Here is a 57290-nt window from a genome sequence, read left to right as displayed (position 1 = left end):
TGGTCAGGACCCGGCCGGTCGGGCTCTGCTGGCCCTGGGCGGTAAAGCGATACCAGTAGGGGCGGTGAGGGCTGAGGCCCGCGACCTCGACATGGACGCTGTGCGCCGCGTCGGTCGAGGCGGTCACATTCCCGGCGGCGACGATGCGGCGGAACTGGTCGTCGGCGGAGACTTCCCAGCGTACGGGGATGGCGCCCGACAAGCCGCCAAGCCCATCGGCGGCCAGGGGATCAGCCGCCAGCCGGGTCCAGATGACGAAGCCGTCGTGGGCCGGGTCGCCGCTGGCGACGCCGAGCGGGAACAGATAGGCGCCGCCCGCCTGCGCACGGCCGAAACTGAGCACGGCGGGCGCGACGACCAGACCCGTCAACAGGGCGCGGCGATCAAGGCGGGAAGTCGGAAAGGACATCAGCTCATCAGTCAAAAGGCGCAAGGCGGGCCAGCCGAAACCGACCCGTCCTGCTTGGGAGGAAGCCTTAGAAGTCCATCGACAGGCGCACGCCGTAGGTGCGGCCCTGGCTGGGCGAGGTGGTCGGCCGCGACGAGCTGTTGAAGCCGTTGCGGGTCTCTTCGTAGTAGGTGTTGAACATATTGCGCACCCACAGGCCCGCCCGCCAGTTGGCCCCGGCCGGTGAAACGCTGAAGTTGGAGTTCCACAGCCAGAAGGGCTCGATGATCGACGAGGCGCTGAGCGAGTAGAGCTCGTCGCGATAGTTGTAGTTGGTCTCGGCGCGAAGCTCCCAGCCCGCCATTTCCCAGTCATAGGAGATGGCGCCGCCGTAGTTCATCTTGGGGAAGGCCAGGCGTTCGCCGGAGCGGTCGTTGGTGATGATGACGTCCCAGGGGCCGTCGACCGGGTTGGCGGCGTCGGTCGCCGGTCCGTCGATGGCGTTGTATTCATCATACTCGCCGGTCTTGTAACCGATGTTCTGGCTGATGGTCAGGCCGTCCATCGGCACCCAGGTCAGCTCGATCTCGCCGCCCATGATGTGCGACTTGGGCACGTTGGTGATCTTGCCGAGCCGGCCGGTGTCGCGGTCGTATTCCAGCCCCTGAACCTGCTGGTCCTTGTAGTCATAGTAGAACAGGGCGCCGTTCAATCGCAGGCGGCGATCGAACAGGTCGGACTTGATGCCCGCCTCATAGGCAATGACGATTTCCGGCTTGAACGGGGTCGCAGAGGTGGCGTTGTAGGTGGTGAAACCGCCGGATTTCACGCCGCGCGCCAGGCTGGCGTAGAGCAGGGCGTCATCGGTGACCTTATACTCCAGCCCCAGTCGACCAGAGACTTCGTTGAGGTCGGTGTCGTAGGTGACGGCGGGCGGCGGCGGATTGGGCGCGACATAGGTGCCGCCGCTCTTGAGCGTCCGCTCTTCCGTTTCCCAGCGCAGGCCAGCGATCAGGTTCAGCCGCTCGTTCACCTGATAGGAGTTGTGGGTGAAGATGCCGAAGGCCGAGACGCTTTGATCATAGGCGGTGTCGATGAGGTTCGGGTTGCCCCGGAACTCGGTGTAGAAGCCGCCGTCGATGCTTTCGTCGGCATAGTGGGCGCCGACCATCCAGTTGAACGGGCCGTCGCCGTTCGAACTCAGGCGCAGTTCTTGAGCAAAGACGTCGATGTCATTGTAAAAGAGGACGTTCGACTCGTGGAAGCGGGTGCTGTCCCAGTCGTTGAATTCGCTGCGCGAGAAGGTCTGATAGGCGGTGATCGACGTCAGGTCGGCCCAGCCGAGATCGGCGCGGATGCGGGCGTTGATGTCGAACCCGTCGTTGTCGCGGAACGGCTTGGCGTTGGTCGAGACGCCGGCTTTGGCGGCCAGTTGCGGTGAAATCCCCCAGCCGGTGATGCGCCACGCCGTGTCCTTGGGATAGGTCACGCTGCCGTCGGCGACGGTGTAGGGGCCCAGCAGGCGGAAGCCGCGGCCATCCGACTTGTCGATCGAATAGGTGGCGGCCAGGTCGACGGTGACGGTCTCGCTGGCGTCCCAGGTCAGGCGGCCGCGGATGGCGGTCTTGTCGAGGTCGCCCAGCTTTTCGCCGGTGTCGCGGTGATACTGCCAGGCGCCGCCCTGTTCGGTGACGGCGGCCAGGCGGCCCAGCAGGTTGGGCGCGATCTGGCCCGAGACATAGCCCTCGACTTTGAAGCGGTCGAAGGTGCCGTATTCGGCGTTGAAGCCGGCCTGGAAGTCGGCCGTGGGGGTGTTGGTGATGATGTTGACCGCGCCGCCGGTGGTGTTGCGGCCGTACAGGGTGCCCTGCGGTCCGCGCAGGACTTCCATGCGGGCGATGTCGAACAGGGCGCTCTGCGTGGTCACCGTATAGGGGTGGGCCACCTCATCGACATAGATGCCGACGGTCGAGGCGTTGTTGGACGAATATTCGCGCGCGCCGATGCCGCGGATGCGGAACTGGGGCTGGCCGCCGCCGAACTGGCTGTCGACCTCCATGTTGGGCACGGCGTTTTCCAGGTCATTGACGACCGAGATGCCTTTTTCATCCAGTTGCTCGCCGCCGATGACGCTGAGGGAGACGCCCACGTCCTGGCTGGCCTGCTCACGCCGCTGCGCGGTGACGATGATCTCGTCGACGCGCGTAGCCTGATCCCCAGATCGAGTCTCGCTTTGAGCGTCTGCGTTAGAGAAGGCGGCTATAGTCAGTAAGCTGACAGAAGACGCCAAGATATACTTCTTCATCTCATCCCCCTCAATACCATTGGTATTCTAAGGTGTGTTTTCTATTATGTTGGAAAGTCGATCGATCAACTCGTCGATCTGAGCGTGGCTGATAATCAAGGGAGGCGACAGCGCGATGACATCTGCCGTCACCCGTACTAAAATTCCGTCGTCAAACGCCTGGTGGAACACCTCCGTCGCGCGGGCGCCGGGCGCGCCGGGGCGCGGAGCGAGCTCGATTCCTGCGACCAGGCCCAGGTCGCGGATGTCGATGACGTGGGGCAGGCCCCTCAGGCTGTGCACCGCGTCCTGCCAGTAAGGCGTCAGTTCGGCCGCGCGCTGGAACAGGCCTTCGCTCTCATAGACGTCCAGCGTGGCCAGCCCCGCCGCCGCCGCCAGCGGGTGGCCGGAATAGGTGTAGCCGTGGAAGAACTCGATGCCCGGCCCCGCCGCGCCCTCGACCACCGACTGATAGACTGCGCGGCTGACGCCGACGGCGCCCATCGGCACGGCGCCGTTGGTCAGCCCCTTGGCGCAGGTCATCAGGTCGGGCGTGACGCCCAGGGCCTCGGCCGCCGTCAGGGCGCCCAGACGGCCGAAGCCGGTGATGACCTCGTCGAAGATCAGCAGGATGCCGTGCCGCGCCGTGATCTCGCGCAGACGCTCCAGATAGCCGATCGGCGGCACGATCACCCCGGCCGAGCCGGACATGGGCTCGACGATGACGGCGGCGATGGTTTCGGCGCCATGGGTCTCGATCAGGGCCTCCAACTCATCGGCCAGATGCAGGCCCCAGACCGGCTGGCCGCGTGTGAAGGCGGCCTCGTCCAGATTGAGCGTGTGCGACAGGTGGTCGACGCCGGGCAGGGTGGGGAAGCCGCGCCGGTTGTTCTCCAGTCCGCCGACGGAAATGCCGCCGAAGCCGACCCCGTGATAGCCCTTCTGACGGCCGATCAGACGGGTGCGGTTCTCGAAACCCCTGGCGCTCTGACAGGCGAGTGCGATCTTCAGGGCGGTGTCTACGGCCTCTGACCCCGACCCGGCGAAGAAGACGTGGTTCAGGTCGCCCGGCAGCAGCATCCCCAGCCGCGACGCCAGCTCGAACGCCAGCGGATGCCCCAGCTGAAAGGTCGGTGCGTAGTCCAGGATCTCCGCCTGGCGCTGGATCGCCTCGACGATCGGCTGGCGGGCGTGCCCGGCGTTGACGCACCACAGGCCCGCCGTGCCGTCCAGCACCGCCCGGCCGTCCGGCGTAAAGTAGTGCATGCCCCTGGCCGAGGCGAACAGGCGGGGCTGCGCCTTGAAGGCGCGGTTCGCCGTGAACGGCATCCAGAAGGGATCAAGGTCGTTTGCGGCCTTGCCTGCGCTTGCAGCGGTCATGCGGTCATCCTCTGTCTTTCGCCAGTAGCGGCCGAACCGCAACGAAAGGGAAGACTGTTACTTCCGTGATTTAATGTGCGGATAAATATAGACAATTTACCCGCGTGCTCGATTTTTTGAGCGGGCCGAACGCTCAGTAGCGAAGCGTCAGCCGCGCGCCGATCGTGCGGGGACGGCCCGGCTGGGCGATGTCTGCGCTGGTGAAGAAGTTGCGCGTCAGGTCGTAATCCTGATCGAACAGGTTGCGAGCCCAGAAGGCGATGGACCAGTCGGCGTCTTCAGGCCCCACGGTGATGCTGGCGTTGGCCAGCCAATAGGCCTCGACATCGTATTTGGCGCCCAGCCAGGACGGGTATTCGTCGCGATAGCTGTAGTTGGCCTCGGCCGTGACGGCGAAGCCGCTGACCGTCCAGTCGTAGCTGACCGATCCGCCGTAGGACCACGCGGGGAAGGGGATGTTCTGGCCCGACTTGTCGATATAGGCGGTGACGGGCGGCGTCTGCTGGCAGGCGCCGATGTTCAGGTCGACGAAGTCGGTGTATTCGCCCTTCTTGTAGCTGAGGTTCTGGCTGATCCGCAGACCGGCTGTGGGGCGGAAAACGCCCTCGAGCTCCGCGCCGTAAATCTTGGAATCGGCGTTGGTGAAGCGGCCGACCGGGCCGTTGGCGCCGCAGACGGCCGACAGCACCTGCTGGCCGTTGTAGTCGTAGTAATAGGCCGCGCCGTTGATCTGGACCGCACGCGACGGGTCGGCCTTGAAGCCGAGCTCATAGGCCCACAGAATTTCCGGATCGAAGGGTTCGATGCCGCTGCTGTCGCCAGTGTTGTAGGTGGTGAAGCCGCCCGACTTGGCGCCCCGGCTGGCCGAACCGTAGAGCAGGACATTGTCAGCGGGTTTGAACTCCAGCGCCGCCTTGCCGGTCAGCGGGGTCATCTTGGTGTCGACGCTGGTCGGGGGCAGGGCGGCGGCGCCGCCGAAGGCCGAGCCGAAGCCTTGAAGCTCGCGGGTTTCTTCCTCGTAGCGCAGGCCCAGGATGGCCTTCCACCGCTCGGAGAAGGCGTATTCGGCCTGACCGAACAGGCTCCAGGACTCGACCTTCTGGTCGTAGGTGACCTGGGCGTAGGTGCCGTAGATGTCGATGAAGTCCGAGAAGTAGCGTTCGTTAAGGTCCTGTTTCGAATAGTAGAAACCGGCTACCCAGGTCAGGGGGCTGTCGTTGTCCGAGGCCAGACGCAGTTCCTGCGACAGGACATTCACATCGCTGCCGAAGAAGGTGTCGGCCTCGACCGAGGCGCTGGAATCCCAGTCGCCGTATTCGCTGCGGTCCAGAGTCTCATAGCTGGTGATGCTGGACAGGTTCATGCCCTTGAGCGCCAGATTGGCGTTCAGCGAGGCGCCCCAGGATGAGTTATCCCGACCGGGCTTGGCGTTCACGTCGCGGCCGATGGCGTCAGCAAAACGCTGCGACAGGCCCCATCCGGTCTTGGAGCGGTCCTTATCGGCGGGGATGAGGTAGCTGGGGCGGTTGATCGCGCCGGTGTGCAGGTCGCTGATCAGATACAGGCCCTGGTTCTCGGACTTGTCGACGCCGCCGTGGACGTCGAGCAGGGCCGTGAAGGTCTCATTGGGCGTCCATTCCAGCAGGGCGCGGGCGCCGGTGCGGTCGGCGTCCCCCAGGCTTTCGCCCGTGTCGCGGTTTCGCTGCCAGGCGCCGCCCTGTTCGGTCGAGACGGCCAGACGGCCGCGCAGGGTTTCGGCCAGCGGGCCGGAGACATAGCCCTCGCCCCGGAACAGGTTGTGGCTGCCCCATTCGGTCATCAGCCCGGTGGACAGGTCTTCGGTCGGGCGTTTGGTGACGAAGCTTATGGCGCCGCCGGTGGTGTTGCGGCCGTACAGGGTGCCCTGCGGGCCGCGCAGCACCTCGACCCGGTCGATGTCGAAGATCAGCCCCTGGGTCATGACCGGGACCGGATAGGCGACCTCGTTCACATAGACGCCGACGGTGGGCGAGTTGTTGGAGGCGTAGTCCTGAAAGCCGACGCCGCGCATCCGGAACTGGGCCGCGCCGCCGCCGAAGGCCGGTTCGACCTCCAGATTGGGGGTGGCGTTCTGAAGCTGGTTGACGTTGGTGACGCCCTGCTGCGTCAGGCTTTCGCCGCTGAGGACGCTGAGGGCGATGCCGACATCCTGAGCCGCCTGTTCGCGCCGCTGGGCGGTGACGATGACCTCATCGACCGTCGTGGCGGTCGGTTCGTCGGGCGCGCGCTGCGCGGCGACGGAGGTGGCGGACAGGGCGAGCAGGGCCCCGGCGGAAACGCTGACCATCAGACGATTCATCGTCTTCCTCCCCATGAGGCCGCCGCAGTCTTTAAAGCCGCGTTCAGCCGTCGCGACCGGCACAACCCGATCGCTGAACTATCTCCGCTGCCGATATCTTGTGCAATGCAGCATCTACACGCAGTAGCAGTGATCGGCCGCGAAAAACCCTCTTCCCTCAGGGATCAGTAGTCGCCTGATGGCGAATTTGGGCAAGGCTGTTTCTTTGTTGGCCTATATCCCTGTCTGATATGGGGAAAATATTCCAATGATCGGAATACTGATCATTCGCAACGGCGCCCCTCAGAAGGTCGGCGGCGTGCAGGCGCTGATGACCACGCAGGGGACGTCGCCGATGTTGCGGAAGCGGTGCTGCAGGACGCTGGGGAACAGGTAGCCTTCGCCCGCCTTGAGCACGCGCGACTGGCCGTCGACGGTGACTTCAAGACGGCCCGAGATGATCATGCCGCCCTCTTCGCCCTCGTGGGACAGCATGACCCGGCCGCTGTCCGAACCGGGCTGATAGGTCTCGTACAGGATCTGCAGGCTGGAATCCTGGCTGGAGCCCAGCTGACGGTAGGAGACGTCCCCGCGCGAGATGTCGGTCAGTTCGTCGTGGCGATAGAAGTATTTGGTCGGGGTCTCGAACTCCGAGCTGAAGAAGTCGCCCAGCGATATGCCGGCCGCGTCCAGCAGTCGTTTCAGCGATCCGACTGAGGGGCTGGTGCGGCCGCTCTCGACCAGGCTGACGGTGCTGGACGGCACCCCGGCCTTGCGGGCGAGCGCCCGTTGCGACAGGCCGAGGCGGTCCCGAAGGGCGCGCAGGCGCGGGCCGATGATGTTCTCTTCTTCAGTATCGCCGCGCGCCATTTCGTCAGCTCCGCTTGCGGGTCAGCAGATCATAGGCCGCCCTTGCCATGACCTTGGCCGAGTTGCTCATGTCGTCGATGCCGACCCATTCGTCCGGCTGGTGCGCCAGATCCAGCACGCCGGGGCCGTAGGCGATGCAGTCCTTCAGCTTGCCGATGCGGTCGATGTGCTTCTGGTCATAGGTGCCGGGCGAGCAGACGAACTGGGCCTTCTTGCCCAGCACGGTTTCGATGGCGGCGGCCGTCGTGCTGGCGACGGGACCGTCGCGGTCGGCCATGCTGGGCGCCACCTGGAACAGGTCGCGCATCTCATAGCGGAAGCCGTGGCGCTGGGCCGCCAGTCCGTCGAGGATGGCCTTCACCTCGCCCTTCACCTCCTCCAGCGTCTCTTCGATCAGGAAGCGACGGTCGATGACCATGCGGCTGGAATCGGCGACGCAGGGTGCGGGCAGGCCGTCAAAGCCCTCGGCCTGTCCGCCATGGATCGAGTTGATGTTCATGGTCGACTGGCGGGCGCCCTCGGGCACCACCGGCATGTCGGAATGGCGGGCGGCCATGGCGGGGTAGAGCTTGCTCTCGAACTCTTCCATCACCGCGCCCATGTGGCGAATGGCGGAGTCGCCCAGGAAGGGCATGGAGCCGTGGGCGATGCGGCCCTTGGTCTCGATCTCGGCCCACCAGACGCCGCGGTGGCCGATGCAGACCCGATCCACGTTCAGCGGCTCGGGGATGATGACGTGATTGACTCGCGGCTCGGAGAACCAGCCGCGCTCGGCCAGGTAGGCGACGCCGCCGTAGCCGCCGGACTCCTCGTCCACCGTGCCGGAGATTTCCAGCGCGCCGGGCAAGGGCAGGCCGGAATCGATCAGGGCCTCGACCGCGATGATGGAGGCGGCCAGCCCGCCCTTCATGTCGCAGGCGCCCCGGCCATAGACGCGGCCGTTCTTCACCTCGCCGCCGAAGGGATCGACGGTCCAGCCAGACCCGACCTCGACCACGTCGATATGGCTGTTGAAGTGGACGCAAGGACCGGGTTCGGAGCCGGTCCAGCGGGCGATGACATTGGTCCGCGGATATTTGTCGCTGTCGCCCGGCGAGCCTTCGCCGCGCACATATTCGACGGTGAAGCCGCGCTTCTTCAGCCGCTCGCCGATGTATTCGGCGCAGGGGCGATAGGCCTCGCCCGGCGGGTTGATGGTCGGGAAGCGGATCAGGTCCTGCGTCAGGGCGACCAGTTCGTCGGTGCGGCCGTCGATCAGGTCCATGACGGTCTGCATTGTGGGGGCGCTCATCGGTTGATCCTCACGCGAACTGGGCGTCCAGCGCGGCCAGAACCGCGTCGGTCATCTGAAGGGTGGAAACGGGGGCGACCCCGGCTTCCGAGATGTCGGGGGTACGCACGCGGCTGGACACGACCTGCCGCACGGCGCGCTCAAGCCGGTCGGCCAGATCGGCGCGGTCGAACGACCAGCGCAGGCACAGGGCGAAGGACAGGATGGTGGCGATCGGGTTGGCGACGCCCTGTCCCGCGATATCGGGCGCCGAGCCGTGGATCGGCTCATACAGGCCCCGGCTGTTGCCGCCCTGACCGAGGCCGGACAGGGAGGCGGAGGGCAGCAGGCCCAGCGAACCCGTCAGTGCCGCCGCCGCGTCCGACAGGATGTCGCCGAACAGGTTGTCGGTGACGATGACGTCGAACTGGTCTGGGCGACGGACCAACTGCATGGCGCAGTTGTCGGCGTACATGTGCGACAACTCCACGTCGGGATAGTCGGCGGCGACCTCGGTGGCGATGGCTCGCCACAGGGCGCCGGTCTCCATGACGTTGGCCTTGTCCACCGAGCAGACACGGCGCTGGCGCGTGCGGGCCAGTTCAAACGCCGTGCGGCAGACGCGGGCGATTTCCGCCTCGGTATAGGCTTGAGTGTCATAGGCGCGGCGCTGGCCGTCGGGGCCGACCTCATTGGCGCGGGGCAGGCTGAAATAGACGCCCGCCGTCGCCTCGCGCACGATCAGGATGTCGAGGCCCCGGATCAGGTCGGGCTTCAGCGCCGAGGCGTCCAGCAGTTCGTCGAAACAGACGGCGGGGCGCAGGTTGGCGTAGAGGTCCAGCGCCTGACGCAGGCGCAGTATGCCCATCTCGGGCCGCTGGGCGCGGGGCAGGTGGTCCCACTTCGGCCCGCCGACGGCGCCGAACAGGACGGCGTCCGACGCCAGCGCCTGATCCACCACGTCCTCGGCGATGGGCGCGCCGACGGCGTCGATGCTGGCGCCGCCCGCAAGGGCTTCGCTCAGTTCAATGCGCAGCCCGGCGTTCCGGGCCCAGTCGACGACGCGCAGGGTCTCGCGGATGATCTCCGGCCCGATGCCGTCGCCCGGCAGGACCAGAAGCTTGAACGCGCGGTCAGATGCAGCGGCCACCGTCGACCTCCAGCGCCACGCCCGTGATCATCGAGGCGTCGTCAGAACAGAGGAAGGCGGCGGCGGCGCCCATGTCCTCGGGCGTCGAGAAGCGGCCGATGGGGATGGAGGCCAGGAACTTGGCCCGCACCTCGGGGGTGTCGGCGCCCATGAAGATCTTCAGCAGGGGGGTGTCGCCCGCCACCGGGTTCAGCGCGTTCACCCGCACCTGGAAGGGCGCCAACTCGACCGCCATGGCCCGCGTCGCCGTGATGACCCAGCCCTTGGAGGCGTTATACCAGGTCAGGTTGGGCCGGGGGCTGACCCCGCCGGTCGAGGCGATATTGAGGATGGCGCCCGATCCTTGCGCCTTCATCGCCGGGACGAAGGCCTTCGACATCAGATAGATGGCGCGCATGTTGACGCTGGCGATGCGGTCGAAGGCCTCGTCCGACAATTCGTCCAGCGGCTGGGGCGTGTGGCCGACGCCCGCGTTGTTGACCACGATGTCGACGCCGCCCAGCAGGCGGTTCGCGGTTTTGGCCAGAGCAGTGACGTCAGCGGCGCTGGACACATCGACCTTCACGCCCAGATCGGCGTCGCCCAGTTCAGCGGCCAGCGTGCGGGCGGCGTCGCCGTTCAGGTCGGCGACGATGACGCGGGCGCCTTCCTCGGCGAAACGGCGCGCGATTCCGGCGCCGAAGCCGGAGGCTCCGCCCGTGACGATCGCTCGCTTGCCCTCCAGCCGCTTCGATCTGTTCTCCCCCAAGACGCTTACTCCCTTGCGCTATCCGTGATGGGCCGCGACGGTCTTCAGGGTGGTGAAGGCATAGAGCGCCTCGAACCCTTTCTCGCGACCGTGGCCCGACCTGCCGACGCCGCCGAAAGGCAGTTCAACCCCGCCCGCTGCGCCGTAGTTGTTGATGAAGACCTGTCCGGCCCGCAGCCGTTTCGCCAGACGCATCTGGCGCCCGCCATCGCTAGTCCAGACGCCCGCGACCAGGCCGTAATCGGTGCCGTTGGCTATGGCGACGGCGTCGTCTTCCGTCTCGAACGGGATGACAACGACGGCGGGACCGAAGATTTCCTGCTGAGCCAGCGGATGGTCGGGCGCGACATTGGCGAACAGGGTCGGGGCGACATAGGCGCCGCCGTCGGGCAGGTCGCCCAGCGTCGCCTGCGCCACGATCAGGCCGTCGGCGCGGCCCTTGTCGATGAAGCCTTCGACCATGACCTGCTGCTTCTTCGACACCAGCGGGCCGACATCGCGGTCGTCCATCGCGGGACCGACGGTCAGAGCGCCGAAGCGCTCAGCCATGCGGCGCACGACCTCGTCATAGACGCCGCGCTGGACCAGTACGCGCGATCCGGCCGAGCAGGTCTGGCCCGCGTTCTGGACGCCCGCGTTGACCAGGAAGGGCAGGGCCTTGTCCAGATCGGCGTCGTCGAACACCAACTGGGGCGACTTGCCGCCCAGTTCCAGCGTCACCGGCACGGCGTTGATCGCCGCCGCCTGCTGGATGGCCACGCCCACGCCGGTCGAGCCGGTGAAGGACAGGTGGTTGATGCCCGGATGGGCGGCCAGCGCCGCACCCGCCTCGGCGCCCGTGCCGGTCACGATGTTCAGAGCGCCTGCGGGCAGGCCGCAATCGGCGGCGATGTGGGCGAAGGCCAGCGCGGTCAGCGACGCCTGCTCTGCCGGCTTCAGCACCACGGCGTTGCCGACGCACAGGGCGGCCACGACCGAGCGGCCGATGATCTGCATCGGGTAGTTCCAGGGGATGATGTGGCCCGTCACCCCATGCGGTTCGCGCAGGGTGTAGACGGTGTAGCCGTCCTGGAAGGGGATGGTCTCGCCGTGCAGCTTGTCGGCTGCACCTGCATAGAATTCGAGATAGCGGGCCAGGGCGATCACGTCGTTGCGGGCCTGCTTCAGCGGCTTGCCGACGTCGAGGGCTTCCAGTTCGGCCAGCAGGTCGATGCGAGCTTCGACCTCGCGTCCCATGCGGGCCAGGATGCGGCCGCGCTCGACGGCCGTCATGCGGCCCCAGTCTCCGTCGAAGGCGGCCCGGGCGGCCTGGACGGCGGCATCCACGTCGGCGGCGGTCCCGGCGGCCAGAGCGCCCATGACCTCGCCCGTCGACGGGTTCTCGATCGGCAGAGTCACGTCGCCCCCTGCGGGGCGCCAGACGCCGCCGATGAAGACCTTATCCGTGGAGAAGGGGGCGGCCATATCGTCTGCTCACTGTGAAGGCGATCCCCTCTGGTTCGCCGTCCAGGATAGTGGGCACGATAACGGATCAGGCGCCAAGCCCTTTATGGTTTTGGCCTAAGTCACTGATTTTATGTTCTGGATGCTCAATAAAATGAGCATTTGACACTGGGGCAAGCAGGCGGTGCGGCTTTTCACGCGACGGTTGCAGGCTCCAGCAGCAGGGCCATGATCTCGGCGCCCAGCATCATGTCCGCGACGGGGCCGAAGCGGCGCATCCGCATCCGGCCCAGCCGGTCGACCAGCACCAAACTGGGCGTGCCCTGAAGATTGAAGGCGGTCATGGTGCGCGGCGCGGTGGTGTCGGCCGAAGGCGCGTCGACGGCGACGGGGAAACGGCAACCGTGCTCGGCCAGCCATTGGGTCAGGCCCGCGCGGTCCGACTGCTGGTCGTGATGTTCGAACACGCTGTGGACGCCCAGAACGGCGACCTCGCCGGAGGTGAAGGTCTCGGCCACGCGCCGGGCCTGCGGCAGGGCGTAGTGGGAGCAGCCGGGGCACAGGCGTTGCAGAAAGGCGATGCAGACGACCTTGCCGCGCAGGTCTTCCAGACGCACCGGCTCGGGCGTGTTCAGCCAGTCCACGGCGTCGATCGGGGGCGCGGGGCGATGCATGGGGCGACGCATGGGGGGCGGCTCCTGAACGGCAGGGCGCCCCGATGGAGGCCGGACCTGGAATCGAACCAGGCTGGACGGATATGCACTCCGCCGCGTAACCGCTCCGCCATCCGGCCATCGGGGCGAGGCGTCTGGATAGCAGGCGGCGCCGGGGACCGCCTGGGCCGGTTGAGGATTAGCGGGGGCGCCGGTCGCAGCGCCCCCTGTATGGATCAGTCGTCGGCGGCCTGTTCGGCTTCCTCGGCCTCACGACGGGCGACGCTGAAGCGACGGCCGTAGAGCAGATAGGCGCCGACGCCGATCACGTTCCAGATCAGGAACCACGCTTGCGTTTTCTGCGGCAGGCTGGCCAGCAGATAGAGGCAGCCGGCGATGGCGATCGGGCCGATGACCCAGGCCAGCGGCGTGCGGAAGCCGCGCGGCAGATCCGGCGAGCGGCGGCGCAGGATCAACATGCACAGCGCCACGGAGCTGAAGGCCACCAGCGTCCCGGCGTTGGCCAGGGCGACGATCTCGTCCAGCGGGAAGAACAGGGAGATGGTCCCCACCACGGCGGCGGTGAACAGGGTGATCCGCAGGGGCGCGCCCTTGGCTGACAACTGCGACAGGCCGCGCGGCAGCAGGCCGTCGCGCGCCATGACGAAGAAGATGCGGCTCTGGCCGTAGAAGAAGGCCAGGATGACGGTCGGCAGGGTCAGCACCGCCGTCACGGCCAGGAAGTGGGCGGCGCCCGGCTGGCCGATCTCGCGCAGGATCAGGGCCAGCGGCTCGGGGCTGTTGGCGAACAGGGTGAAGGAGGTCGCGCCCAGGGCCGCCGTGGCGATGACGGTGTAGATGGCCGCGCAGGCCAGCATGGAGCCGACGATGCCGATGGCCAGATCGCGCTTGGGATTGCGGGTTTCCTCGGCCGCCGTGGCGATGGCGTCGAAGCCGTAGAAGGCCGAGAAGATGATGGCGGCGGCGGCCATGATGCCGCGCTCGACCCCGTCCTCGCCCATGGTGCGGCCGAAGCCGAAGGGGCTGAACGGCTCCAGATTGGCCGCGTTGAAATGGGGCAGGGCGAACCAGACGAACAGCACCAGGGCCGACAGTTTCACGACCACGAGGGCCAGGTTCAGCGTGGCGCTCTTGCGGGTGCCGATGATCAGCATTCCGGCGATGACCAGGATGATGAACAGGGCGGGCACGTTGGCGACGCCGCCCGCGTGCGGCCCCTGCATCAGGGCCATGGGCAGGCCCAGCCAGTCGTGCAGCAGGGGCGCCGCATAGCCGGACCAGCTGACGGCCACGGCGCTGACCACCAGACTGTATTCGAGGATGAGGCTCCAGCCGATGACCCAGGCGACGACCTCGCCGATGACGACATAGTTGTAGGTATAGGCGCTGCCCGAGGCGGGGATGGTCGAGGCCATCTCGGCATAGGCCAGGGCGGCGCAGGCGCAGACGAAGCCCGCGATCAGGAAGGACAGCAGGACGGCCGGCCCGGCCTTGTCGGCGCCGATGCCAATCAGGGTCAGGATGCCGGTGCCGACGATGGCGCCCACGCCCATGGCCACAAGATGAGGCCAGCTGAGGCTGCGGGCCAGGCTGCGTTCCTGCGCGTTGACAGTGATGCGCTTGCGCACGTTCCAGCCGCCCATTCGGGATCTCGTCTTCTTTGCGTGTCGGGGGCCGGCGAGCAGACCGGCGCGTCCTGTTGCGTCAGACGCGTCCGCGACACAAGGGGGCGTGCGCTTCAAGACGCCGTCCGATGACCGGCGGATGAGGGTCATCAATCTCCGTTACCGGACAATTCGTCACTCAAACGGCGAGAAAACGGCAAGAAACCTAAGCCGATCCGTCACCGAAGCGCGCAAGCTTCGGAAGCAGCAGCCGCTATCCATGCCGCCGAGGCAGGAGGGAAGCAGGGTCATCCGCGGCGGATGAGCCGCCCACTGTCGCATCCTTTGACCAGACCGGTGGAATGACGATGAACAGCAGCTTCAAGACCCTGCTCGCCGTGGCGGCCAGCGCGCTCGCCCTGGCGGCCTGCGGCGGTTCGGCCGAGGTGGCCTCGCCGGGCGAAGGCGATTTCGGCAACGGCGGCGGCAACAATGGCGGGGGCGGCAACAACGGCGGCGGCAACGGCCAGGCCGCCGCTGACTGCCCGACCGGCTTCGCCAACGTCGGCACCATGGCCAACGGCACGCTGCGCAACTGCCAGCTGCCGCAACAGATCAACGGCTCGCTGACGGTGCCGCTGCGCGCCGGCACCATCTATTCGATCTCGGGCCGCACGGCCGTCGGCACGGACGGCGGCGTCGACGCCTCGGCCAACACGGGCACGCAGGGCATCCTGACGGTTGAGGCGGGGGTGACCATCTTCGCCTCGGGCGGCGGCGACTACCTGCTGGTGAACCGCGGCTCGCAGATCTACGCCGAGGGCACGGCCTCGCAACCGATCATCTTCACCAGCCGCCAGAACGTCGAAGGCACGACGAACGAGAATTCGCACGGTCAGTGGGGCGGGATCGTCCTGGCCGGTCGCGCGCCTCAGGCCAACTGTCAGCTGACCGCGCCGGTCACCTGCACCGGCCAGGTCGAGGGCACCAACGCCTTCTACGGCGGCGGCAACGCCAACGACAACTCGGGCCGTCTGCGTTACGTCCAGATCCGCTACTCGGGCTTTGAGATCTCGACGGGCAACGAACTGCAGGCCCTGACCCTAGCCGGCGTCGGCGCCGGCACCACCATCGAATACGTCCAGTCCTACAACTCGTCGGACGACGGCATCGAAATCTTCGGCGGCAACGTCAATCTGAAGCACATCGTCATCAACGGCGCAGACGATGACGCCTTCGACACCGACACCGGCTGGCGCGGCGGCGCCCAGTTCGGCATCGCGACCCAGCGCGCCCCGAACGCGACCAGCCGCTCGGCCGGTTTCGAGTTCTCGGCCGCCCCGGCCTCGACGCCGCTGGCCCAGCGCTACAACTCCCAGCCCAAGATCGCCAACTGGACCCTGGTGGGCCGCAACTCGCCGACCGACGCCCATACCGTCGCCCACTTTGACACGGGCACGAAGCCGACCGTGATCAACTCGGTCTTCACCAGTGTTTCCGGTTCTCTGGCCGGCTGCCTGGACATCGCCGACTCCGACACGGCCAGCGTGAACCCGGTGTTCAACTCGGTCTTCATGTCCTGCGGCATCTCCTACCGCGCCAGCGGCGCCGCCCGTTCGGAGCCGATCTTCACGGCCGGGACGAACAACACGGCCAAGGGGACCTCGACCCTGACCGCCCCGACTTCGGGCGTGACGATCACCAACCAGGTCCTGACCTTCATCAACGGCGCCAATGAAACCGCCGTGACCCCGGTCAAGGCTTCCAGCGTCCACGCCGCCTTCGTCGACACCGACTACATCGGCGCCGTGAAGAACGCTTCGGACACCTGGTGGCAGGGCTGGACCTGCGGCCTGACCGCCAACGCGAAGTGCTGATGAACCCTCTGGCGAGGCGGCGGTCCGAAAGGGCCGCCGCCGACCCTTTGAGCGTCCAGCCTCTCTCGACCTACGCAAGGCAGCCGAACATGAAGAACAAGACCCTGACCCGTAACGGGGTGCTGCTGGCCAGCAGCGCTCTCGTCGCCGCTTTCGGCGCGCCCAGCCTCGCGCTCGCCCAGGCGTCCGCTCCCGTCGCCGCCGTGGCCCTGAGCAACGAACTGCCCGCCGATCCGGAAAGCCCGGATCAGGTGTCGCAGACCCCGGCCACCCAGTTGGGCGATATCGTCGTCCTGGGCCGCAACATTCCCGAACCGAGCCGTCAGAGCGCCGAGGTGGCCGCTTTCCTGACCTCGGAAGACCTGCAGCGCACCGGCGATTCCACCGCTGCCGCAGCCCTTACGCGCGTGACGGGCCTGTCGATCGTCGAGGGCCGCTTCGTCTATGTGCGCGGCCTGGGCGAGCGTTATTCCTCGGCCCTGCTGAACGGCTCGCCGCTGCCCAGCCCCGAACCGCTGCAGCGCGTGGTGCCGCTGGACCTGTTTCCCTCCAGCATCCTGGCGGGCGTGACGGTTCAGAAATCCTATTCCCCCAACTATCCGGGCGAGTTCGGCGGCGGGGTCATCGACCTGCGCACCGTGGACGCCCCGGCCGAACCCTTCCTGACCTTCAAGGCGGGCGTCGGCGGCAACACCGAGACGACGGGCCGCGACAACCTAGTCTATTACGGCTCGGACACCGACTGGACCGGCTTCGACGACGAGACGCGCAAGGTTCCGGGCCAGATCGCCCAGGCCTTCCGTCTCGGCAAGCAGATCAACCTGGCCAACTTCTCAGCGTCTGAAGTGCAGGCCATGGGGCGGTCGCTGGTCAATGCGCCGCTGCGCCTGATGCAGCGCCAGCAGACCCCGGTCGACGGCAGCCTGGAACTGGCGGGCGGTTTCCGCACCCCGACCGAGATCGGCGACCTGGGCGTCATCGCCGTCGCCGGTTACGACAACTCCTGGCGCACGCGCCAGGCGATCCAGGAAGAGGGCCAGTTCCAGGGCGACGATCTGGTGCCGGTTTCGACCTTCGACGTCGAGTCCAACCAGAACGACGTGCGCCTGAACTTCCTGGGGGGTCTGTCGCTGACGACCGACGATCATGAGGTGAAGTGGACCAACCTCTACGTCCGCACCACGACCAAGCGCGCGCGCACCTCGGCCGGGCCGGACTTCGACGCCGGCGGCAGCGTGATCCGCAACGACTACACCGAGTGGTTCGTGCGTCAGCTGTTCACCAGCCAACTGGCGGGCGAGCACTACTTCGGCGCTGACGGCGAGTGGAAGCTGGACTGGCGCGCGGCCTACGCCAAGACCTCGCGCGACGCTCCCTATGAATCGCGCTTCCAGTACGGCGTCGACGCCCAGGACCGCTTCATCCACAACGTCCAGGGCAACCAGATCTCGTTCAGCGAACTGGACGACGAAATCTGGTCCGGCGGCGTGGACCTGGCCTACAAGCTGCCGATGGCGGCGGGCCGCGAGGCGACCATCAGCGTCGGCGCCTCGACCTTGGACAACACCCGCTCGGCCGAGCGTCACGACCTTCAGTTCGAGGCCGTCAACGGCCTGACCGACAGTCAGCGCCGCGCGCGGATCGACTATCTGTTCTCGGACTACAACATCAATCCGTGGACGTTGCAGTTGCGCGAGATCGCCGGCTCGAACGGCGCAAACGCCTATGACGCCGACATGAAGGTCAACGCGGTCTACGCCATGGTCGACGCCGAGTTCGTGCCGACCATCCGGACCACCTTCGGCGTCCGCTTCGAGGACGGCCAGCAGAGCGTGACCCCGCACGACCTGTTCGGCGGCGCCTCGTCCTATGAGGCGACGGAGATCGAGGAGCAGTATTGGCTCCCGTCGTTCACCGCGACGTGGAACTTCACCGAGGATCAGCAACTGCGCTTCGGCGCGTCCAAGACCATCGGTCGTCCGCAGTTCCGCGAACTGGCGCCCCAGGCCTATACCGACCCGGAAAGCGACCGCGTCTTCATCGGCAACCCCTATCTGACGGACACCGAGATCCTGAACCTGGACGCGCGCTGGGAATGGTATTTCGGCCGCCAGCAGTTCGTAACCGCGGGCGTCTTCTACAAGAAGCTGGACAAGCCGGTCGAAGCGGTGATCGTCGATGTCGGCAACCAGCGCCAGCAGACCTTCCTGAACGCGCCGGAAGCGATCGTCATGGGCGTCGAGGCCGAGGTAAAGAAGTATTTCGAGTTCGCCGATCAGGCGGCCTTCATCTCCAACAAGCGCTGGCTGGTGCAGGCCAACTACACCTGGTCGGACTCTGACGTCTCGGTCGGCGAGGGCGACACCGTCATCACCCTGGGCGGCGGCGGGCGTCCCGAACAGGCGTCGTTCTTCATCCAGGACGGCAGCCGTCTGCAAGGCCAGTCGGAGCACGTCGCCAACCTGCAACTGGGTTGGGAGGACGACACGGCGCGGTCGCAGGCGACCTTCATCCTGAACTACGTCTCGGAGCGGATCACCGCGCGCGGCGCGGGCGTGGGCACGGCGCGCGAGCCGGATTACCTGCAGGAGCCGGGCGCCGTTCTCGACTTCGTCTATCGCAAGGACTTCACCGTGAAGGGCCGCGACCTGGGCTTCGCCCTGGAGCTGCGCAACCTGCTGGGGACGGACTTCGAGGAGTACCAGGAGAAGGGCAACAAGATCCGCATCAACCAGTACGATCTGGGCCAGAGCGCCTCGGTCAGCCTGACGGCGCGCTTCTAAGCGGCGGCAGCGTCGGACATCGAGCCGGGAGGCCCCAGCGGTCTCCCGGCTTTTTTGCGTCCCCTTTCCTGTTGGGAAGGGTGAATGTTTCGCGTCATTCCGTCCGAACCCGCTGCATCTGTCGTGACAACTTCTCGACGCTGTCATGGTTCGGAGCGAGCCGGGTACGGAGCATCCGCCTAGGGAGGCGGTGCGGCCGCGAGAGGCCGTGGGGGATGTCTTCCTTGCTCGCTGGCCTTCGCAAACTGAGCGCCGTTTCGTTGGGCAAGGGCGGCCTGTCCCTTCGCCGTCCGTCGCTGCGGCGCGTGGTCGAGGCGGCCTTGATCCTGCTTCTTCTCGTGCAGGCCGGGCGGCTGGTCTGGCTGTTCGCGGCGCCGACGCCGCAGGCCGTGGAGGCGCGGCCTCTATCTGAGATCGACCTGGGCGTGCTGTCGCGCTTCGACGCCTTCTTCCGCAACGGCGGGGGCGGGGCCGAGGCGGCGCCGTCGGACGGCGGGGGGCTGACCCTGTTCGGCGTGCGCGCGGACGGCGTGGGCGGCGGCTCGGCCATCATCGGCCTGTCGGATGGACGCCAAGTGTCGGCCGGGGCGGGCGAGGAGGTGGAGCCGGGGCTGACCCTGAACGCCGTCGCCCCCGACCACGTCATGCTGTCGCGCGGCGGCGCGCCTTTCCGTCTCGACTTTCCCGACATGGCCTCGGGCGCCGCACCCGTTGCGCCTGTCGCGGCGGCGCAATCCGCCGTGACTGCGCCCGAACCCGCTTCGGCCGAAGGCGTGATGGTCGATCCTCAACGTCTGATCGCCCAGGCGGGGCTGCGGCCGCGCATTCAGGGGCTGGGAATCAACGGCCTGACCGTTTCCGCCTCGGGCGACGGGGGCGAGCTGCGCAACGCAGGCCTGCGCTCAGGCGACGTTATCCTGTCGGTCAACGGCGCGGCCCTGAACAGTCCGCAGGCGCTCGCCGCCCTGCGCGGCCAGTTGGCCGATGCTCCCTCGGCCCAGATCCAGTTCGAGCGCGACGGTCAGGTCCGCTCCACCACCGTAAGGACGCGCCCATGAAGGCCCGTAACCGCAGCATTCTCACCGGCGTTCTGGCCGCTGTTCTGGCGGTCCAGCCGCTGGCCGCTACGCCGGTGATGGCCCAGGAGGCGCGTCAGACGTTGAACGTCCAGAACGCCGACATCCGCGCCTTTGTGCAGGATGTCGCGCGTACGACGGGCCGGACCTTCATCGTCGATCCGGCGGTGACCGGGACGGTGACGGTGTCCAGCCCGCGCCCTCTGACCCGCGCCCAGCTATTCGAGGTCTTCCTGTCGACGCTGCGGGCCAATGGTCTGGTGGTGACGCCGACATCGTCGGGCGCCTATCGCATCAGTCCGGCGCAGGGGGCGGCGCAGGGCCCGGCCACCGTCGGCGCCGAGCGGTTCTCGACCGAGGTCTTCACCCTTCGCCACATCGACGCCGCCTCGGCCGCCGAGACGATCCGGCCGCTGGTCGGGGCGCAGGGGCAGGTGCTGGCCAATCCCGGCGCCAACAGCGTGGTCGTGGCCGACTTCGCCGATAACCTGTCGCGCATCCGGGCGCTGGTCGGCCGCATCGACGTGGACCGTTCGGCCTATGAGGTGGTGGCGCTGGAGAATGCCTCGGCGCGCGAGATCGCCGGGGTGCTGCAACAGGTGACGGGCGGTCCCGGCGGGCCGGGTCTGGTGACGATCACCCCGGTCGAAAGCTCCAATGCGCTGGTGCTGCGTGGCGACGGTCAGGCGCTGGCGCGGGTGCGCGGCCTGATCGCCGATCTGGACGGCCGGGCGCGAGCCAGTCAGGACGTCAACGTCGTCTTCCTTGAACACGCCGACGCCGAACAGCTTCTGCCGGTTCTGCAACAGATTGTCGGCCAGCCTGCGGATGCGGCGGCGCCCTCGTCTCCGCGCCTGCGGACGGCCCGCGCAGCGGCGACCAATGCGACCAGCGGCATGGGGTCGGGCGGCTTGACCACGACGGGCGAGGCCGACAGCGGCCCGATCGGCGCGACCACCGTGACCGCCACCGGCCAGCGCGCCACCATCGCCCGTTTCCCCGGAGCCAACGCCCTGGTCATCTCCGGCCCGGCGGACCTGCAACGCACCCTGACCGAGGTGATCCGCCAGTTGGATGTGCGCCGCCAGCAGGTGCTGATCGAAGCCATCGTCGTCGAGCTGAGCGACAAGGCCGTGCGCGATCTGGGCGTGCAGTGGCTGATGGCGGGCGAGCAGGGCGTCGGCCTGACCAACTATTCCGACCGCGCGGCGCCGCTGGTTCCCATCGCGGGCGGGGCGGCGGCGGGTCAGCTCGACAAGGACGATCCCCTGCGCGAGCGACTGCAGAACCTGGCGCTGAACAGCCTGCTGGGCGCCAACGGCTTCGTCGGCGGGGCGGGCGGCAAGTGGGGCGAGGGCCTGTTCGGCTTCATCATCAATGCGGCCAAGACGGACGCGGGCTCGAACCTGTTGCAGACCCCGTCGATCATGACGTTGGACAATGAAGAGGCGACCTTCCTGGTCGGGCAGGAGGTGCCGATCACCACCGGCCAGACCATTCTGGACGGCAACTCCAATCCCTTCACTACGACCGAGCGCAAGGACATCGGCGTGCGCCTGACGGTGCGGCCCCAGATCAACGCCGGCGGCTCCATCACCCTGACGCTGCGGCAGGAGGTGTCGAGCATCAACGGCCTGCTGACCAGCGGCGCCAACGACCTGATCCTGGACAAGCGCGAACTGGAGACGACGCTGGTGGTCGATGACGGCGACATCGCCGTGGCGGGCGGCCTGCTGGATCAGAACGACCGGCTGGAGACGAGCAAGGTGCCGGGTCTGGGCGACATTCCGGGCGTCGGCGTCCTGTTCCGCTCGACCAGCCGCGAGCGGGGGCGGACCAATCTGATGGTCTTCCTGCGCCCGACCATATTGCGCACCTCCGCAGACGCCCAAGGGCTGGCGGCCGATCGCTGGGGCTATATGCGCGGCGAGCAGCAGCGGGTTCACCCCGATCGCGAGCCGAGTCTGGACGCCCTGCTGCGCGACTATATGCAGGCCCAGCCGCCTGCGGCGCCCGCAGCGGGCGAGCCTCTGGTCATCGCCCCCGCAGCGCCGGTGGCGGCGCGTCCCTTGCCGCCCGTGACGGGGGCCGCCCGGTGATCACCGTCGTCGACCCGCGCCTGCCCTACGGCTTCGCCAAGACCCACGGCGTCCTGCTGCTGGCGGCGGGCGAGGTGATGGCGGTCGGCGTGCGCGAGGGCGCCGACCCTCTGGCTCTGGTCGAGGCGCGCCGCGCGCTGGGCCGCCCGCTGGAGGCGACGCCGCTCAGCGCCGTCGCCTTCGATCGCAAGCTGTCGGAAGTCTATGCGGGCGAGCAACTGACGGCCGCCGACGGCGACGACCTGTCCCTGCCGGTCGGGTTGGACAGTCTGGTGGACGACATCCCGGCGGCGGCCGACCTGCTGGACGCCACGGACGACGCGCCGGTCATCCGCCTGATCAACGGGGTCATCGCCGAGGCCGCCCGCATCGGCGCCTCGGACGTGCATCTGGAAAGCTATGAGACGCGGCTGCTGGTGCGGATGCGGGTGGACGGGGTGCTGCGCGAAGCGCTGAGCCTGAACCCGCGCGTGGCGCCCCTGCTGGTGTCGCGCATCAAGGTCATGGCGCGCCTCGACATCGCCGAGAAGCGTAAACCCCAGGACGGGCGCATCCCCCTGACGCTGGGCGGCAAGTCGCTGGATGTGCGCGTCTCGACCCTGCCGTCGCGCGCGGGCGAGCGGGTGGTGCTGCGGATATTGGACAAGGATCAGGCCGGGCTGACGCTGGACCGGCTGGGCATGGACCCGGCGGCGCTGGAGGCCTTCCGCCATGCCCTGGCCGAGCCGAACGGCATCATCCTCGTCACCGGGCCGACCGGCTCAGGCAAGACGACCAGCCTCTATGCCGGGCTGTCGCTGCTGAACGACGGCTCGCGCAACATCCTGACGGTCGAAGACCCGGTCGAATACGCTATCGAAGGCGTGGGCCAGACCCAGGTGAACCCCAAGGTCGGCATGACCTTCGCCGCCGGCCTGCGCGCCATCCTGCGCCAGGATCCCGACGTGGTCATGGTCGGCGAAATCCGCGATACGGAGACGGCGGCCATCGCTGTTCAGGCCTCCCTGACCGGCCATCTGGTGCTGTCGACGGTCCACACCAATGATGCGGCCGGCGCCGTGACGCGGCTGCGCGACATGGGCGTCGAGCCCTTCCTGCTGGCCTCGACCCTGCGGCTGGTGGTGGCCCAGCGGCTGGTGCGGCGCCTGTGCCCGCACTGCCGGATCGAGGAGACGGCGGACAAGGCCACGGCGCGGTTGATCGGCGCCGAAGAGGGCGTGCGCGTCTGGCGGCCGCACGGCTGCGCCGACTGCGGCTCGACCGGCTATGTCGGGCGCATCGGCCTTTATGAGACCCTGACGGTGGACGAGAAGGTGCGCCGCCTGATTGCCTCGGGCGCGGATGAAGACGCGGTGTTCGACGCCGCCTTCGCGCGCGGCGGGACCCTGGCCGACCGGGCGCGGGCGCTGGTGCTGGACGGCGTCACCTCGGTCGAGGAAGCCCTGCGCGTGGCGCGTCAGGAAACCGCCGCCGAAGAGGTCGCGGCCTGATGGCGGCCTTCGACTATGTGGCGGCCGACGCCATGGGGCGCACGGTCAGCGGCTCCCTGACCGCCGCCGACGAGGCGGCCGCGCGCAAGGCGCTGGCGAAGCGTCAGCTGGCGCCGTTGCAACTTTCGCCCGGTCGTTCGGGCGCGGTCACGGCGTCGAAATCCGGCCAAGGACAGGGAAGGACCGGGCGACTGTCGCCCAAGGCGCTGGCGCTGACGACGCGGCAGCTGGCGACGCTGATCTCGGTTTCTCCGCTGGAGGAGGCGCTGCGCAACCTGATGCTTCAGGCCGACCGGCCCAACGTCCGCCGCGTGCTGGAAGGCGTCCACGCCGGGGTGATCGAGGGGCGGCGCCTGTCCGACGCCATGGGCCAGCAGGGCGCGGCCTTTCCGCCGCTGTATCGCGCCATGACGGCGGCGGGCGAGCAGTCGGGCGCGCTTCAGCCTATTCTCGAACGGCTGGCCGACGGGCTGGAGCGCGACGAGGTCGTGCGCGGCAAGGTGCTGACGGCCCTCGTCTATCCGTGCGTGCTGGCGGTGGTGGCGCTGGGCGTCATCGTCGCCATGATGACCTATATCGTGCCCAAGGTGGTCGATCAGTTCGACAGCATGGGCCAGACCCTGCCGCTGTTGACGCGCCTGGTCATCGGCCTGTCGGACCTGATGCGCGACTGGGGCTGGCTGCTGCTTCTGGTCCTCGCCGCCGTGGTCGCGGCGGGCCTGATCGCGCGGCGGCGCGAGGCGGTGCGGCTGAAGCTGGATGCCTGGGTCTTGAGGCTGCCGCTGATCGGGCGGTTGACGCGCGACCTGCACGGGGCGCGCATGGCCCGCACCCTGTCGACCATGATCGCGGCGGGCCTGCCGGTGCTGGAGGGGCTGACCATCACCGCCCGCACCGTCTCCAACCGCGCCCTGCGCCGCGCCACCGAACAGATGGCCGAGGCCGTGCGCGAAGGCGGCGGCCTGTCGGCCGCCATGCGCCGCGCCGAGGTCTTCCCGCCCATCCTCGTCTACATGACCGCATCCGGCGAAAGCAGCGGTCGGCTGGAGCCCATGCTGGAGCGTGCGGCCGACTATCTGGAGCGCGAATTCTCCAACTTCACCGCCGTGATGCTCAGCCTGCTGGAGCCGGCGATCATCGTGGTCATGGGCGGGATCGTCGCCGTGATCGTGCTGTCGATCCTGCTCCCCATCCTTCAGATCAACACCCTGGCTTTGGGGTGAGAGAGGCATTGATGTCCGTTCTCAAGACCTGCGCTCGACGTCTGCGCCACATCGCCAAGGCGCGCACCCGGCGCGCTCAAGCAGCGAGCCGCCGCGCGGCGAGCGGTAGCGCACGACCACTCGCTCAAGCAGCGCGCGGTAGCGAACAAAGAATGGGTTTCACCCTTGTCGAACTCATGGTCGTCATCGTCATCATCGGCCTGTTGGCGACTGTGGTGGCGATCAATGTCCTGCCCAGTCAGGACAAGGCCATGGTCGGCAAGGTGCGGGCCGACATCTCGGTGCTGGAGCAGGCGGTGGAGACCTATCGCCTCGACAATCTGACCTTCCCGACGGACCAGCAGGGGCTAAAGGCCCTGACCGCGCCGCCCGCCGATCTGGCGCGGCCGGAACGCTATCGCCAGGGCGGCTATGTCCGTCGCCTGCCGGAAGATCCGTGGGGCAATCCCTACCAGTACCGCCGCCGCAGCGCCCATGGCGGCCAGTTCGACATCTGGTCCTTCGGCGCCGACGGCCAGGAAGGGGGCGAGGGGAATGACGCCGACATCGGCAACTGGCAGGGCTGACCACGCCCGGTCGATGCGCGCGCTCCACTGCGCTCAAGCCGCGAGCCGCCGCGCGGCGAGCGGTAGCGCCCGACAACTCGCTCAGGCAGCGCGCGCCCGAGGCGCGCGCGGCAGCGAACAAAGAATGGGGTTTACCCTTGTCGAGTTGATGGTCGTCATCGCCATCATCGGCGTGGCGGCCGGGGCGGTGATCCTGTCCATGCCGGACCCGCGCCCGACGCTGGCCGTCGAGGCCGAGCGGTTCGCCGCGCGCCTGACGCTGGCGCGCGAAGAGGCGGTGATGACTAATCGCCCGGTGGCCCTGCGCGCCGATGTGGCGGGCTATGGTTTCGAGAGTTTCGACGGCGCCGTCTGGACGCCTTTGACGGGCGTTCTGGCGCCGAAGGCATGGGGCGATGGCGCCGCCGTCGCCGGAGCCGCTCGCGCCGTGTTCGATCCCACCGGCGGCGCCGACGCCGCCAGCGTGCGACTGGAGCGTGAGGGCCGCTCCGTCATCGTCGCCATCGACGGGGCGGGCGAGGTGACGATCCATGAGTGAGGGCACGCAACGCGCGGGCTTCACCCTGATCGAATGCCTTGTGGCGCTGGCCGTGTTCGGTCTGGCGGCGATGGCGCTGTTGAACCTGTCGGGCGAGAGCACGCGCTCGGCGACGCGGGTCGAGACGCGGACGCTGGGCGGCGTCGTCGCTGACAATGTCGCCGCCGAGGCGATGATCGCGCGCGACCTGCCCAGCGGCAGCACGGCGGGACAAGCCTCTCTGGGCGGACGCGAATGGCGCTGGGTGCGGGTGGTCAGCGCGACGGACATGCCGGGCGTCGGCCGCATCGACGTGCGCGTCTTCGCCGATGAGGAACAGGCCGCCGAGCGCGTGCTGTTCCGGGCGGCGGGCGCATGAGGAAAGATCGCCTATCCGCTCAAGCAGCGAGCCGCCGCGCGGCGAGCGATAGCGGAAGAAAGAGAGCCGGGTTCACCCTTGTCGAGGTCATGATCGCCCTGCTGATCTTCGCCTTACTGGCGGGGGCGGGCGCGTTGGTGCTGGGGCAATCGATTGAGACGCGGTTCGCGGTGAAGGCGAACGCGGACCGGGTGGCGGCGCTGCAACGCACGCGCGCCCTGCTGCGCGCCGATCTGGCGCAGGCGACGGCGCGGCGGGTGCGCGGGCCGACGGGGCGCCCGGCGCCTCAGGCGATCATGGGGCCGCAGTTGCCGGGCGACCCGCTGCTGGTGCTGGCCCGCAGCGGCTGGAGCAATCCCGACGCCGTGCCGCGCGCCTCCTTGCAGCGGGTCGAATACCGGCTGGTCGAGGATCGGCTGGAGCGGCGCGTGGCCCCCTATCTGGACGGGGCGCGGGCCGGGCCGCCGCAGGTGCTGTATCGCGGGGTGAAGGAGGCCCGCGTCGCCTTCATCCAGAACGGCTCCGAGGCGCCCGCCTTTGCCGCCAGCAGCGACAGGCCCCTGCCGGACGCCGTGCGGGTGACGCTGACGCTGGACGGTTTCGGCCCGGTCGAGCAGCTGTTTCTGGTCGCCGCCGCATGAGGGAAGGCGCGCGCGATCGTCGGGGCATGGCCTTGCTGACCGTCCTGTTGCTGGTGGCGGTGATGGCGGCGCTGTGCGTGGTGCTGCTGGACGACGTGCGCTTTTCCGTGCGCCGCACCACCAACGCCGAGCGCCAGGCGCAGGCGCAAGGTTTTGCGGCGGGGGCGGAGGCGCTGGCGCGGCGGCGGCTGTCCGATCTGGTCCGCGCCGATCCGGCGCGCACGCCGCTTCAGCCACAGTGGAACGGTCGCATCTTCGCCTTGCCGCTGGAAGACGGCGAGGGGCGGGCGGTGATCCGCGACGGTCAGTCGTGTTTCAATCTGAACAGTCTGGTCTTGGGGCAGGGCGAGGATTTGATGGCGCGGCCCGAAGGGGCGGCGCAGTTCATCACGCTCGGCGAGGCGCTGGGCACTCCGCGCGGGCGGATAGCGGCGGTCGCGGCGGCCCTGACCGACTGGATGGACGGCGATGACGAGGTGTCGCCGCAGGGGGCGGAAGACGCCGCCTACGCCAGCCGCCCGACGCCTTACCGCACCGGCGGGGTCATGCTGGCCGAGGTCAGCGAGTTGCGCGCGGTCTCGGGAGTGGACGACGCCCTCTATCGCCGTCTGAGGCCGTATCTGTGCGCCTTGCCGGAGGCGCGGCTGTCGCCCCTGAACGTCAACACGCTGGAGCCGCAGGACGCCGTGCTGCTGGTCGCGATCAGCCGGGGCGTGGTGGGGCTGAACGCGGCCAAGGCGGCGATCGCCGCGCGCCCGGCGACGGGCTGGAGCAGCCCTGACGCCTTCTGGGCCCAGCCCGCCCTTTCGGGCGTGGTTGTCGACGAAGGGACAAAGGGTCAGATCACCCTGGCCACCCGTTATTTCGACCTGAGGGTCGAGATCGAGCACGGCGACGCCCGCGCCGTCCGCACCGCCCTGATCCACGTCGCGCCCGATGGCGCGGCGCGCACCGTCATCCGTCGCTGGACGCCTGAAGAATGAGCATGGAAGAATGAGCCACGCCCGCATCCTGTTCATCCCGACCCACGCGACCTTGCCCGCGCGTTTCCTGTTGGTCGATCGCGAAGGCCGCGTCGTCGGGCGCGGCGAGCTGGACCCGCATCAGGCCGAGACCCCTCCGTCGATGCGGACCATCGCCGTGGCGCCGGGCGCCGACGTCATGACGCGCTGGCTGGACCTGCCGTCGGGCAATATGGCGCAGGCCAGAGCCGCCGCGCGCTGGGCGCTTCGCGATCAGGCGGCGGGCGAGGTCGAGGGGTTGGACGTGACGCTGGGCGCGGCGCCGGTCGATGGCGGCCCGCGTTTGACGGCGGCGGTCTCAGCCAAGCTGTTGCAGGCCTGGTTGCGCTGGATGGAGACGTTCGACATCCGGCCTGACGCCGTCGTGCCGGACAATCTGTGTCTGCCCGCGCCGTTGGAGGCTGAGACGTTGACCGCCGCACAGGTGGGGGCGGACGTGGCGCTGCGCGGCCCGGCCTTCGCCGTGACGGTTCAGGCCGATCTGGCAGAGGCGATCGCGGCCGGGCGCGCTCTGAACTGGCTGGAGGGCGAGGCGCTGGAGGCGGCCCTGGCGGCAGGGGCGATGGCGGCGGTGGTCGACCTGTTGCAGGTCCACGACCGGCGTGAGCGGGGGCAGGCGGCCAAGGGCTGGCGGCTGACGGCCGGTCTGGCGGCGGCCCTGTTGATCTCGCCTCTGATCCTGATGGCGGCGGAAGGGTTGCGTGACCGGGCGGCGGCTGACCGCGCCGGAGCGGCCGCCAAGGCCGGAGCGGTGACGCTCTATCCTGAACTGGCGACGGCGGACGATCCAGCGGCGGAGGCCCTGCACCGCCTCGACGCCGGAGCGCCGCCGGGCGGAACCGCGCGCGCCCTGGCCGCCGTCTTCGCTGCCGTCGAGCGCGTGCCGGGCGCCGAACTAGACGATGCGGCGCTGGGCGGAGAAGGGCTGCGCATCGGCCTGACGCACGCGAACTTCAATGATCTGGACACGGTGCGCGCCGATCTGGCCGAGGCCGGGCTGGCGGTGATCGACGAAACCTCGGCTGAGGAAGGCGGGCGCATGGTCAGCACCCTTACGATTGGAGGCACCCGATGAAGGCCCTGTTCTCTTCCATCTCTGCCTGGTGGGACGGGCGGTCGCTGCGCGAGCGGCGGATGCTGGCGGTCATGGGCGCGCTGGTGCTGGGCGTCGTCGGCTGGCTGGGCGTGGTGCGGCCGCTGGACGGCTGGCAGGCGGATCAGGCGCGCGCCCGCGTCGCCGCCGAGCGGCAACTGGTGCAGATCCAGACCGCTGTGTCCCAGCGGGGCGCGCGACCGACCGAGGCGGTCGATCTTCAGGCGCTGATCGCCTCCACCGCGACGGCGGCGGGGGTGCAGCCGACGCTGGGCATGTCCGAGGGCGGGCGATTGGGTTTCCGGCTGGATCGCGTGACGACGGCGCAGGCCTTCGGCTGGCTGGCGGCGTTGGAGCAGGGCGGGGCGCGTATCGAGGAACTGGGCGTTGTCGAGAACGCAGACGGGACGCTGGGGGTGACGGGGGCGTTGACGTCCGGCGGCTAGATCTCTGCGCTTTTCGCCTCTGCCGGAGTCGTCCGTTGTGGACTTGAAGGGCGCGCCGGGGCAGGTATCGCACCATGATCTCTCGTCTGGCTCTTCCCCTGGTCAGCGCGGCCGTCCTGGCGGGCTGCGCCTCTGCGCCGCTTGTCGAGACGCAGGTGTCCGCCGCCGTACCCGCGAACGTGACCGCCTATCGCCTGCTGGAGACCGAAGAGCCGACCGAGGCCGACCGTGCGGCGGCCGAAGCCGTGCGTCGGGCGCTGACTGCGCGCGGTTGGCGCGAGGTGGATGACAAGGCCGCCTGGCGGGTCGAGACGGCCTATGCGGTGCGGCCCCAGAAGACCGGCGTCTTCACCGATGACGACGCGCGTCGGGGCGAATGGACCGATGCGCCGCGCCTGCCTCAGTGGTGGAGCCAGGGCCGCCAGATGCACAGTCTGACCGTGATCCTGACCGGACCGGGCGATGAAGCTGGGGTCTATCGCGCCTCGGCGGTCGCGGTCCTGGGGCGGCGTCAGGCCGAAAACGCGCAGGGCCTGCTGGCCGAAGGGGCCGTGGAGACGTTGGACGCCAACTAGTCCGAGCGGTCTGCGGGTTCAGCGTCCTCGGTGACCCTGGGCAGGGTCAGGATGAAGGTCGCGCCGGGCGATCCGGGCTGGTGGCGGATGGTTCCGCCGTGGCGTTCGGCGACGGTGCGGACGAAGGCGAGACCCAGACCCGCGCCGCGATGATCGGCGCCGCCGTGGCCGAAGGCCTGGAACAGGCGACGCGCGGCCTCTTCGGACAGGCCCGGCCCCTGATCGCTGACGCTGAGGACGCAGACCGGACGGCCGTCCTCCTCGGCGCCGGTCAGGCTGACCTGAATGACGCCGCCCGCGGGGCCGTATTTCAGGGCGTTGTCCAGCAGGTTGGTGGTCAGGCGGCGAAGCAGGGCGGGGTCGCCCTGAACCAGGAACTCGTCTTCGCCGTTGGGCGTCAGGATGCGGACGCCCTTCTTCGACGCCTGGGGCCACAGGATGTCGGCCGCGTCCATGGCGACCTGGCCCAGGTCCAGCAACTCCGAGCGATAGGGCTGGCTCTCGGCGCGGGCCAACTGAACATAGCCCTCGGCCAGGTCCAGGGTCTGGCGGGCGTAGTCGGCGATGCGGCGCTCGACTGAGGGGTCCAGGCGCGGCGCGGGGCCGTCCAGCAGGGTCAGGATCGACACCTGGGGCGCGCGCATGTCGTGGCTGAGCAGTTGCAGGGCCTCGGCGCGCTGGCGCTCGGCGGCGCGGAAGCGGGTCATGTCGGCGAAGCGTACGATGTGGCCGACCGGTTGGCCTTCGGCGTCGGTCAGCAGGGCTGCGGCGGCCTTCAGGATGCGGCCGTCGGGCGTGGTGATGTCGCCGGGGTCGCCCTCGGGATCGAGGAAGCGGCGCCAGGCCGGTTCGCCCAGGGACTGGAACAGCAGGGGCAGGTCGGCGTCGTCCTTCAGACGCGCGCCGAACAGGGCTTCGGCCCGGTCGTTGGACAGGATGATGCGGGCGTGAGGGTCGGCGACGACGGTGGCGTCGGGCAGGCTTCGCAGGGTGTCGGAGATGAAGCGCTCCAGATCGCGCACCTGGCGCACGGCGGCGCGCAGGGCGTCCACCTGACGGGCGACGACATCGCCGCCCTGAGCGCGGCCGGTCAGGCGCACGCCGTCGCGTTCGAAGGCTTCGACCTCGCTCTGCATATAGGCCGAGGCTGCGGCCAGGCGGCGCCAGCTCCACAAGGGATAGGCCAGGGCCAGTCCCGCCACGGCGGCCGAAGGCGGGAACCACAGGCCGCCCGCCAGAAAGGCGACGGCGACGGCGATCAGCGTCAGGACGATCAGCCCGGCGCCCAGGGCCATGTTGGCCGCCGGGCGCAGCACCAGGAAGCCGGCGACCAGCAGGCCGAGCGGCAGCAGGGACAGGGTCAGAACCCAGCCGGGCGACAGGCTGCGCGGACCGCCGCCCTCGATCAGGGTCTGGAGCAGGGCGGCCTGCACCTCGACGCCGGGGCGCAGTTCGCCGTGGGGCGTGGCCGGAGTGGCGTAGCGGTCGCCGAGGCCCGGCGCCGTCGCCCCGACCAGCACCAGCTTGTCATTCAGGAAGGCGGCGGGCGTCTCGCCGCTAAGCACGTCGGCGAAGGACAGGGTGCGGAAGGCGCCGGGCGGGCCGCGATAGACCAGGGCCTCGGGCGAGGCGGCGAACAGGTCGCTGCCATCGTGTGGCGCGGGCGGGGCGGGCGCGGCGCCTCTGGCGGCGGCCAGGGGCAGGATCAGGTGGGGCCAGGTCCGGTCGCCCGCCTGAAGATAGAGGGGCAGGCGACGCACGACGCCGTCGTCGTCGACCGTCAGATTGACGTGACCCAGGCCCGCCGCCGCCTCGGTCAGGATCGGCGCAGGGGCGTCCTCGCGAAAGGCGGCGCCGTTCAGGCCGGGGGCGTCCAGAACCACCGGCAGACGGACCTTGCCGTTGCGCACCAGGGCGGCGGCCAGGGCGCCGTCCTGCGGGGAGGCTTCGGTGAACAGGACGTCGTAGGCGACAGGCCCGGCTTGCGCCTGGGTCAGACGGTCGATCAGGCGGGCGTGCAGGTCGCGCGGCCAGGGCCATTGCCCCAGCGACTCCAGGCTGCGGTCGTCGATGGCGATGATGACGATGTCTGCGTCCGCTGGCCCGGCCTCGGCGCGCATCAGGGCGTCGTAGACCAGGTTGTCGGCGCCGTCGGCGACGGGCGTCAGCGCCATCCAGCCGACCAGCAGGGCGGACAGAACCGCCACCAGGCCCCATTCGACAAGAGCGCGTCGGCCGGTCAGGCGCGCGCCGAGCCAACGCTTCCAACCGCCTTTGGGCCCAGCGGCCACGGCGCTATCGTCCGATACGCAGTTGTTGCGGTTCGGACCAGGCTTCCAGCAGACGGCCGAAGCGATGGCGCGCGCCCTGCACCCGCCAGCTGTAGACGCCCGGCGGCAGGTCGCTGAGGGTGAAGGCCTCGTCGGTCAGGCCGGGCTGGTCGACCAGCAGGGCGCCGTCGCGGGTACCGTCCTCGGCCTCGCGCCACAGCTGGAAACGGAAGGTCGCCTCGCCGACGCCCTCGGCCTCCCAGCGGAAGCGGTAGAAGCGGCGGCGGTCGCGTTGATCCATGGCCGAGGCCAGGCCGCCGACGCCGTTGCGGGCGCGGATGAAGCTGTAGGTCGTGGCCTTGCCCTCCAGCCCCTCGGGCGAGAGGGCGGTCAGACGCAGGAAGAAGGCGCCTTCTTCCATTTCGCCGAAGACCAGGGGGCCGCCGGGCGCGCTGTCGACTTCGGCGAAGGCCTCGATCATGCCGGCGTCCTGGGCGATGCGGCCGCGATAGCGTTCGGCGCCGGGCAGGGGCTGAATGTCGAAGGCGACCTGGGCCTGGGTCTGCGGCGCATCGGGGCGGACCAGGGCGGGCGCGGGCAGCAGGGGCAGCAGGCGCACGCTTCCAGCGGCGGCGCTGACGCCCTGATCGACGCCGGCCAGGGCTTCGGCGTCGCCCGATGCGATGGTTACGGCGCCTTCCAGCACCTCGGTGGTCGAGCGGTCGGCGTCGTCGTCGAAGGAGACGCGGAAGTCGGTGCCGCGCACGGCCGAGACCGAAACGGGCGTGCGGATGGCGAATCCGCCCGGACGACGCCGGGGCGTGACGCGCGACTCGGCGCGGCCCGCCTCGACCGTCAGGGCGTGATCGACGGCGCCGTTGATGGCGTAGCGGCGCAGGCGGCTGACGCGCACGCGGCTGTTGGAGGGCACGACCACATGGCTGCCGTCGGACAGGGCCAGGCGAACGAAGGCGTTGGCGCCGGTGCTGAGGACGGCGCCCTCACGCACGGCCTGGCCGGCGGCGGGGACGGCGGATCGGCCGTCCTGGTTCAGGGTCGCCGCGCCGCGAAAGCCGGCGATGCGCGCCTCATCCGGATCGGCGCGCAGCAGATCGACGGGCAGGGCCAGGGTGCGGCCGATGGCGAGGCGGCGCGGATTGGCGACCCGGTTCTCGCGCTGAACCCGGCGATAGTCGAGCGGCCGGTGCATGTAGGCGGTCGCCAGGTCGATCAGGGTGTCGCCGCGCTGGACGACATAGTCGAGGGTCTCGACGGAGGCGGCCGTCCGGGCAGCGGGCGGGGCGGCCGAAGTCTGTGCGACGGCGCTTCCTGCGGCCAGCATCGCTGCGATCGCCAGGGCCGCCGCCCAATCCGTCTTCATTTCGCCACCTGCGTCTTCATTCAGGCGTCCTGGCCGGGTTCTGCCCCCGTGACGCGCTCAAGGCGGTATCCGTAGCTGTAAATGGGGGTCAGGCGGAAGCCTCGCTCGGGCCGCAGCTCCAGCTTGTTGCGGATGCGCGAGATGTGCATGTCCAGCGAACGGCTGTTCAGGTCCGGCTCATTGCCCCACACCGTCTCCAGAATATAGGTCCGCGACAGCGCCCGGTGCAGGTTGCGGAACAGCAGCAGGGCCAGGGCGTATTCCTTGGCCGTCAGGGCCACCGATTGGCCGTCGCGAGTCACCGCGCCGGCGGACTCGTGGAAGGTGACGCCGTCATAGGTTTCGACGCCCGGCGTCGTCGGCTGGGAATAGGCGCGGCGGATCAGGGCGTTGATGCGCGCCGCCAGAACCGGCTTCGACAGGGGCTTGGGCAGGTAGTCGTCAGCCCCGGCGTCCAGACCGGCGACCACGTCTTCATCCTCGGCGCGGCTGGTGACCAGCAGCATGGGCGGGGCGGGCTTCAGATTGGTCCGCGCCCAGGCCAGCACCTCCAGACCCGAACGGTCCGGCAGGTTCCAGTCGACGATCAGCATGTCGAAGGTGTCCTTGCGCAGGGCGGAGATCAGCGCCTGACCGCGCGAAAACAGAGTGGCGCGATATCCGGCGTCTTGAACCACCTCGGAGACGAACTCCAACTGGACGGGGTCGTCGTCTAATATCGCGATCTTCATACTTTTACGCAGCTCCGGGGAGAACGCTGGAGTCATAGCCCCGGATGCTTGGCTTTAGAGCAATGTAAAATGTAAAATATGGTCACCCCTCGGCGCGTCTGGGCGTGGATGTCGGCAGGGGTGCGAGGCGGCGGGCCTGATCCCGGCACAGGGCCTTGATCCAGCGCCGCACGGTCTTCAGTCGCGCCGTGCCGTGGACCTCGCGGTGGGTGCTGAGCCAGAAGCGCCGCTCGATCAGGACCTGCTCGGGCAGAACTCGCGTCAGCCCTTCGGCCAGGAAACAGGGCAGGACGCCGATCCCGCCGCCCGCCGCCACCATGTCCCTCTGGGCGCGGATCGACGAGGAGGCCAGGCGCGGCCGCAGGTTGGGGCGCAGTTCGTCCAGATAGCGCAGCTCGGGCGCATAGATCAGATCGTCGACATAGCCGACCATGTCGAAGCGGCTCAGGTCGTCGATGCTGGCCGGCGCGCCGTGGCGTTCCAGATGTTCGGGCGCGGCGTAGAGCGCCAGTTGATAGGTCGTCAGCGGCTCGACGATAAGGCGCGGACTGTCGGCGGGGCTGAGGGTGATGGCCATGTCCACCTCGCGCCGGCTGGGCGACAGGAAGCCGGAACTGGCCGCCAGTTCGACGTTCAGCCCCGGATGCGCCGCCAGCAGGCCGGGCAGGGCGGGGGCCAGCACCGCCCCGCCGAAACCTTCCGAGGCGCTGATGCGCACGGCGCCCGCGATCAGGTCGGGCTGGGTGACGCGCCCGGCGGCCTCCATCGCGCTTTCGGCGTCCAGCGCCCGCTCCAGCAGTTGGGCGCCCGCAGCCGTCAGGTGAAGCCCGGCGGCCGAGCGCACCAGCAGGGTCGACTTCAGCGCCGTCTCCAGTCGCGCCACGCGCCGCCCGACCGTGGCTGCGTCCACGCCCAGCCGCTGCGCCGCCGTGGCTAGCGACCCGGCGCGCGCGGCCGCCAGAAACACCCTCAGATCATCCCAGTCGAACATATGCAGATATGCACATCATCACCTGCAAGATTGCAATGGGCCTGACCGGCCCGCTCTGCTAGGGCAGGCTCACGAAGAACCATAATCATCGGGAGAGACGTTCAATGCGCGATATTCGCCACTTCATCGACGGTGCGGCTTTCGAGGGGGCGTCGGGCCGCTTCGGCGACGTCTTCAACCCCAACACCGGCGAGGTTCAGGCCCGCGTCCAGCTGGCGACGCCGTCGGAGCTGGATCGCGCGGTCCAGTCGGCGCAGGCCGCATTCGAAGGCTGGTCCTCGACCAACCCGCAGCGCCGCGCCCGCGTCATGTTCGAGTTCAAGCGCCTGGTCGAGGCGAACATGAACGAACTGGCCGAAATGCTGTCCAGCGAGCACGGCAAGGTCATCGCCGACTCCAAGGGCGACATCCAGCGCGGTCTGGAAGTGATCGAGTTCGCCTGCGGCATCCCGCACGCGCTGAAGGGCGAATACACTCTGGGCGCCGGTCCTGGCATCGACGTCTACTCCATGCGCCAGGCCCTGGGCGTGGTGGCGGGCATCACCCCGTTCAACTTCCCGGCCATGATCCCGATGTGGATGTTCGGCGTCGCCATCGCCGTCGGCAACACCTTCATCCTGAAGCCGTCCGAGCGCGACCCGTCCGTGCCGGTGCGTCTGGGCGAACTGATGATGGAGGCGGGCGCGCCCAAGGGCGTGCTGAACGTGGTTCACGGCGACAAGACGGCGGTCGACGCCATCCTGGCCCACCCCGACATCCACGCCGTCAGCTTCGTCGGCTCGTCGGACATCGCCCACTACGTCTATCAGACGGGCGCCCAGCACGGGAAACGCGTCCAGGCCATGGGCGGCGCCAAGAACCACGGCATCGTCATGCCCGACGCCGACCTGGACCAGGTGATCAAGGACCTGTCGGGCGCGGCCTACGGTTCGGCCGGCGAACGCTGCATGGCCCTGCCGGTCGTGGTGCCGGTCGGCAAAAAGACCGCCGATGAACTGCGCGAACGTCTGGTCGCTGAGATTCCGACCCTGCGCGTCGGCGTCTCGACCGATGATCAGGCCCACTATGGCCCGGTCGTCTCGGCCCAGCACCGCGACCGCGTCGCCGGCTGGATCAGCAAGGGCGTCGAGGAAGGCGCCGAACTGGTCGTCGACGGCCGCGACTTCAGCCTGCAGGGGCATGAGAAGGGCTACTTCATCGGCCCGTCGCTGTTCGACCATGTGACCACGGACATGTCTTCCTATCAGGAAGAAATCTTCGGCCCGGTGCTGCAGATCGTCCGCGCCGCCAACTTCGAAGAGGCGCTGAGCCTGCCGTCCAAGCACCAGTACGGCAACGGCGTCGCCATCTTCACCCAAAACGGCCGCGCGGCCCGCGACTTCGCCGCCCGCGTCAACGTCGGCATGGTCGGCATCAACGTGCCGATCCCGGTGCCGGTGGCCTACCACTCCTTCGGCGGCTGGAAGCGTTCGGGCTTCGGCGACACCAACCAGTACGGCATGGAAGGCGTGAAGTTCTGGACCAAGACTAAGACGGTGACGGCCCGCTGGCCCGACAGCGCGCTGGAGCATGAGGACAGCAGCTTCATCATCCCGACGATGAGCTGAGTCTGGACCCTCTCCCGATGGGAGAGGGCTTGAGCCTCCAAGAGCCGAAGGCGATTGGAACAGGCGAAAGGGTGAGGGGCCCGCGGTCAGCCGTTTTGCGACGGCTTACGCCGACTTCGGCCGGGAACCCTCATCCGGCCCTTCGGGCCACCTTCTCCCATCGGGAGAAGGATTAGCTGAGAACATACGGGATCACCCCCCGCTCATTCTCCGGCACGGCCAGCGTCCGGTCGATCGGCGGAAAGGCCCGCTGGGTGCAGTCGGTGCGTTCGCAGATGCGGCAGTTGACGCCCATCCGCGTCGGGGGGCCGTTTAGGTCCAGCCCGTCAGCATAGACCAACTGCCCCGCGTGCTCGATCTCGCATCCCAGACCCAGCGCATAGCGCCGATCCGGCTCCAGGAACGACCCGCCCGGCTTGGATACGCTTTTGGCGAGGCAGACGTAGCGGGCTCCGTCCGGCATTTCCGACAGATTGACCAGAATGCGGTCCGGCGCGCTGAACGCCTCATGCACGTTCCACAGCGGGCAGGCGCCGCCGAAGCGGGCGAACTGGAAGCGCGTCGCGCTGTGCCGCTTGGTGATGTTGCCCGCCATGTCCACCCGCGCGAAGTAGAAGGGCACGCCGCGCCAGCCGGGCCTCTGTAGCGTGCTCAATCGGTGGCAGGCTTGCTCGAAGCTGACATGGAAGCGGTTGCGCAGGCGGTCCACGTCGTGCCGCAGTTCTCGCGCCGCCTCCAGAAACGCGCGATAGGGCAACAGCAGCGCTCCAGCCGCATAGTTGGCCAGACCGACCCGGCACACGTCGCGCGCGGCGGGAATGTCGAAGGCGGCGCGGTCCAGTTCGTGCTCGATCAGGTCCTCGAACCGTAAGCGAACCAGTTGATGCGCCATCTGGAAGGCGCGGGTGGCGCCCGGCAGGCTGGCGTCGACATAGAGGATGCGCGCGCCCGGATCGAAACGCCGCATGGCGCCGCGCCCCTGACCCGTGGCGACGCGCACGCCGCACAGGTCGTTGAGGGCGGCCTCCAACTCGCGCTCAGGGTGGACGCCGTCGCCCAGGTTCAGCCGCGCGGCCAGATCCTCGGCCGCCCGATCCAGGGCGTCGATGTAGTTGTCGCGATAGTGGAAGAAATCGCGCACCGCCTCATAGGGCAGCGCGGGGGCGGCGTCGGCGGCGTGTTCGTCGCGGCCCAGCGTCTCGTTCAGCGTCTTCAGCCGCTCGTCCAGACGGCGATAGTCCTGGTGCAGGGCCAGGAACTGCCGCGCCAGCCGGGGGGCGTTCATGGCCGCCTGTTTGAGTTCGCCCGCCGTCGGCGCCTCGGCGTGGCCCGCGACGTCGGTGGTCGCCTCGCGCAGGTCGGCGATCAGGCGGGCGTCGCCGTCCAGATCGAACAGGCTGGCGTCCACGTCGAAGGCGCGCGTCAGGGCGATCAGCACGCGGGCCGTGGCCGGCCGCTGGTTGGTCTCGATCTGCGACAGATAGGACGGCGACAGCGCCAGCCGCCCGGCGCACTGCTCCAGCGTCCATCCGCGCGTCTCGCGCAGCTTGCGGACCTTGGTCCCGAGGTAGAGTTTTTCAGCCATCGCCCTGCATCGGTCATCGGCGTTGCAACTTTGCAAAAACGCCTGTGCGCCTTGGCAGGCTTACGCACTTACGCACCTTTTGCAAAGTTGCGATTGCCTTTTTGCAACGAAGCGGCTTGTTGGGCCTGAACGAAGTCAGGGAGTCGCTCCAATCATGAGCCAGGCCATCCTCGAGGAACTCGAGCGCCGTCGCGCCGCCGCCAAGCTGGGCGGGGGCGAGAAGCGCATCGCCAGCCAGCACGCCAAGGGCAAGCTGACCGCCCGTGAACGCATCGGCGTCCTGCTGGACGAAGGCTCCTTCGAAGAGACCGACATGTTCGTGGAGCACCGCAGCCACGACTTCGGCATGGCCGAGCAGCGCATTCCCGGCGACGGCGTCGTCACCGGGCGCGGCACCATCAACGGCCGCCTGGTCTATGTCTTCTCGAAAGACTTCACGGTGTTCGGCGGCTCGCTGTCGGGCGCCCACGCGGCCAAGATCGTCAAGATCCAGAAGATGGCCCTGACGGCGGGCGCGCCGATCATCGGCCTGTTCGACGCCGGCGGCGCGCGGATTCAGGAAGGTGTGGAGAGCCTGGCCGGCTACGCCGACATCTTCCTGCAGAACACCCTGGCCTCGGGCGTCATCCCGCAGATTTCGGTCATCATGGGCCCATGCGCGGGCGGCGATGTCTATTCGCCCGCCATCACCGACTTCATCTTCATGGTGAAGGACACCTCCTACATGTATGTGACCGGCCCGGACGTGGTGAAGACGGTCACCAACGAGGTGGTCAGCCACGAGGATCTGGGCGGCGCCCGCGTTCATGCGGGCAAGTCGGGTGTCGCCGATGGCGCCTTCGAGAACGATCTGGAGGCCCTGTCGGAGGTCCGCCGCCTGATCGGCTTCCTGCCGCTGTCGAACCGCGAGACGCCGCCGATCCGCGAAACCTATGACGAACCGGATCGCGACGAGGCGTCGCTGGACACCCTGGTCCCGGCCAATCCGAACCAGCCTTATGACATGAAGGAACTGATCCTGAAGACGGTCGACGAGGCCGACTTCTTCGAGATCGGCGCCGACTTCGCCAAGAACATCATCTGCGGCTTCGGCCGTCTGGACGGCCAGCCGGTCGGCATCGTCGGCAACCAGCCTCAGACCCTGGCGGGGGTGCTGGACATCGACAGCAGCCGCAAGGCCGCGCGCTTTGTTCGGTTCTGCGACGCCTTCCACATCCCGCTGGTGACCTTCGTCGACGTGCCGGGCTTCATGCCGGGCACCAAGCAGGAGTACGGTGCCCTGATCAAGCACGGCGCCAAGCTGCTGTTCGCCTATGCCGAGGCCACCGTGCCCAAGCTGACGGTCATCACGCGCAAGGCCTACGGCGGCGCCTATGACGTCATGAGCTCCAAACACCTGCGCGGCGACGTCAACTACGCCTGGCCCACCGCCGAGATCGCGGTCATGGGCGCCAAGGGCGCGGTCGAGATCATCTTCCGCAAGGAGGCTGGCGACCCCGAGGCTCTGGCGGCGCGCGAGGCCGAATACAAGGAACGCTTCGCCAACCCCTTCGTGGCGGCCGGGCTCGGTTACATCGACGACGTCATCATGCCCCACGGCACCCGCCGTCGCCTGATCAAGGCGCTGAAGACGCTGAAGAACAAGACCCAGGAAAATCCCTGGAAGAAGCACGACAACATCCCGCTGTAAGGCCCAGAAATGTTCGATAAAATTCTGATCGCCAACCGGGGCGAGATTGCTGTTCGCGTCATCAAGACCTGCCGCCGCATGGGCATCAAGACGGTGGTCGTCTACTCCGACGCCGACGCCGGGTCGCTGGCGTGCGAGATGGCGGATGAGACGGTGCACATCGGCCCGTCGCCCGCCGCCCAGTCCTATCTGATCCAGGACAAGATCGTGGACGCCGTGAAGCAGACAGGGGCGCAGGCCGTGCACCCCGGGTTCGGCTTCCTGTCGGAAAACGCCGGGTTTGCGCGGAGGCTGAAGGCCGAGGGCATCGCCTTCATCGGGCCGAATCCCGAGGCGATCGACGCCATGGGCGACAAGATCACGTCCAAGAAGTTCGCGGCCGAGGCGGGCGTCTCGACCGTGCCGGGCCACATGGGCCTGATCGAAACGCCGGACGAGGCGGTGAAGATCGCGCGTGAAATCGGCTATCCGGTCATGATCAAGGCGTCGGCCGGGGGCGGGGGCAAGGGCATCCGCGTCGCCCATTCGGACGACGACATGGCCGAGGGCTTCGCCGCCGTGAAGGCCGAGGCGCTGAACGCCTTCGGCGACGACCGCGTCTTCCTCGAGAAGTTCATCGTCGACCCGCGCCACATCGAGATTCAGGTGCTGGGCGACAAGCACGGCAACGTCATCCACCTGTTCGAGCGCGAATGCTCGATCCAGCGCCGCAACCAGAAGGTCATCGAGGAGGCGCCGTCGCCCCTGCTGGATGAGGCGACCCGCGCGGCGATGGGGGCGCAGGCCGTCGCCCTGGCCAAGGCGGTGAACTATGACTCGGCGGGCACGGTCGAGTTCGTCGCCGGTCAGGACAAGAGCTTCTTCTTCCTGGAGATGAACACCCGTCTGCAGGTCGAGCATCCGGTGACGGAGCTGATCACCGGCGTCGATCTAGTCGAGCAGATGATCCGTTCGGCCTGGGGCGAGCAACTGGCGATCAAGCAGGAAGATCTGTCGATCAACGGCTGGGCCATCGAAAGCCGCATCTACGCCGAAGACCCCTATCGCGGCTTCCTGCCGTCGATCGGCCGTCTGGTGCGCTATGAGCAGCCGGAAGAGGGCGATCAGGGCGACTACACCGTTCGCAATGACTCGGGCGTCCGCGAGGGCGACGAGATCAGCATGTTCTACGACCCCATGATCGCCAAGCTGTGCGCCTGGGGCGAGACGCGCGAGGACGCCGTGCGCGGCATGGCCCGCGCGCTGGAGGATACGCACCTGGCGGGGCTGGGCCACAACGTGCCCTTCCTGGCGGCGGTCATGGATCAGGAACGTTTCCAGTCCGGCCAGCTGTCGACCAGCTACATCAAGGACGAGTTCCCCGAGGGTTTCCACGGTCTGGCGCCGTCGGCCGAGCAGGTGAAAATCCTGATCGCCTCGGCCGTGGCCATGAACGAGGTCATCGCCGAACAGGACGGCGACCCCAGCGAGCGCACCGACTGGACCGTCCTGATCGACAAGGCGGCCTATGAGGTCGAGGTCGGCTATGACGAGGCTGAAGACCTGATCGTCGCTATCGACGGTGAGGAAGTCTCCCTGTCCGAGATCGACTGGCGTCCGGGCCTGTCGCTGTTTAAGGCGGCGCTGGACGAAGAAGCCTTCACCGCCGAGGTGAAGCGCGCCGCAGACGGCTTCGACATCCGCCACCGCGCGGCGCGAGCGCGTGTGCGGGTGCTGCGCCCTGACGTGGCGCATCTTTACGCCCTGCTGCCCGAGAAGCAGGCGGCGGACACCTCCAAACTGGTGCTGTCGCCGATGCCGGGTCTGGTGGTCGACATCCCCGTGGTTGAGGGCCAGGAGGTCAAGTCCGGCGAGACCGTGGCCATCATCGAGGCCATGAAGATGCAGAACATCCTCAAGGCCGAGCGCGACGGCAAGGTGAAGGCGGTCAAGGCCAAGGCTGGCGACCCGGTGGCGGCTGACGATGTGCTGGTGGAGTTCGAGTAAATGACCGAGTTCGCCGTCCCGACCCCGCTGGAGTGGCGCGAAGCCGCCGTGAAGGCGCTGAAGGAGCGTCCGCGGGAGAGCCTCATCCATCTGGATGCGGACCAACTGGCGACGAAGCCGCTGTATGGGGCGGCGAACGGCGGCGAGCCGGTCTTCGCGCCCCGGCCCTCGGATTCCGAAGGTCGGGCGTGGGACGTGCGGGCGCTGAACGAGGGCGAGGACGCGGACGCCCTGAACCGCGCCATCCTGACCGATCTGGAGAACGGGGCGGCCTCCGTCCTGATCGCGGGGCCTGTGGCGGCCGACGCAGCCCGTCTGGCGCGCGCCCTGGACGGCGTGGCGCTGGAGCTGGCGCCGGTCGCTCTGGACGCCGGGTTCGACGGCGTGAAGGCGGCTGAGGCCCTGTCGTCGGCGGCCAAGGGTTCGCCCCGCGCCAAACTGGCCTTCCACCTCGATCCGATCTCGGCCTATGCAGAAGCGGGCGGGGTGCCGGGCGACTTTGCGGCCGTCATAGCTGAGACGGCAACTGCGGCGGCGACCCACGCCGCGACCTATCCCGAGGCGACGCTGTTCATGGCGTCGGGCCGTGCAGCGCATGAGGCGGGCGGCTCCATCGCGCAGGAACTGGCCTTCGCCGTGTCGTCGGCCGTGGCCTATGTGAAGGCGGTCGTTGAAGCAGGTCTGTCGGCTGAGGCGGCATTGAAGGGCGTGGTTCTGGGCGTCGCCGTGGATCAGGCCTATTTCGACTCTCTGGCGAAGATCCGCGCGCTGCGTCTGGTCTGGGCCAGCGTCTCCAAGGCGTTCGGGGCAGAGGTTCCAGCGGTCATCGAGGCGCGCTCGTCGCGGCGGATGCTGTCGGCGCGCGATCCGTGGCCGAACATGCTGCGCCTGACCGCTGCCGGGTTCGCCGGGGCCGTGGGCGGGGCCGATGCTGTGGTGCTGGACGGCTTCACTCGCGCGGCGGGCCTGCCGGACGACTTCGCCAAGCGTCAGGCGCGCAACACCCAGCTGATCCTGATGGAGGAATCCAATCTGGGCCGCGTCGACGATCCGGCCAGCGGCTCCTGGTATCTGGACGCGCGCACCCGCGAACTGGCCGAGGCCGCCTGGGCTGAGTTCCAGGTCTATGAGGCCGAAGGCGGCGTCATCGCTTGTCTGGAAGGCGGGGTGATCCAGCCTCGCATCGCTCGCGCTCGCGACATGGCCGAGAAGGCCTTCAAGGACGGCGCCGCCCAGATCGTCGGCGTCACCAAATTCGTCGACCCGGACGTGCGGCCCGCGCCGGTGACGCCCGCGCCCGTCGCGCCCGCCATCGGAACGTTCGAGGCCCTGGCGCCTGTCCGCTTCGCCGCCGCCTTCGAGGAGGCCGCCCAATGAGCTTTCCTGATTTTTCCAAGATCGCCCTCGACCTCGACGCCACCGGCGCCGGGCCGGACCGCGCGGCCTGGGCCACGCCCGAGGGGCTGACGGTCGAGACCGCCTATGGGCCCGAGGCGCTGGAGGGGCTGGATTTCATCCACGGCCTGCCGGGCTTCGCCCCCTTCGTGCGCGGGCCGTACCCGACCATGTATGCGGGCGCGCCGTGGACCATCCGCCAGTATGCGGGCTTCTCGACTGCCGAGGAATCCAACGCCTTCTATCGCCGCAACCTGGCCGCCGGTCAGAAGGGCCTGTCGGTCGCCTTCGACCTGGCCACCCACCGGGGCTATGACAGCGACCACCCGCGGGTGAAGGGCGACGTCGGCATGGCGGGCGTGGCCATCGACAGCATTCTGGACATGCGGACCCTGTTCGACGGCATTCCGCTGGACCAGATGTCGGTGTCCATGACCATGAACGGGGCGGTGCTGCCCATCCTGGCCCTCTACGTCGTGGCGGGCGAGGAGCAGGGCGTCGACCACGCCAAGCTGACCGGAACCATTCAGAACGACATTCTGAAGGAGTTCATGGTCCGCAACACCTACATCTATCCGCCCGCGCCCTCGATGCGGATCATCGCCGACATCTTCGAGTGGACGGCTAAGGAAACGCCCAAGTTCAACTCCATCTCCATCTCCGGCTATCACATGCAGGAGGCGGGGGCGTCGGCGGACATCGAACTGGCCTACACCCTGTCGGACGGGATCGAATACCTGCGCGCAGGCAAGGCGGCGGGCATGGAGATCGACCGTTTCGCGCCGCGCCTGAGCTTCTTCTGGGCCATCGGCATGAACTACTTCATGGAGGTGGCCAAGATGCGCGCCGGCCGCCTGCTGTGGGCCGAGGCGGTCAAGCGCGAAGGCGGCGTCAATCCTAAGTCCCTGTCCCTGCGGACCCACTGCCAGACTTCCGGCTGGTCGCTGGCGGCGCAGGACGTGTTCAACAATGTGCCGCGCACCATGGTCGAATGCATGGCGGCGGCGGGCGGCCAGACGCAGAGCCTGCACACCAATGCGCTGGACGAGGCCCTGGCCCTGCCGACCGACTTCTCGGCCCGGATCGCGCGCAACACGCAGATTCTGGCGCAGGCCGAGACGGGCCTGACGCGCGTCATCGACCCGTGGGGCGGCAGCTTCTACGTCGAGCGCTTGACTCAGGAGCTGGCGACCAAGGCCCGCGCCCTGATGGAAGAGGTTGAGGCCTATGGCGGCATGGCCAAGGCGATTGAGGCGGGCATTCCCAAGCTGCGGATCGAGGAATCCGCCGCCAAGACGCAGGCGCGCATCGACACGGGCCAGCAGACGGTCGTGGGGGTGAACAAATATCTGAACCCGGTCGTCGACGACATTCCGATGCTGAAGGTCGACAACGCCGAGGTGCGCGCCCGCCAGATCGAGAAGCTGCAACGCCTGAAGGCCGAGCGCGACGAGGCGGCGACGCAAGCCGCGCTCGACGCTCTGACCGAGGGCGCGCGGGGCAGTGAGAACCTGATGGAGCTGGCGGTGCGGGCCGCCCGCGCCAAGGCCACCGTCGGCGAAATCTCCGACGCGTTGGAGGCCGCCTTCGGCCGCCACATCGCCACGGTCAAGACGGTCTCGGGCGTCTACGCCAAGGAGGCGGGGAACGATCCCAAGGTCGCCCGCGCCCGCTCGATGGTCGCAGCCTTCGTCGAGAACGACGGCGGCCCGCCGCGCATCCTGATCGCCAAGCTGGGCCAAGACGGACATGACCGGGGCCAGAAGGTCGTCGCCACCGGCTACGGCGACATCGGCTTCGACGTGACGGCGGGGGCTCTGTTCCAGACGCCTGCCGAGGCCGCGCGCGATGCGGTCGAGAAGAACGTCCACGCGGTCGGCGCCTCGTCGCTGGCGGCGGGGCACCTGACGCTGGTGCCGGAGCTGAAGGCTGAACTGGCCAAGCTGGGGCGCGAGGACATTATGATCGTGGTCGGCGGCGTCATCCCGCCGTCGGACGTGCAGCCCCTGATCGACATGGGGGCGGCCGCCGTCTATCCGCCCGGTTCGGTCATCGCCGAGACGGCCGTAGACCTGATCGAGAAGCTGAACCAGCGCCTGGGCTATGCCCAGCCGGCGCCTGTGGAGACGAAGAAGTGATCGGCAATCTGAACCACGTCGGCGTCGCCACGCCCTCCATCGCCGAGTCGATCAAGCTGTATCGCGATATTCTGGGTGCGACGAAGATCGGCGAGCCGTTCGACCTGCCCGCGCAGGGGGTGAAGGTCTGCTTCATCGACACGCCGACGGCCCAGATCGAACTGATCGAGCCCTATGACGAGACCAGCCCGATCACCGGCTTCCTGGCCAAGAACCCCAAGGGCGGACAGCACCATGTCTGCTTCGAGGTGGCTGATATCCACGCTGCCATTGCCGACATGCGCGCCAAGGGCGTGACCATCCTGGGCACGGGCGAGCCCCGCATCGGGGCGCACGGCACGCCGGTTGTGTTCCTGCATCCCAAGGAGATGGGCGGGGTGCTGATCGAACTGATGGAGACGCCGAAGGGCGATCACTAAAAGACAAAGGCCCGGTCGCGAGACCGGGCCTTTTCATTGATCAGTACAGGATCTTCCGCAGGCTGATCCTGAACGTGCGGCCCAACGGATCGAGGTAGTCGGGCTGATACGACAGCGGCGTGTTCCCCAGGCCGTCGCGGACCTCCAGCCGCTGGTCGAAGATATTCTCGACGCCGACGCTGACGCGGGCCCCCTTCAGCCACGGATAGCGCGACACCCAGTTCTCGTGCGACGACAGGTCGGCGAACAGGTTCAGGTTCACCGTCGTCAGGTCGGAGAAGCTCAGGTCGTCGTCCGGCGAGGAGCCGCCGTTGATGCGGGTGGACTCTTTCCAGTTGGCGTTCAGGAAGCCGCCCATGCCGCTCTTGAAGGCGCCCATCTGCAGCTGGACCTCGTTGCGGGACTGACCGCCGCGCGCGCCGATGGCGGCGCCGTCCAGCAGGTCGAGCACCGGCAAGCCGTCACGGATCGTGATCTCATCCTGGATCCGATAGGTGTGATACAGCGAGACGTTGAACCGCCCCTGGCCCGGCATCATGCCGCCGCCACGACCGCGTCCGCCGCCGCCCTGCATTCGCATCCCGCCGCCGGGAGGCGGTCCGCCGGCGCCCGGACCGCCGCCGGGGCCGCCCGGTCCGCGTTGGCCGCCGCCGCTGCGCGCGTTCATGCGCGCCATGGCCGCCGGATCCGGCTTGCCGAAGGCGGTCGAGAAGTTCAGGCCCCAGCGGATTTCCTGTTGCTCGGCCTTCTGGAAGTTCAGCGGCCGGGCGTCGATCGACACCAGATTGCCGTCCAGGTCGCGCGTGAAGCGCTCGGGCAGGGCGGCTTCCAGTTCCGGCGTGATGGTCGGGAAGGAGGCGATGGAGCCTTCCGTCTCGGTCCGGGTGTAGTTGGCCGTGAAGCGCAGATCCTTGTCCTTCAGCGGGGTCAGGTTGACGCCGAATTTCAGGACGCGCTTGGTCTCCTCGGACAGGTTGGGGTTGCCGCCCTCAATGCGGACGATGTTGACTGACTGGCCGGTAGCGAAGTCGTAGACGGGCACGTTCGGGGTCGAGATCGTCGGGTCGTTCAGCTGCGACATCGACGGTGCCTTCTGCTCGTCGGCCCAGCTGGCGGTGAAGTTGACCGGCTCCCACGGCGACCAGTTCAGCCCGACGGTATAGGCCGACAGGCCGCCGAAGTCAGAGAGATCTTCGTAGGCCAGGTTCAGATTGGCCGACAGGTTACCGAGCGCGCCCAGCACCTCGCGGTCGCGGTTGGCGATGGGCAGGTTGAAGTTCCCGGAGGCGCTGGTGCGGTCGCGCGACAGGGAGCGTTCGGAGAAGACGCTGGCCTGCTCTGCCTCGGAGAAGCGCAGATTCTCGGAGTCCAGCGACTGGCTGTCGAAGCCGACCTTGAAGGTCGAGGTCAGCGATCCGGCCGGGCCTTCCCAGGCCGTGCCGTTGATGACGCCCTCGATGCTGGACTTGCTGGAGATGGAGCGCGCGGTGTCGAACGGATTGGCCGGCAACTGGCCCAGGTCGCCGAACGGGTCGATGGTCCCGGCCGTCACGCCCGCCTGCAGGGCGTCGTTGTTGAGGCCGCGGCCGGTGCGGGTCTTGGTCTCGGTGCGGTCGTAGCCGCCGTTCACCGTCCAGCGCCAGTCGCCCAGATAGCCGTCGACCAGGAAGCCCAGCTGGCCGGACAGGGTGTCGGTCTGCCGTCCAAGCGCGCCGGGTGCATCGACATAGCGGTGCAGCAGCACGTCGCTGGCGAAGGGCGAATAGGGGCTGGCCGAGGGCAGGGCCAGGCTGAGGCCTGGCAGGCCCAGGTAGGAGAAGCTGGAGGTATCCTCCAACTCGCCGCTGAGCGTCAGCGACATGGTCTGGTTCAGGTCGCGCACCAGGGAGCCGGAGATGGAGCTGTTCTCACGCTTGGGCGACAAGGTGCGATAGGCGGTCAGGTCGTCGGTGCGGGGTCCGACGCCGAAGTCGGACAGGGCGGCGCCGCCCGCTGCACCCGCGCCGACCGAGGCCGTCGTGACGCTCTGGCCCAGCAGGGCCGACAGGGCGGGGTCGATCTCGCCGCCGCCGGGCGACGTGACGTTGCCCATCAGATCATAGGGCGTCCCGTCGCGGACGATGTTGCGCTCGGTCTCGAACAGGGGGGTGTCGCGCTCGTATTCCAGATCCAGCGTCCAGCGCTGCTTGCCCGAGATGCGCAAGACGTTGCTTTCCAGGTCGGTCATAGTGCGGCCGCCCTGGTCGGGACGGCGGGCGGTGGCCTGCATGGTGACGGAGCGGAAGTCGGCCTTCAGCACGAAGTTCACGACCCGCTGGTCGGCGCTGTAGCCATAGGAGAGGGCGGTTTCCTCGGGCAGGATCTCGGTGCGCTCGATGGCCTCCGGCGGGATGCCGCGAATCTCGCGGAAGCCCGAGATGCGCCGCCCGTTGACCAGGAAGACCGGCGAGCCGCCGCGCGAGCTGCGCGTCACTGGCTCCAGCAGGGTCATCAGCTCTTCGATGCTGCTGGCCCCGTAGGCCTTGATCTGCTCCTCGTCGAGGGTCAGTTCAGGTTCATAATCGCCCAGGGCCGCGCCGCGACGGGCGGTAGTGACGACCTCCAGCGTGCCCAGATCGTAGGCGTCCGCGTCGATCTCTTCCTGCGGCACGGGGGTCGCGGTCTGGGCGGGCGTGGATTGCGTCGGAACGGCCGCCGCCGTGTCGGCAGGGGACAGGGAGGCGAGGGCGAACAGCAAGGCGACTGGCGACATGTCGAGTCCTAAAGACAACCGGGGAGTAGGCACGCTCGCGCTCGACGCCCTGTCTCGTCGATCGCATCGCTTCGAGTAAAGAACGATGTGCGCCGAAAAGGGGCGCCTTCGCTCTGCAGGATTAAACTCCTGTAATAAGGGGCTTAGTCCTGTCCGAACCGACAAGACTCCAACGCACGAAGGGACGGAATCCGTCGGATCCCGTCCCTCGTTTTTTGCAGCGGCGAAGAAACCTAGAAGCGGGCGCGCACGCCCACCGTCAGGTTGCGCCCGCGCAGGGGCGCCGTCTCGGCCAGGAAGGAGGCGTGGTTGAACGCCGTCTCATCCAGCAGATTGGTCCCGCGCAGGAAGATCTGCGAGCGCACCGGCCCCAGATCGACGTCATAGGCCACGGTGGCGTTGACCATGTCGTAGCCCGGCGTCTCCGTTTCGAAGGCGGCGATGTCGGTCTGCTTGAAGGTGCGGCTGTATTCGACGTCGCCCGACCACGGTCCCTGGAAGGCGGCCAGGCGCACGCCCGCCCGCGCCGCCGGGATGCGGGGCAGGTTCCCGCCGTCGCCCTTCAACTCGCCCTGGACGTAGTCGCCGAAGACCGTGCCTGACAGCCACGGGGTGAACTGTTGCGTCAGCTCGCCCTCGATGCCGGTGAAGGTCGCGTCGGCCTGGCTGTAGCGGATCAGGCGGAAGTCCTCGTACTGATCCAGCGTCCGGGCGAAGATGTAGTCGTCATAGACGTAGTGGTAGGCGCTGACCGAGCCGGTCAGGGAGCCTTCGGTCTTGCGCAGGGTCAGCTCGATCGAATTGGCCGTCTCGACGTCCAGATTGGAGTCGCCGATCTCATAGGTGTTGGTCGCCAGGTGGACGCCGTCGGCGTACAGCTCCTGGGCCGAGGGCGCGCGCTGCGAACGCGACAGCGACACGGCGCCCGACCAGCCGGGGGTGAAGTGCCACACCGCCGAACCGGAGATGGAGAAGGGCTTGTGTTCGACGTCGGGCAGGCCGATGGCCGAGGCCTCCTGCCATTCCTGACGCAGGGCGCCTTCCAGGTGCCACAGGCCGATCTCGTATTCCTCCATCACGAACAGGCCGGTGTTCTTGGTCGTGCTGGGCGCCAGGAAGCTCTCCTCGCCGACGGCGGCGAAGTCGCTCTTGCTCAGTTGCAGGCCGACCACGCCGCGGAAGCCCGCGATCTCGCGGTGCTGGGCCTCGATGCGGCCGTCGTAGCCCTTGTTGGTGAAGGTGGTCGAGACGACGCCTTCCTCGAGCTCGCTGTGCTCATAGTCGGTGTAGCCGGCGCGCAGGCGCACGTTCTCGATGCCCGGCAGCGGGTCGCGCAGTTCGCCGCGCAGGTCGACGCGGCGGCTCTTCAGGCGGACCTCGGGGGCGGCGTGGTCGTGGTCGCCCTCATGCTCGTGCCCGTGATCGTCGTCGCCATGGCCATGATCGTCGTCGTGACCGTGGTCGTGGCCGCCGCCGCAGTGCAGGTGGTCGCCGTGCGGGTGGCAGCCTTCATATTCATGGCTGTGACCGGCCAGACCATAGCGGCTGGTCTGTTCCGTATAGGCCGCGCCCAGATAGCCGCGCGACCCGATCCAGGAGGCGCCCAGCGTCGCCGTCGAGGTCTCGTTGTAGGAGCCGTCCAGGCGCGGTTCGTCCCAGCCGGGAACCTTGTAGTCGTCCGACTTGCGCGCCGCCGCCTCGACGCGGACGGCGAAGTTGCCGGCGCCCACCGTCATGCCGACCACGCCGGCTTCCTCGTTGTCGACCGAGCCGCGACGGTATTCGGCCACGCCCTCGCCGCCGTTCGCCGGGACGCGGGTCGGGATCTTCTTGTCCAGCAGGTTGACCGCGCCGCCGATGGCCCCGCCGCCGTAGAGCAGGGCCGCCGGGCCGCGCAGGATCTCGACCCCTTCCAGCAGCAGGGGTTCGCCGGACACGGCGTGGTCGGGCGAGACTTCGGAGGCGTCCATCAGGCCCGCGCCCTCGCTCAGCACCTTGACGCGGGGCGAGGTCTGGCCGCGCACCACCGGGCGGCTGGCGCCGCCGCCGAAGGTGTCGGAGTTGACGCCGGGAATGCTGTTCAGGGTGTCGCCCAGGGTCGATTGGCGCCGATGGACCAGATCATCGCCGCTCAGCAGGGCGACGTGCGAACCGACGTCGTCGCCTGCGCGGCCCAGGGGCAGGGCGCGCACCACGACCTCGTCCACCTCATAGGCGCCGGCGTCGCGGGCGGCGTGATCGTGCGGGTCGCCCTGCGACTGACGCTGCACGGCGTCCTCAGCGAAAGCGGGCGCAGCGGCGCCCAGGCTGGTCAGCGCCGCCGCCCCCGCGGCGGTCAGCAGGAAGGTCCGAAATCGCATGTCACGCATCCCCGTTACAATGATGTGAGGCTTGATATGTTATAGTATATCATTACGCAACCGCTCCCTTGACGATTTCGTCCTGGGGGAGCCTTCACAAGCCCGCGACGTTGCAGCAGGGTCGCTGCTTCAAGGGGGCCGCCATGACCAGATCCGCCACGTTCCAAGCCATCGCCGTGACCGCCGGGTTCGGGCTGCTGGCCGCCGGTTGCTCTCAGCAGAAACCAGCCGAACCGACTTCGCCGATCGAGGCGCCGGTCGCTCAGAGCGCCGCCGCCGTGGGCTACGCCTGTGAGAGCGGCAAGACGATCGCCGTCGCCTATCCCGACGCCCAGACCGCCCGCCTGTCTTACGAAGGCAAGGACTATGTCCTGACCAGCGTGGTTTCCGCGAGCGGCGCCCGTTACGCAGGCCAGGGGCTGGAGTGGTGGACGGCCAGCCGGGGCGAGACGGAGAGCGGCACGCTGAGCCGCGCAGGCCAGGGGGATCAGGCGGGCGGCGTCATCGTCGAGCGCTGCAGCCGTCCGGTCGCCGCCGTGGCCCCGCCGCCGTCGGGCGCGCCCTGCGCCGCCGAAAACCTTCGCCTGGCGGTCGAGGGCGGCGACGCCGGCATGGGGCATCGCCTCACTACCCTGGCGCTGCGGAACACCGGCGCCGACGCCTGCACCGTGACCGGCTATCCGTCCGTCAGCCTGCTGGACGACGAGGGCAAGCTGCTGACCAGCGTTCGGGCCGTGCAGGCGCCGGGCAATTATTTCGCCCAGGGCCGCGCCCCGACGCCGGTCGAAATTCGTCCGCAGCAAGCCGCCTGGTTCGACCTGGCCTGGACCGTCATCCCGCACGAGGACAAGGGCGAGACGACCTGTCCTTCGGCCAAGACCGTGCGCGTGACGGCGCCGGGCGCGACGACGGCGATCGCCCTGCCGCTGGCCTTCACGCCCTGCGGCGGGCAGGTTGAGGTCAGTCCCCTGCGGCCCGTCCTCGATGGTTCGGCGCAGCCTGCCTCGGTCGCCGCAAACTAGGGGTTCAAACCTGCTCGAATTCAGCGTAGCGGAGCAAACATGACCCAAGATACGAACCAGGCCTTCTATGACCGCGTCTCCGCCGAGCTGGCCGATATCGACGCCCAGGGGCTGACCAAGCCCGAGCGCGTCATCGCTTCGCGCCAGGGGCCGGTGATCTCCGTCAACGGCCGCGACGTGCTGAACTTCTGCGCCAACAACTATCTGGGCCTGGCGGGCGACGAGCGCGTCACACAGGCCGGGATCAAGGCGCAGGAGAAGTGGGGCGCGGGCACGGCCTCGGTCCGCTTCATCTGCGGCACGCTGGAAATCCACAAGGAGCTGGAGCGCGCCATCGCCGACTACCTCGGCTTTGAGGACGCCATCCTGTTCGCCGCCGCCTTCGACGCCAACGGCGGCATCTTCGAGCCGCTGTTCGGGGCCGAGGACGCCATCGTCTCGGACAGCCTGAACCACGCATCGATCATCGACGGGGTGCGCCTGTCGAAGGCCCAGCGCTATCGCTTCGCCAATTCGGACATGGCCGATCTGGAGGCCAAGCTGAAGGAGGCGCGCGCCGCCGGCGCCCGCAACATCATCATCGCGACCGACGGCGCTTTCTCGATGGACGGCTACATCGGCAAGATCGACCAGATCCGCGCCCTGGCCGACCAGTATCAGGCCCTGATCATGGTCGACGACTGCCACGCGACCGGCTTCCTGGGCGACAAGGGCAAGGGCTCGTTCGCCCATTGCGGCGTCGAGGTGGACTTCGTCACCGGCACCTTCGGCAAGGCGCTGGGCGGGGCGATGGGCGGCTTCATCTGCGCCCGCAGGAATGTCGTGGAACTGCTGAAGCAGCGCGCGCGGCCCTATCTGTTCTCGAATGCTCTGGCGCCGTCCGTCTGCGGGTCGTCGCTGGAGGCCATCCGCATCGCTGCGGGAGATGAGGGCGACAAGCTGCGCGCTCAGTTGTTCGCCAATGCGGCGCGTTTCCGTTCGGCCATGGCGGCGGCGGGCTTCGACCTGCTTCCGGGCGAGCACCCGATCATCCCGGTCATGCTGGGCGACGCCAAGCTGGCGCAGGACATGGCGGCGCGCCTGCTGGAACTGGACGTCTATGTCATCGGCTTCTCATTCCCGGTGGTGCCGCGCGGCCAGGCCCGCATCCGCACCCAGATGTCGGCGGCGCATACGTTCGAGCAGATTGACGCCGCCGTGGCCGCCTTCACCCAGGCGGGCAAGGAGCTGGGTGTTATCTGACGGAGGCGGGCATGGAGGTCGTGCTGGACGGTCGCCGTATCCGCAGCCGTGACGACTTCTATGCGCAGATCGAGCGGATCGAGGGCGTGCCTGACTGGTTCGGGCGCAATCTCGACGCACTGTTCGATCTGGTGCTGGCGGTTCTGCCGGGACCGCTGACGATCCGCTGGATCCATGCGGAGGCTTCGGCCGAGGCGATGGGGGCGGACTTCGGCATTGTCGTCGGCGTCTTGCGCGATGCCGAGGAAGCGCCGAAATCAGGCTTCAAACTGCGCCTGTGCAAGGGCGCGACAACAGAGTTCAGGGAGTAGGCTGATGGCGGACATGATGAAGGCTCTGGCCAAGACGAAGCCGGCCGAGGGGCTGGAGCTGATCGACGCGCCCATTCCCGTCGCGGGTGATGAGGACGTGCTGATCAAGGTGCATCGCACCGCCGTCTGCGGCACAGACATCCACATCTGGAACTGGGACGAGTGGTCCCAGAAGAACGTGCCCGTGCCGATGATCACCGGGCATGAGTTCGCGGGCGAGATCGTCGCCATCGGCAAGGACGTGGATCGCCGCCTGAAGGTCGGCCAGCGCGTCTCGGCCGAGGGCCACGTCATCGACCTGAACTCCGAAGCGGCTCGCGCCGGCCACTTCCATCTGGACCCCGACACGCGCGGCATCGGTGTGAACCGTCAGGGCGCATTCGCCGAATACGTCGTGGCCCCGGCCTTCAACGTCATCGAGCTGCCGGACGAGGTGCCGTATGAGATCGGCTCGATCCTCGACCCGTTCGGCAACGCCGTGCACACGGCGCAGCAGTTCGATCTGTTGGGTGAGGACGTCATCGTCACCGGGGCAGGCCCCATCGGCATGATGGCCGCCGCCGTGGCGCGTCATGCGGGCGCGCGCACTGTGGTTCTCACGGATATCAACGACTTCCGCCTGGAACTTGCGCAGAAGGTTGCGCCCGGCATCCGCGCCGTGAACACCACCAAGGAAGACCTGCGCGACGTCATGCACGAGCTGGGCCTGAAGGTCGGCTTTGACGTGGCGCTGGAGATGTCAGGTTCGCCGATCGCCTTCAAACAGTGCGTCGACACCCTGATCATGGGCGGCGGCATGGCCATGCTGGGCATTCCCTCCAAGCCGATGGAGACGGACTGGGGCGCGATCATCCTGAAGGCCCTGACCATCAAGGGCGTCTATGGGCGCGAGATGTTCACGACCTGGCGCAAGATGCTGGGCCTGCTGAAGGCCGGGTTGGATCTGTCGCCGCTGATCACCCACCAGATGCCGTATCAGGACTTCGAGGCGGGCTTTGAGGCGATGAAGTCGGGCAAGTCGGGCAAGGTCGTCCTGAACTGGGCCGACTGATCGGCTTCTAAATTCCGACTTCGCGAAGGCGGGCGCGCAGGCTGTTGATCCAGTCGCGCGCCTCGTCTCCGCCCTACAGACGCCAGGCGATATAGCCGGCCGACGGCTTGATGGGATCGGCCCAATGGCGGCCGTGCCTGTCCACATCGTGACGGGCGAAATAGCTGTACATCGACTTGATGTCGCGGTCGCTGAGCGGGGTTCGCGCCATCAACTGTTCGGCGCGGCGCACCCCGACCTCGGTGCCGCCGCGTCCGTGCTGTCCGCGCAGGGCCAAACCGTCCTGCGCCGTTTCGGCGATGGCCGGAGAGGGCGTGCGGTCATCGTCGGAGAGAACGGGATGGTCGATCAGCATGGCGTATCCGGAAGCCGGGGCGTCGTCCCCTCTTATACGACTTGACCTGATGACGGGGGCGGGGGACGAGCGGCCATGAATTATCGTCATAGCTTTCACGCCGGAAATTTCGCGGATCTGGTCAAACACGCCCTTGTGCTGTGGCTGTTGAAGGAACGGCAGGCGCGCGGGCCTGTGAGCGTGCTGGACACCCATGCAGGGGCGGGTCTGTATGACCTGTCGGGCGATGCGGTCCGCTCGCGTGAGGCCGAGGCCGGAGTGGCGCGGTTGATGACCGCCGAGGCGCGGCCGCCGCTGATCGAGGCGCTGGCGGCTGAGGTTGCGGCGCTGAACCCGCAGGGCGGAGTGCGGTTCTATCCCGGCTCGCCGGTGCTGACGGCGCGGGCCTTGAGGGCTGAGGATTCCTATCGCGGCTTCGAGCTGAACCCGCCGGTCGAGGCCTTGCTGCAGGAGGCGCTGGCGCCGTGGCCCAATGCGACGGGACAGGCGGGCGACGGCTATGAGGAGGCGGTGCGCGCGGCGCGGGGGCTGAAGGCGCCGCTGGTGCTGATCGATCCGCCGTTCGAGCGGCCCGACGACTATGTCCGCTCGGCCGAGACGGCGGCGGCCGTTCTGGGCGCCGATGGGACGGCCTGTGTGGCGATCTGGACGCCGTTGAAGGATCTCGAGACCTTCGACGGCTTTATCCGGCGGCTGGAGCAGGCGGGGCTTTCGCGGGTGCTGGTCGCCGAGGCGCGGCTGCGCCCGCTGAACAATCCGATGAAGATGAACGGCTGTGCCATGACGATCGTCAACGCGCCTTCGGGCGCCGATGCGGCGGCGGCTGAAATCTGCGGCTGGACGGTTCAGGCGCTGGGCGATCCCGGCGGCCGGGCCGAGGTCTGGCGCGCAGGTTAGGCCTGGATGACCTCGCCCGGTTCGTAGAGGTGAGGCTCGAAGGTGGCGATGGCCAGGATCGGCCCCATGGCCGCAACGACCTGAGGGTGGCGCGTCATGGCCTTCCAGGCGCCGGCGCTGGCCCAGACGGCGTGATTGGCGGCGACCCGCCCGTTCAGTCCGCGATGCAGGGTGGCGGAGACGAAGCCGGGCAGGGTGGTCTGGATGCGCACAAGAGCGGCCAGATGCTCCATCAATTCGTCCAGATGGGGCGCGTTGCACTTGAAGACATTGATCAGGACGATCGGGTCTTCAGGCGGCGCATCGGCCTGGATTTCGGCTGAAGAGGGCATGGGCGGTTCGTCTCATTGCTTTCGCCTTCCTTCTACCGCAATCGAGGGGCTGACGCTTCTTCCTCCCTCGTCGATCAAGTGGATTTCATGACCGCCATCGCCATCCTCGAAACCGGTCGTCCGCCCGCCCCTCTGGCCGAGGCGTTCGGCGACTACACCGCCCAGTTCCGGGCCATGCTGGGCGAGGGCGCAACCACCCATCGATTCGACGTTCAGGCGGGGGAACTGCCGGAAGACCCGTCGGCCTTCGCCGGGACGATCGTCACCGGGTCGGCGGCGGGCGTCTATGAGGATCTGCCGTGGATCGCGCCCCTGTCCGCCTGGCTGCGCGACGCGCGGGGCAAGACGCGGCTGGTGGGCGTCTGCTTCGGCCACCAGATTCTGGCCCACGCCTTCGGCGGCCGGGTCGAGAAGTCCGACAAGGGCTGGGGCGTCGGCCTGCACCGCTATGACGTTCTGAGCGACGAAGCCTGGATGACGCCGGCGGCGTCGACCATCGCCATTCCGGCATCGCACCAGGATCAGGTCGTGGCCGCGCCTGCGGACGCACGCGTGCTGATCGCCAGCGAGTTCACCCCCTATGCGGGCCTGGCCTGGGGGCAGGACGCCATCAGCTTCCAGTGCCATCCCGAGTTCGACCCGGCCTTCGCCGCCCGTCTGACCGAAGGTCGGCGGGGACGCATCGACGACGCCCTGGTCGATCAGGCCCACGCCAGCTTGGCCCAGCCGAACGACCGCGCTGTGCTGGCCGACTGGATTCGGGCCTACCTCGGCGTTTCGGCTTGAACGGGGTCCTGGCGAGGCGCGCTTCATCGAACGGCGCTAAGCCTTAGGCAACTTCCGCAGGTCTAGAGTCGGGG

The 57290-nt window shown here is 68.3% G+C and carries 46 protein-coding genes and 1 tRNA gene (1 of these 47 running past the window's edge); 26 read left to right on the top strand and 21 right to left on the bottom strand.

The window, feature by feature from the left end:
* The 12 genes from ACWIDZ_RS02885 to ACWIDZ_RS02830 form a co-directional block, all read right to left on the bottom strand.
* Positions 1 to 409 carry the 5' portion of an alkaline phosphatase D family protein gene (locus tag ACWIDZ_RS02885; RefSeq protein ID WP_453988331.1) on the bottom strand. Its footprint begins 1172 nt before the window's first position, so the window shows 409 of its 1581 coding nt (coding positions 1–409); the start codon lies at positions 407 to 409; the stop codon falls past the left edge of the window.
* Positions 410 to 476: 67 nt separating this feature from the next.
* Positions 477 to 2678: a TonB-dependent receptor gene (locus tag ACWIDZ_RS02880; protein ID WP_453988332.1), complete on the bottom strand. Its 2202-nt coding sequence runs from the start codon at positions 2676 to 2678 to the stop codon at positions 477 to 479.
* Positions 2679 to 2720: 42 nt separating this feature from the next.
* On the bottom strand, positions 2721 to 4052 hold the full coding sequence (locus ACWIDZ_RS02875; protein WP_453988333.1) for an aminotransferase class III-fold pyridoxal phosphate-dependent enzyme: 1332 nt from the start codon (positions 4050 to 4052) through the stop codon (positions 2721 to 2723).
* Positions 4053 to 4185: 133 nt separating this feature from the next.
* Positions 4186 to 6390, bottom strand: coding sequence for a TonB-dependent receptor (locus ACWIDZ_RS02870; protein ID WP_453988334.1), 2205 nt, complete (start codon positions 6388 to 6390; stop codon positions 4186 to 4188).
* Between the two features lie 282 nt (positions 6391 to 6672).
* Positions 6673 to 7239: a cupin domain-containing protein gene (locus ACWIDZ_RS02865; protein WP_291776380.1), complete on the bottom strand. Its 567-nt coding sequence runs from the start codon at positions 7237 to 7239 to the stop codon at positions 6673 to 6675.
* A 4-nt stretch (positions 7240 to 7243) separates the two neighbouring features.
* Entirely contained in the window at positions 7244 to 8530 is a 1287-nt protein-coding gene (locus tag ACWIDZ_RS02860) for an acetylornithine deacetylase/succinyl-diaminopimelate desuccinylase family protein (RefSeq protein ID WP_453988335.1), read from the bottom strand.
* Between the two features lie 10 nt (positions 8531 to 8540).
* On the bottom strand, positions 8541 to 9659 hold the full coding sequence (leuB, locus tag ACWIDZ_RS02855; RefSeq protein WP_453988336.1) for a 3-isopropylmalate dehydrogenase: 1119 nt from the start codon (positions 9657 to 9659) through the stop codon (positions 8541 to 8543).
* On the bottom strand, positions 9643 to 10407 hold the full coding sequence (locus ACWIDZ_RS02850; RefSeq protein WP_453988337.1) for a glucose 1-dehydrogenase: 765 nt from the start codon (positions 10405 to 10407) through the stop codon (positions 9643 to 9645). The genes leuB and ACWIDZ_RS02850 overlap by 17 nt, the downstream gene beginning before the upstream one ends.
* Before the next feature lie 18 nt (positions 10408 to 10425).
* Entirely contained in the window at positions 10426 to 11871 is a 1446-nt protein-coding gene (locus ACWIDZ_RS02845) for an aldehyde dehydrogenase family protein (protein WP_453988338.1), read from the bottom strand.
* Between the two features lie 173 nt (positions 11872 to 12044).
* Entirely contained in the window at positions 12045 to 12536 is a 492-nt protein-coding gene (locus ACWIDZ_RS02840; protein WP_346487867.1) for a redoxin family protein, read from the bottom strand.
* Positions 12537 to 12569: 33 nt separating this feature from the next.
* Positions 12570 to 12643, bottom strand: a tRNA-Cys gene (locus ACWIDZ_RS02835).
* A 96-nt stretch (positions 12644 to 12739) separates the two neighbouring features.
* Positions 12740 to 14167 carry an amino acid permease gene (locus ACWIDZ_RS02830; RefSeq protein WP_453988340.1) on the bottom strand — a complete coding sequence of 476 codons (1428 nt, stop codon included), beginning with the start codon at positions 14165 to 14167 and terminating at the stop codon, positions 12740 to 12742.
* 323 nt (positions 14168 to 14490) lie between these two features.
* On the opposite strand from ACWIDZ_RS02830, the gene ACWIDZ_RS02825 reads away from it, so the two are divergent.
* The 14 genes from ACWIDZ_RS02825 (at position 14491) to ACWIDZ_RS02760 (ending at position 29915) form a co-directional block, all read left to right on the top strand.
* Positions 14491 to 16005 (top strand): hypothetical protein, encoded by a 1515-nt coding sequence (locus ACWIDZ_RS02825; protein WP_453988341.1) that lies wholly within the window; start codon positions 14491 to 14493, stop codon positions 16003 to 16005.
* Between the two features lie 89 nt (positions 16006 to 16094).
* Positions 16095 to 18788 (top strand): TonB-dependent receptor domain-containing protein, encoded by a 2694-nt coding sequence (locus tag ACWIDZ_RS02820; RefSeq protein ID WP_453988342.1) that lies wholly within the window; start codon positions 16095 to 16097, stop codon positions 18786 to 18788.
* A gap of 215 nt (positions 18789 to 19003) precedes the next feature.
* The gene (locus tag ACWIDZ_RS02815) at positions 19004 to 19846 is read left to right on the top strand and encodes a type II secretion system protein N (protein WP_453988343.1); all 843 of its coding nucleotides are present in this window, start codon (positions 19004 to 19006) and stop codon (positions 19844 to 19846) included.
* Positions 19843 to 21963 (top strand): type II secretion system secretin GspD, encoded by a 2121-nt coding sequence (gene gspD, locus ACWIDZ_RS02810; protein WP_453988344.1) that lies wholly within the window; start codon positions 19843 to 19845, stop codon positions 21961 to 21963. The genes ACWIDZ_RS02815 and gspD overlap by 4 nt, the downstream gene beginning before the upstream one ends.
* Positions 21960 to 23453 carry a type II secretion system ATPase GspE gene (gene gspE / locus ACWIDZ_RS02805; protein WP_453988345.1) on the top strand — a complete coding sequence of 498 codons (1494 nt, stop codon included), beginning with the start codon at positions 21960 to 21962 and terminating at the stop codon, positions 23451 to 23453. The genes gspD and gspE overlap by 4 nt, the downstream gene beginning before the upstream one ends.
* Complete coding sequence (gene gspF, locus ACWIDZ_RS02800) at positions 23453 to 24676, top strand: type II secretion system inner membrane protein GspF (RefSeq protein ID WP_453988346.1); 1224 nt, start codon at positions 23453 to 23455, stop codon at positions 24674 to 24676. Before gspE ends, gspF begins: the two co-directional genes overlap by 1 nt.
* Before the next feature lie 152 nt (positions 24677 to 24828).
* On the top strand, positions 24829 to 25242 hold the full coding sequence (gene gspG / locus ACWIDZ_RS02795) for a type II secretion system major pseudopilin GspG (RefSeq protein WP_453988347.1): 414 nt from the start codon (positions 24829 to 24831) through the stop codon (positions 25240 to 25242).
* 124 nt (positions 25243 to 25366) lie between these two features.
* Positions 25367 to 25780 carry a GspH/FimT family pseudopilin gene (locus ACWIDZ_RS02790; protein ID WP_453988348.1) on the top strand — a complete coding sequence of 138 codons (414 nt, stop codon included), beginning with the start codon at positions 25367 to 25369 and terminating at the stop codon, positions 25778 to 25780.
* The gene (gene gspI, locus ACWIDZ_RS02785; RefSeq protein WP_453988349.1) at positions 25773 to 26138 is read left to right on the top strand and encodes a type II secretion system minor pseudopilin GspI; all 366 of its coding nucleotides are present in this window, start codon (positions 25773 to 25775) and stop codon (positions 26136 to 26138) included. The genes ACWIDZ_RS02790 and gspI overlap by 8 nt, the downstream gene beginning before the upstream one ends.
* Complete coding sequence (gene gspJ, locus ACWIDZ_RS02780) at positions 26135 to 26779, top strand: type II secretion system minor pseudopilin GspJ (protein ID WP_453988350.1); 645 nt, start codon at positions 26135 to 26137, stop codon at positions 26777 to 26779. The genes gspI and gspJ overlap by 4 nt, the downstream gene beginning before the upstream one ends.
* Before the next feature lie 26 nt (positions 26780 to 26805).
* Entirely contained in the window at positions 26806 to 27762 is a 957-nt protein-coding gene (gspK, locus tag ACWIDZ_RS02775; protein ID WP_453988351.1) for a type II secretion system minor pseudopilin GspK, read from the top strand.
* A gap of 10 nt (positions 27763 to 27772) precedes the next feature.
* Positions 27773 to 28876 carry a type II secretion system protein GspL gene (gspL, locus tag ACWIDZ_RS02770; RefSeq protein ID WP_453988352.1) on the top strand — a complete coding sequence of 368 codons (1104 nt, stop codon included), beginning with the start codon at positions 27773 to 27775 and terminating at the stop codon, positions 28874 to 28876.
* Positions 28873 to 29340: a type II secretion system protein GspM gene (gene gspM / locus ACWIDZ_RS02765; protein ID WP_453988353.1), complete on the top strand. Its 468-nt coding sequence runs from the start codon at positions 28873 to 28875 to the stop codon at positions 29338 to 29340. The genes gspL and gspM overlap by 4 nt, the downstream gene beginning before the upstream one ends.
* 74 nt (positions 29341 to 29414) lie before the next feature.
* A complete protein-coding gene (locus ACWIDZ_RS02760; RefSeq protein WP_453988354.1) occupies positions 29415 to 29915 on the top strand; it encodes a hypothetical protein in 501 nt (166 codons plus the stop codon).
* Here the strand turns inward: ACWIDZ_RS02760 and ACWIDZ_RS02755 are convergent.
* From ACWIDZ_RS02755 to ACWIDZ_RS02740, 4 genes are all read right to left on the bottom strand, one after another.
* The gene (locus ACWIDZ_RS02755) at positions 29912 to 32206 is read right to left on the bottom strand and encodes a CHASE2 domain-containing protein (RefSeq protein ID WP_453988355.1); all 2295 of its coding nucleotides are present in this window, start codon (positions 32204 to 32206) and stop codon (positions 29912 to 29914) included. The two genes, ACWIDZ_RS02760 and ACWIDZ_RS02755, sit on opposite strands and share 4 nt — an antisense overlap.
* A gap of 4 nt (positions 32207 to 32210) precedes the next feature.
* The gene (locus ACWIDZ_RS02750) at positions 32211 to 33566 is read right to left on the bottom strand and encodes a FecR domain-containing protein (RefSeq protein WP_291776337.1); all 1356 of its coding nucleotides are present in this window, start codon (positions 33564 to 33566) and stop codon (positions 32211 to 32213) included.
* Between the two features lie 20 nt (positions 33567 to 33586).
* A complete protein-coding gene (locus ACWIDZ_RS02745) occupies positions 33587 to 34297 on the bottom strand; it encodes a response regulator transcription factor (RefSeq protein ID WP_338578341.1) in 711 nt (236 codons plus the stop codon).
* A gap of 82 nt (positions 34298 to 34379) precedes the next feature.
* Complete coding sequence (locus ACWIDZ_RS02740; RefSeq protein ID WP_453988356.1) at positions 34380 to 35288, bottom strand: LysR family transcriptional regulator; 909 nt, start codon at positions 35286 to 35288, stop codon at positions 34380 to 34382.
* 104 nt (positions 35289 to 35392) lie between these two features.
* Here ACWIDZ_RS02740 and ACWIDZ_RS02735 point away from each other — a divergent pair, with 104 nt between their 5' ends.
* Positions 35393 to 36895 (top strand): CoA-acylating methylmalonate-semialdehyde dehydrogenase, encoded by a 1503-nt coding sequence (locus tag ACWIDZ_RS02735; RefSeq protein ID WP_453988357.1) that lies wholly within the window; start codon positions 35393 to 35395, stop codon positions 36893 to 36895.
* 172 nt (positions 36896 to 37067) lie between these two features.
* On the opposite strand, the gene ACWIDZ_RS02730 is transcribed toward ACWIDZ_RS02735, so the two are convergent.
* Entirely contained in the window at positions 37068 to 38480 is a 1413-nt protein-coding gene (locus tag ACWIDZ_RS02730; protein WP_449253499.1) for a short-chain fatty acyl-CoA regulator family protein, read from the bottom strand.
* A gap of 154 nt (positions 38481 to 38634) precedes the next feature.
* Here ACWIDZ_RS02730 and ACWIDZ_RS02725 point away from each other — a divergent pair, with 154 nt between their 5' ends.
* From ACWIDZ_RS02725 to mce, 5 genes are read left to right on the top strand one after another with little or no spacing between them, the layout of a single operon-like run.
* Positions 38635 to 40170: an acyl-CoA carboxylase subunit beta gene (locus tag ACWIDZ_RS02725; RefSeq protein ID WP_453988359.1), complete on the top strand. Its 1536-nt coding sequence runs from the start codon at positions 38635 to 38637 to the stop codon at positions 40168 to 40170.
* 9 nt (positions 40171 to 40179) lie between these two features.
* Positions 40180 to 42156 (top strand): acetyl-CoA carboxylase biotin carboxylase subunit, encoded by a 1977-nt coding sequence (locus ACWIDZ_RS02720; protein ID WP_453988360.1) that lies wholly within the window; start codon positions 40180 to 40182, stop codon positions 42154 to 42156.
* A complete protein-coding gene (locus ACWIDZ_RS02715; RefSeq protein ID WP_453988361.1) occupies positions 42157 to 43533 on the top strand; it encodes a methylmalonyl-CoA mutase family protein in 1377 nt (458 codons plus the stop codon).
* Positions 43530 to 45689 (top strand): methylmalonyl-CoA mutase, encoded by a 2160-nt coding sequence (gene scpA, locus ACWIDZ_RS02710; RefSeq protein WP_453988362.1) that lies wholly within the window; start codon positions 43530 to 43532, stop codon positions 45687 to 45689. Before ACWIDZ_RS02715 ends, scpA begins: the two co-directional genes overlap by 4 nt.
* Positions 45686 to 46108, top strand: coding sequence for a methylmalonyl-CoA epimerase (mce, locus tag ACWIDZ_RS02705; RefSeq protein WP_346487842.1), 423 nt, complete (start codon positions 45686 to 45688; stop codon positions 46106 to 46108). Before scpA ends, mce begins: the two co-directional genes overlap by 4 nt.
* A gap of 40 nt (positions 46109 to 46148) precedes the next feature.
* Here mce and ACWIDZ_RS02700 read toward each other — a convergent pair whose 3' ends face one another.
* Together ACWIDZ_RS02700 and ACWIDZ_RS02695 are read right to left on the bottom strand one after the other, a co-directional pair.
* The gene (locus ACWIDZ_RS02700) at positions 46149 to 48860 is read right to left on the bottom strand and encodes a TonB-dependent receptor (RefSeq protein ID WP_453988363.1); all 2712 of its coding nucleotides are present in this window, start codon (positions 48858 to 48860) and stop codon (positions 46149 to 46151) included.
* A 233-nt stretch (positions 48861 to 49093) separates the two neighbouring features.
* Positions 49094 to 51220 carry a TonB-dependent receptor domain-containing protein gene (locus tag ACWIDZ_RS02695; protein WP_453988364.1) on the bottom strand — a complete coding sequence of 709 codons (2127 nt, stop codon included), beginning with the start codon at positions 51218 to 51220 and terminating at the stop codon, positions 49094 to 49096.
* 143 nt (positions 51221 to 51363) lie between these two features.
* Here ACWIDZ_RS02695 and ACWIDZ_RS02690 point away from each other — a divergent pair, with 143 nt between their 5' ends.
* The 4 genes from ACWIDZ_RS02690 to tdh are packed head-to-tail and all read left to right on the top strand — an operon-like array spanning position 51364 to position 54846.
* Positions 51364 to 52242 carry a DUF4232 domain-containing protein gene (locus tag ACWIDZ_RS02690; protein WP_343831207.1) on the top strand — a complete coding sequence of 293 codons (879 nt, stop codon included), beginning with the start codon at positions 51364 to 51366 and terminating at the stop codon, positions 52240 to 52242.
* Between the two features lie 39 nt (positions 52243 to 52281).
* The gene (locus ACWIDZ_RS02685) at positions 52282 to 53484 is read left to right on the top strand and encodes a glycine C-acetyltransferase (protein WP_453988365.1); all 1203 of its coding nucleotides are present in this window, start codon (positions 52282 to 52284) and stop codon (positions 53482 to 53484) included.
* 11 nt (positions 53485 to 53495) lie between these two features.
* Positions 53496 to 53795 carry a barstar family protein gene (locus ACWIDZ_RS02680; RefSeq protein ID WP_346487837.1) on the top strand — a complete coding sequence of 100 codons (300 nt, stop codon included), beginning with the start codon at positions 53496 to 53498 and terminating at the stop codon, positions 53793 to 53795.
* Between the two features lie 4 nt (positions 53796 to 53799).
* A complete protein-coding gene (tdh, locus tag ACWIDZ_RS02675) occupies positions 53800 to 54846 on the top strand; it encodes an L-threonine 3-dehydrogenase (RefSeq protein ID WP_430824120.1) in 1047 nt (348 codons plus the stop codon).
* A 73-nt stretch (positions 54847 to 54919) separates the two neighbouring features.
* Here tdh and ACWIDZ_RS02670 read toward each other — a convergent pair whose 3' ends face one another.
* On the bottom strand, positions 54920 to 55201 hold the full coding sequence (locus ACWIDZ_RS02670) for a hypothetical protein (protein WP_453988366.1): 282 nt from the start codon (positions 55199 to 55201) through the stop codon (positions 54920 to 54922).
* A gap of 75 nt (positions 55202 to 55276) precedes the next feature.
* On the opposite strand from ACWIDZ_RS02670, the gene rlmJ reads away from it, so the two are divergent.
* On the top strand, positions 55277 to 56098 hold the full coding sequence (gene rlmJ / locus ACWIDZ_RS02665; RefSeq protein ID WP_453988367.1) for a 23S rRNA (adenine(2030)-N(6))-methyltransferase RlmJ: 822 nt from the start codon (positions 55277 to 55279) through the stop codon (positions 56096 to 56098).
* Here rlmJ and ACWIDZ_RS02660 read toward each other — a convergent pair.
* Positions 56095 to 56430, bottom strand: coding sequence for an antibiotic biosynthesis monooxygenase family protein (locus ACWIDZ_RS02660; protein WP_452111448.1), 336 nt, complete (start codon positions 56428 to 56430; stop codon positions 56095 to 56097). The two genes, rlmJ and ACWIDZ_RS02660, sit on opposite strands and share 4 nt — an antisense overlap.
* An 87-nt stretch (positions 56431 to 56517) precedes the next feature.
* Between ACWIDZ_RS02660 and ACWIDZ_RS02655 the strand changes: the two genes are divergently transcribed.
* Complete coding sequence (locus ACWIDZ_RS02655) at positions 56518 to 57216, top strand: glutamine amidotransferase-related protein (protein ID WP_291776294.1); 699 nt, start codon at positions 56518 to 56520, stop codon at positions 57214 to 57216.
* Positions 57217 to 57290 lie beyond the last annotated feature (74 nt).

The sequence above is a fragment of the Brevundimonas sp. NPDC055311 genome (genome assembly GCF_053645695.1).
Note: the sequence above shows the minus strand (reverse complement) of the source record. Positions and strands in the feature narration are given on the sequence as shown.

What these genes read in the sequence shown, in the direction of transcription:
- ACWIDZ_RS02715 (WP_453988361.1), top strand. Translation starts at nt 42,157, where the DNA reads ATGACCGAGTTCGCCGTCCCGACCCCGCTGGAGTGGCGCGAAGCCGCC.
- ACWIDZ_RS02730 (WP_449253499.1), bottom strand. Translation starts at nt 38,480, where the DNA reads ATGGCTGAAAAACTCTACCTCGGGACCAAGGTCCGCAAGCTGCGCGAG.
- ACWIDZ_RS02860 (WP_453988335.1), bottom strand. Translation starts at nt 8,530, where the DNA reads ATGAGCGCCCCCACAATGCAGACCGTCATGGACCTGATCGACGGCCGC.
- rlmJ (WP_453988367.1), top strand. Translation starts at nt 55,277, where the DNA reads ATGAATTATCGTCATAGCTTTCACGCCGGAAATTTCGCGGATCTGGTC.
- gspL (WP_453988352.1), top strand. Translation starts at nt 27,773, where the DNA reads ATGAGCCACGCCCGCATCCTGTTCATCCCGACCCACGCGACCTTGCCC.
- gspF (WP_453988346.1), top strand. Translation starts at nt 23,453, where the DNA reads ATGGCGGCCTTCGACTATGTGGCGGCCGACGCCATGGGGCGCACGGTC.
- ACWIDZ_RS02685 (WP_453988365.1), top strand. Translation starts at nt 52,282, where the DNA reads ATGACCCAAGATACGAACCAGGCCTTCTATGACCGCGTCTCCGCCGAG.
- gspD (WP_453988344.1), top strand. Translation starts at nt 19,843, where the DNA reads ATGAAGGCCCGTAACCGCAGCATTCTCACCGGCGTTCTGGCCGCTGTT.
- ACWIDZ_RS02830 (WP_453988340.1), bottom strand. Translation starts at nt 14,167, where the DNA reads ATGGGCGGCTGGAACGTGCGCAAGCGCATCACTGTCAACGCGCAGGAA.
- ACWIDZ_RS02865 (WP_291776380.1), bottom strand. Translation starts at nt 7,239, where the DNA reads ATGGCGCGCGGCGATACTGAAGAAGAGAACATCATCGGCCCGCGCCTG.
- ACWIDZ_RS02750 (WP_291776337.1), bottom strand. Translation starts at nt 33,566, where the DNA reads ATGAAGACGGATTGGGCGGCGGCCCTGGCGATCGCAGCGATGCTGGCC.
- ACWIDZ_RS02660 (WP_452111448.1), bottom strand. Translation starts at nt 56,430, where the DNA reads ATGCCCTCTTCAGCCGAAATCCAGGCCGATGCGCCGCCTGAAGACCCG.
- ACWIDZ_RS02670 (WP_453988366.1), bottom strand. Translation starts at nt 55,201, where the DNA reads ATGCTGATCGACCATCCCGTTCTCTCCGACGATGACCGCACGCCCTCT.
- gspI (WP_453988349.1), top strand. Translation starts at nt 25,773, where the DNA reads ATGAGTGAGGGCACGCAACGCGCGGGCTTCACCCTGATCGAATGCCTT.
- ACWIDZ_RS02820 (WP_453988342.1), top strand. Translation starts at nt 16,095, where the DNA reads ATGAAGAACAAGACCCTGACCCGTAACGGGGTGCTGCTGGCCAGCAGC.
- ACWIDZ_RS02695 (WP_453988364.1), bottom strand. Translation starts at nt 51,220, where the DNA reads ATGCGATTTCGGACCTTCCTGCTGACCGCCGCGGGGGCGGCGGCGCTG.
- ACWIDZ_RS02875 (WP_453988333.1), bottom strand. Translation starts at nt 4,052, where the DNA reads ATGACCGCTGCAAGCGCAGGCAAGGCCGCAAACGACCTTGATCCCTTC.
- ACWIDZ_RS02760 (WP_453988354.1), top strand. Translation starts at nt 29,415, where the DNA reads ATGATCTCTCGTCTGGCTCTTCCCCTGGTCAGCGCGGCCGTCCTGGCG.
- ACWIDZ_RS02680 (WP_346487837.1), top strand. Translation starts at nt 53,496, where the DNA reads ATGGAGGTCGTGCTGGACGGTCGCCGTATCCGCAGCCGTGACGACTTC.
- ACWIDZ_RS02845 (WP_453988338.1), bottom strand. Translation starts at nt 11,871, where the DNA reads ATGGCCGCCCCCTTCTCCACGGATAAGGTCTTCATCGGCGGCGTCTGG.
- ACWIDZ_RS02840 (WP_346487867.1), bottom strand. Translation starts at nt 12,536, where the DNA reads ATGCGTCGCCCCATGCATCGCCCCGCGCCCCCGATCGACGCCGTGGAC.
- ACWIDZ_RS02740 (WP_453988356.1), bottom strand. Translation starts at nt 35,288, where the DNA reads ATGTTCGACTGGGATGATCTGAGGGTGTTTCTGGCGGCCGCGCGCGCC.
- ACWIDZ_RS02725 (WP_453988359.1), top strand. Translation starts at nt 38,635, where the DNA reads ATGAGCCAGGCCATCCTCGAGGAACTCGAGCGCCGTCGCGCCGCCGCC.
- ACWIDZ_RS02720 (WP_453988360.1), top strand. Translation starts at nt 40,180, where the DNA reads ATGTTCGATAAAATTCTGATCGCCAACCGGGGCGAGATTGCTGTTCGC.
- gspM (WP_453988353.1), top strand. Translation starts at nt 28,873, where the DNA reads ATGAAGGCCCTGTTCTCTTCCATCTCTGCCTGGTGGGACGGGCGGTCG.
- gspG (WP_453988347.1), top strand. Translation starts at nt 24,829, where the DNA reads ATGGGTTTCACCCTTGTCGAACTCATGGTCGTCATCGTCATCATCGGC.
- tdh (WP_430824120.1), top strand. Translation starts at nt 53,800, where the DNA reads ATGGCGGACATGATGAAGGCTCTGGCCAAGACGAAGCCGGCCGAGGGG.
- ACWIDZ_RS02655 (WP_291776294.1), top strand. Translation starts at nt 56,518, where the DNA reads ATGACCGCCATCGCCATCCTCGAAACCGGTCGTCCGCCCGCCCCTCTG.
- ACWIDZ_RS02745 (WP_338578341.1), bottom strand. Translation starts at nt 34,297, where the DNA reads ATGAAGATCGCGATATTAGACGACGACCCCGTCCAGTTGGAGTTCGTC.
- ACWIDZ_RS02870 (WP_453988334.1), bottom strand. Translation starts at nt 6,390, where the DNA reads ATGAATCGTCTGATGGTCAGCGTTTCCGCCGGGGCCCTGCTCGCCCTG.
- ACWIDZ_RS02790 (WP_453988348.1), top strand. Translation starts at nt 25,367, where the DNA reads ATGGGGTTTACCCTTGTCGAGTTGATGGTCGTCATCGCCATCATCGGC.
- ACWIDZ_RS02815 (WP_453988343.1), top strand. Translation starts at nt 19,004, where the DNA reads ATGTCTTCCTTGCTCGCTGGCCTTCGCAAACTGAGCGCCGTTTCGTTG.
- ACWIDZ_RS02690 (WP_343831207.1), top strand. Translation starts at nt 51,364, where the DNA reads ATGACCAGATCCGCCACGTTCCAAGCCATCGCCGTGACCGCCGGGTTC.
- ACWIDZ_RS02700 (WP_453988363.1), bottom strand. Translation starts at nt 48,860, where the DNA reads ATGTCGCCAGTCGCCTTGCTGTTCGCCCTCGCCTCCCTGTCCCCTGCC.
- gspJ (WP_453988350.1), top strand. Translation starts at nt 26,135, where the DNA reads ATGAGGAAAGATCGCCTATCCGCTCAAGCAGCGAGCCGCCGCGCGGCG.
- scpA (WP_453988362.1), top strand. Translation starts at nt 43,530, where the DNA reads ATGAGCTTTCCTGATTTTTCCAAGATCGCCCTCGACCTCGACGCCACC.
- gspK (WP_453988351.1), top strand. Translation starts at nt 26,806, where the DNA reads ATGGCCTTGCTGACCGTCCTGTTGCTGGTGGCGGTGATGGCGGCGCTG.
- ACWIDZ_RS02825 (WP_453988341.1), top strand. Translation starts at nt 14,491, where the DNA reads ATGACGATGAACAGCAGCTTCAAGACCCTGCTCGCCGTGGCGGCCAGC.
- ACWIDZ_RS02735 (WP_453988357.1), top strand. Translation starts at nt 35,393, where the DNA reads ATGCGCGATATTCGCCACTTCATCGACGGTGCGGCTTTCGAGGGGGCG.